Source organism: Bacillota bacterium (genome assembly GCA_023511455.1).
GTDB lineage: Bacteria > Armatimonadota > HRBIN16 > HRBIN16 > HRBIN16 > HRBIN16.
In genome coordinates, this window is record JAIMBJ010000013.1 from 1 (window position 1) to 57,671 (window position 57,671).

Consider the following 57,671-nt stretch of genomic DNA (forward strand, 5'->3'; position numbering starts at 1 on the left):
TACGGCGGGGGCAACGTGCAGCTGGCGTATGAGTATGGCTACGGATTTGACGGCGGTCGTCGCTGGCGGAAGGACTACCTGAACGGGGTATGGACGCGGTATCCGTGCGGGGTGGCGTGCGGTGCCGGCGAGTTGGTGGAGCAGCAGAAGCCGCTGGAGGGTGGCAGCTGGACGGTGAGTGCGCTGTATCTGCAGGGCATCTCGCTGGTGCGCAGAAACAACGAATGGCACCACTTTGACCCGTTGGGCACGGCAGGGGTGATTACGAACGGAAGCGCACAGGTGGTCAGCAACAACCTGTATGACCTGTTCGGGGTGTTGCGCTACCAGCAGGGCAGTGCGCAGACGTCGCTACCTCCCCGCAAGCAGGGAGGAGTTCACGGCTCGGCGCGAGCCTCGCCCTCCACAAACGCTGTTGCCTTGCATCCTGTCTTTACGCTACAATAGGGTGAGTGTCTGCAAACACCCGGGAGGTTGCGCTCATGAAGCGTCTTTTGCTGCTACTCGCCCTGTGGACGGCGATTACGTCGTTGGGCGTCGCACAGGAGATCGACCCGTGGGGTATGCCCAAACCCTGGAAGCGACTGGAGTGGTTCTACAGCCGACGTGCCTTCCCGTACAACGATGTGCCAGCAGGGGCATGGCTCAGGGCATACGAACAGGCGCAACAGCTGCCTGTGTATCAGGGTGAGGGGTTACAGGGGCAAGCGCTCACGTGGGAGTTCTTCGGACCGGACAGCACCAACCAGAACTGGCTTGCCCGCGTGAACGCCATCGCCATCCATCCCACCGACCCCAACACCATCTACATCGGCGTCTCCAAAGGGGGCGTCTGGAAAAGCACTAACCGCGGCTCCACCTGGACCAACCTGACAGACTTCCTCACGGCGCAGTATGTAGGTTGCCTGACGATAGACCCGCACGACCCCAACACCATCTATCTGGGTACGGGAGAAGAGTACTACGCAGCCTACGCGTTAGGCGGCGTGGGCATCTACAGGTCAACGGACGGAGGTAACTCGTGGACGCTCATTGGCAACAACGTCTTCTCGGGTCAGCGTATTAACGAGATTGTTATAGACCCAAACAACCGCAATAAATGGATAATCAGCACCGATGCTGGCATCTATATCACGACCAACGGCGGCAGCACATTCACCCGCACGCTGAGCGGGGTAGCCTCCGCCCTGCGCGTGCATCCCGCCAATCCGAACATCCTCTGGGCAGCATTGGGAAACATCTGGGGCAGTTCCACCAACGGCGTGTATGTCTCCACCAACGGCGGCAGCACATGGACGCGCTACAGTGCCTTGCCTCTGGGAACCAGCGTGGGGCGCATTGAGCTGGACGTGTGCCGCAGTAACCCGAACGTCATCTACGTAGCCTTCGGGCAAACCATCTCAGCGGGCGCGCGCATCCACAGCGTCTGGAAAACCACCAACGGCGGTAGCAGCTGGACACAGCTGACCGGCGCACCCACCGGCAGCGGGCAGTCGTGGTACGATTTGGTCATGCGCGTGGACCCGAGTAATCCGAATATCGCCTACGTCGGAGAGGTGGACTTGTTCCGCACCACCGATGGAGGCAGCTCGTGGACCCGTATCAATCCACAGGCGACCGTCGGTCACGTGGACCAGCATGCCCTGGAGTTTGACCCCACTGATCCTGCCAAAATCTTCATCGGCAGCGACGGGGGATTGTTCTACTCTACCAATCGTGGGACGACGCTGACCCCCTTGAACAGCGGCCGTGGCACCATGGAGTTCTACGCTTTCGATGTACATCCCACGAACGCAAACCGACTGGTGGCAGGTTCTCAGGATAACGGCTCTCAGGTGCGTTCCACTTCCAACAACTATGCCATCACGCTGGGCGGGGATGGCTTCTGGGCGGCATACAAACGGAACGACCCTAACACCGTGTTGGGCGAAGTATATTATGCTGTGGTCTATCGCTCCACAAACGGCGGTAGCAGCTGGAGCTTCGTATTTAACGGCAGTGGCGACCCGCGTTCGCCATGGTCTGCTCCGCTGGTGAACGACCCCAACAACCCATCCACCTTCTACGTGGGCACGATTTATGTGTATCGCTCGACCAGCAACGGCGTTTCGGGCAGCTGGACGCGCATCAGCGGTGACCTGACGCGCGGTTCCGGCACGCTGTCCGTCATCGCCATCGCGCCGTCCAACTCGAACGTCATCTACACCGGCTCCGACGACGGCGCGGTGTACGTCAGCACCGACGGAGGCAATACCTGGAACGCACGTTACACCGGCCTGCCCACGCGGTCGGTGGGCGGAATCGCGGTGGATCCCAGCAATCCGGGCACGGTATACGTGGGGCTGCAAGGGTTTGGCAGCGGGCGCGTCTTCAAAAGCACCAACTATGGCGCATCATGGACGAATATCTCAGGCAACCTGCCCGATACGCCGGTGAACTTCCTGATCGTGAACCCCATTGCTCCGAACATGCTCATCGCGGCGACCGATACCGGCGTTTTCGTGACCACAGACGGCGGCGCGAACTGGGCAAAACTGGGGTTGGGACTGCCCAGCACCCCCTGCCTGCACCTGCGGGCAAACGCCACGACGGGCTACCTATATGTTGGCACCTACGGACGAGGTATCTGGCGGATGCCGCTGCCGACAGCTACCTTTGTTACCACGCGCGTGCTGGTGGATAACGTATCGGGCACGCTGGGTGGCACGGTGAACCTCACGGCGACCCTGCAACGCACCGATACATTGGCAGGCGTTTTGGGCAAGACCCTGCAGTTTGCGGTGGGCGGCGTTCCTGTGGGCAGCGCGGTAACGAACTCCAGCGGCATTGCCAGCCTTGCCTACACCGTTCCCGAATGGGCGGGCACGGGCAGCCGCACCGTTTCGGTAACATTTGAGGGCGACACCACTGCCAACCCCTCCAGTGGTTCCGGCACGCTGAGTATCAGCAAGGCGACTCCGGAGATTGTTCTGGATAACCTGACAGCACGACGCGGGCAGACCGTGAACCTGCAGGCAACGTTGCGCCGGCAGGACAATGGCGCACCCATCAGCGGCAAGACAATCACCTTCAAAGTGGCAGGTAGCACCGTTGGCACTGCCAGCACCGATGGTAGCGGCATAGCGACCCTGCCCTACACGGTGCCATTGAGTGCGTCTCTTGGAAGCAGGGTACTCCGCGCCGAGTTCGCAGGAGACACAGTCTACCTGAGCGCATTCCGAGAGGCTTCGCTCGATGTGCGCAAAGTGCTGATTCAGGGCACGGTGCGCCTCGGCGACTTCGCGGGCGACGTCAACGGTCTGCCGGTAGCCATCAGCGTCGCACAGGGCAGCAACTCGGAGAGCCTGTCGGCATCGCTGGATAACAGTGGCCGATTCTCGGTGGAAACCGCGCTGGCGGGCAGCGGCAGTGTGGCGGTGAAGGTGACGCACTGGCTGCGCCAGCGGGTGAGCGCAAATCTGTCCGGCGAGGCATCACTCTCGTGGAACCTCGTCAATGGAGACGTGGACGGTGATAACGAAGTGACGCTGCTGGATTTTGGCGCGCTGGTGGCGGCTTTTGGCTCCGCGCCGGGCGACACTCACTGGAACGCGAACGCAGACCTTGACGGGGATGAGGAAGTCACCCTGCTCGACTTCGGCATCCTGGTGAGGAACTTCGGCACGCTCGGCGATGATTAGCGGGTATAATAAAGCTAAACGAAGCCTCACAAGGAGTGTTGGATGATTGCAGAGCGCGTTCTCGGCAGCGAGTTGATGCCGATATATGAGAAGGTCATGGCAGGCGTTCGCCTCAGTGAATCGGACGGGCGCCTGCTTTACCAGACGTCCAATCTCACGGGTGTTGGTTACCTGGCGAACATCGTGCGCGAGCGGCTGCACGGCGATAAGGCGTACTACGTGCGGAATCAGCACATCAACTACACAAACATCTGTAATAAGCTGTGCCGCTTCTGTTCCTTCTACGCCAAGAAGGGCGGCCCCGCGCCATACACACTGACTCCTGAGCAGGTCAAACAGCGGCTCCGCCAGTACCTGCACGTGCCCATCACGGAGGTGCATATCGTGGGGGGCATCCACCCCAAACTGCCCTTCCAGTACTACTTAGACCTTCTACATGCGGTGAAGGAAGTGCGTCCGGAGGTGCATATCAAGGCTTTTACCGCAGTCGAGATTGTGCAGATTGCGCAGGTAGCGAGGATGAGCTATGAGGACACCCTGCGCACGCTGAAATCGGCGGGGCTGGACAGCCTGCCCGGAGGCGGTCTGGAGATATATTCCGAGCGCATCCACCAGGAGCTGTTCCCGCGCAAAATCGGTGGGGACGAGTGGAGCGAGGTCGCCCGCGCGGCGGCGCGGGTGGGTCTGAGCCAGTATGCCACCATGCTGTATGGGCACATCGAAACGATTGAGGAGCGCGTGGAGCATCTCATTCGCCTGCGCGAGCTGCAGGACGAAACAGGGCATTTTCTGGCGCTGACACCGCTCAGCTTCCACCCAGAGGGGACGGAGCTGGAGCATCTGCCTCATCCGTCTGGCTACGATGACCTGCGCAATATCGCGGTATCCCGCCTGATGCTGGACAACTTCCCGCACATCAAGTCGTTCTGGATTATGAACACGCCTGCGGTGACCCAGGTAGCGCTGTGGTACGGTGCGGACGACGTGGACGGCACGGTGCACGAGTATGAGATTGTGTATCAGGATGAAGCGCCGGGTGAACGCCAGCAATTGCTGACGCGCCGGCAACTGATAGAGATGATTCTGGAGGCAGGGCGTATCCCCATCGAGCGCGACAGCCACTACAACGAGGTGCCGCCGCGCCGTGAGGAGGAATTGTCGTTACCTGTGCTTACTTCCGCCGCTGGAGGTGTTTGGCAATGACATCGTCTCTCAGGAGAGCAGTTGCCGCACCTCCAAAGGCTCTATCTACGCTCCGGCGATATGCGCCAGACCGAGAACCAGAGCGACGACAACCCCCGCGCAGGCAAGCAGGAAGACGAGGCGGTTCGCCACCTGAGCGCTCATGATACCCTCCGTAGATGAGTAAGCACACACTCACGGCACGGCAAACCCGTGTCGGCATGAGCACCTGTTCGCTTTTGTCCGTCTTTTCCCTCTTCAGGGGGCAGCCGCTATTTCGGTTGCGCTTTGGGCGATGCCATCACCGAAGTCCGCTTTTCCAGTGTGAAGGGACCCGTATCCATCTCCGGTATCAGTTTCAGCGGGTATGCCGCTTTCTGAGGCACTCTCACCGAGAGTGCGCAGGTGAACCCTCAGCCATAGTGGAACTTTTCCACCTTGACTGTCTTGCCGTTTCGGTCGACGATGCGCAGGGTAGGGGGAGGCGGTAGCTCGCCGTTCATCTCCAGCGAGGTCACCCGGTGCAGCCAGTTTCCCGTGGACAGTGTCAGGGCGACCTCCAGAGTATCGCCCCGCCGCGTGCCAAAGCCGAGCGACGCCCTCAACTGCTTCGGCAAGGGGAACTTGTTCTCGCCGTCGGTCACTTTCACGGTAATGGGGTCCATCGGCGTTACTTCTACCCGCCACAGATTTCCCTTGCTATCGCGCGTGCCGACGCGGTAGGTCTGCACGGAGTATTCGTCGGCGGGCAGCTGCAGGCGTCCTTCGGTGGTGCTGGCTTCCCAGTAGCCGACCTGTTTGCCAATCGCTATCAGATGCACCTCGGGGTACTCGGTGACCAGCGTGCCGGTGCCGATTTCTGTCGGCTGAAACTCGCAGGCAGAGCCGTCGGACGCGAAAGTGAGTCTATAGGTGCGCCCAGCGAGCTGGTAAAAGCGCGGCACAGGTCGCTGTTGCCGGTCTGGCAGAAAGACGCACCGGTCGCCATCCCAGCGGGTCTTTGCCGGCGTGTCGAACGCCCCATCGGCATTGGCGTCCAGCAGGGCGATTTTGAGCGTGTTGCCGTTCACCTCCCCTTCAAACAGGCGGTAATCCTCGCTGCGCAGGTATGTCTGCCTCGATCCGACCTCGTCCATCACCAGGCTGAAGTAGCGCGACGTCAGCACGCCATTGAGGGACACGGTGAGACGGAACGGACCGTAGCAAACACCGAAGTACCATACCGGGTCGGGAGAGCCCCGCAGCAGCTCGTCGTCGGTCAGGTCATTGTTGCGGTTGACGTCCACCGCCAGACGATTGCTGTTCGGGTCCATGACCAGATGCCAGTGTTGCGGAGGCTTGCCCAGCTTCAGCACGCCATACCGGCATGAAGCCTTTGCCCAGTCGGGCAGTTTGACCTCCTTCGGTGGCTGGTTGCGCCATTGCACCGTATGAGTAGGCGTGATAAATCGAACCGCCTCCTCACCTGTTGACTGCAGGAAGCGTACCTGCCCCTGAGGGCGCACGGTCTCTTCCTGCGCCCACGTCACAGTAAGGGCGGTAGCACACGCCAGGGCGATGGCACAGAATGTGCGTCGCATCGCTAATGCACCTCCTTCCCATCTACTGCAGCATTCCGACTACTTTGGGCAACTCTTCCATCGAGATGCCCTGCCGCGCCGGCTGTCCGTCCGCACCGATGTGAACCACGTAGGGCATCGCAGGCAGGATGAGAGGCAGCGCAGGCGCAGCGGGTTGTTGCGGGCTGCGCTTCCAGAAGCCGACGGGAACATCCAGCTGTTCCCGGCTGCGGTACCGCTCTGCTTCCTGTCGGCTGGCGGTATCCAGCACAATCGCCACCTGCCATCCCTCCCGCATCTGGCTTCTCACCGTCTCCAACAGCCAGTGGTTCTGCGCGAGATAAGGCGCGGTGAAAACGAGCAAAGTGTTTTTGCCTTCCCACTGCACGGGTTGGAGCCACTCCACTCGCCTCAGCAGCTTCTCCACGTTCGGCTTGGGAGGTGCTTCGCCGCCGCGGTCCCATGGCAGCCGCCTGGCACCGAAGGTCAGCACGATGTCCGTCGATGGTTTCACGCGGATGGGTGTCAGCGGCAGGTTCTGCAGACGCGGTGTCAGCAGCAGCGAAGCGGGCATCCCTTTCAGCGAAAATCTTCCGCTGTCGTCGGTGGTTACACTACCGAGGGGGATAGCCCTTGACGGCACGCGGCGCTGCCGATAATTCTGCGCCGTACGGCTGTTCGGAAATTCGTATTGCAAAAGCAGATTTGCCTTCGCAATGGGCTCGCCATAATCGTCGACCAGTACGCCGGCATACTCCCCGTTTACCTTTTTCAGCCTTATCGTTGCGGTTTGACCTTTGCTCAGGATAGTTGCGGCTGGCTCGTAGCCCTTCGCAGTAACCACCGCCCAGCACCGGCTTTCCGGCACAATCGCGATTACGAAACCTCCTGCCCTGTCCGTGCTGCTGGATAGCGGCGTTGGGTATTCCATCCACACCCGCTGTGTGCTTCCGTCGGACAATTGGTACTGCGGCTCCTGTCCCACTATCAGGCTGACCTTTGCTCCGGCGACGGGCTTGCCCGCCTCGTCCCGGACACGTCCGCGCACTTTGGGTAAAGGCTGCAACCGAACCATTGCGGGCGGGTTCTTCACGCTGAAGTTGCGGAGGATGATACCCTCCTGCGTGCCGTAGTCCACGATCAGTAACTGCTCCATGCTCTCCCCGCCGACCTGTATGGTCAGCTTATCGCCCTCGACGCGGTAGGGACGCCAGCTGACCTCGACTTCTTCCTCGGGCACAGGGCTGAGGTTCATCCAGATGTTCTTGGGTACCTCGTTGCGCGATGTGCGCACCCGTAGTTGAACCTCTTGTGTGCGCTGCACCCGCGTGAGTGCCACTTGCAGCACCACCGGCTGCGGGGCGGTCATCTTACCCTGCTGTATAGTTACCTTCGGTAGGCTGCGTGGCATGTAGTAACCATCGCCCGAAGCAAAACCAGATGCTTGGAACTGGTATTCGCCATCGGGAAGCGCAATCGTCAAACTGCCTTTGCTGTCGGTGAAATAGGGAAATCGCACACCGACAGCGCGCCTCCCCTCGGGATTGATAGTTACTCCGCAGAAAGGCACGGGTTTATTCTTGTCGTCGCGCACCTCTATCGTTATCACCGGCTCTGTGTATACTTTGATCACGCCGAGGTCGGTGGTGGTGCCGGGCTTGAGGTTGGTTACCTCTACCGGCATAAAGAAACCGGGCGGAACCAGAGTGGGGGAAGACAGCGAGGCGCCGGGCATCAGTGCGAACGAGTCTGTGCCCACGTCCGCAGTGATGCGCCCGTCCTCGTCGGTCGTGACGTGTGTCCATGGCTCCACCAGCACCGGGTAATGTTTGCATGGTTCGCCGTTGTGGGCGTAAACCAGGCGGGCGGTTATTCGGGCACCCGGCTTGAGGGTAATCGCCAAACCTTCTTTGGTCAGCTTTTCCAAATTCGTGCTGCGGATATCCAGCGACGGGGCGTAACCCGAAGCAGAACACAGGATACCAACGCCGGACGTTTTCGGGTGCATCGGTAACTGGAAGCTGCCATCCGCGTTGATGGTGGCAACAAAGGGCGGCACAGGCGGCGGGAGCAGTACCTCGTTGTCACCTTGGAGCACTACGTAATTTAACCGCACCCGTGCTCCCTCGACAGGTCGACCTTCGGCGTTCACCACCTTGCCGTCGAACTGTTTGAGCGGTTGCAGGCGAAGGGTAAATGAAGGTCTCGACCCCATGCGGATGGTACTGCAACCCAACGTGGGGTGGAATGCCACCACTGCCGAGAGGGTAGAGGGCGGCACGACACCCACGAAGCGATAGCGTCCTCTTTCATCGGTAGTGGTGTGCGCAAAGCTTTGCTCTGGCAGACCCAACCATGCCACCACGATGTTCGGGTAATAGTATACCTGTGCGCCAGCGACCGGGTTGTTCTCGGCATCCACGACGCGCCCGCTGATGACTGTTGCGCTTTGCGCATGAGCCACACTCCACCAGCACCACAACGCCAGCGTCACGGCAAAGACCCTTTTCATGTTGCTACCTCCTTCCCCAAGAGGTGAGGACAGCGAGATGTTGCACTGCGTACTAATTCAATTCTACTTGTCGATGCATGTGTCCTGCTTACTTTTTCTATCGAGGTGGACACAAAACGGATGCCCGTGTTTCATGGCTGGGGTGCAACCAGGGTAATTTTCCAAAAAAGTTTGCAACTGCCCCGTGAAAATGCTTGACAAGACGAATTGAGGGGTGTATACTGGAAGCAAGGTGGGAGCACAGCTCGCACCAGCATGGTTGCTCAACCGTCCATGATGATGAAAGGAGGATGGAGTATGCACCGAATCGCAATCCGGTTGGGGCTTTTTGCTGTGTTGCTTGCGGCAATAGCCCTGCCCTCCAGCGCCACGGTGTGGGTGTTGACAGCGAACCTCACGGGTAGCCAGGTGGTTCCGCCCACCAGTAGCACCGCCTTCGGGCAGGCTATCATGAGCTACGATGATGTGTCGAAGCTGTTCAGCCTGGCGGTCTATGAGGTCGGACTCACCCAGAGCGAGATTCTCTCTGCAAAGATTTACGTGGGCGCGCCGGGCACGAACGGCCCCGCCATCTATGACCTCGATGGCGGTGCGTCATGGTCTGGAAGCGGTATTGTTTACTCGCGCTTTATTGTAGGCGGGCTATTCCCAGCCGCGAATGAGACTGACCTTCTAGCGGGTAATACCTACATCCAGATCACCACGCCAGGCGGAGTCAAGGACATTCGGGGTCAGTTGATACCGGTGCCTGAACCTGTGACGCTGGTTGGTCTGTCCACAGGTCTGGGACTGCTATTGCTGCGACGGAAAAGAGCATAGGCAAACAACGCGAGAATAGCCTGGGCGTTCGCTTAGGCTAATTTGTTCTCGCGCAAGCAAGACACCAGTGAACAAGGTAAAACGGAGGACATGGCGCAAGCACCTACGACGAAAGGAGGGATAGCTTTTTGAAAGGACTGACAGCACGTTTGGCTTTGCTGGTAGCGCTGGTGGTGGCGGTAGCGCTGCCTTCACACGCGGGACTTTGGTACCTGCAAGCGACCCTGAGCGGCTCGCAGGAAGTGCCACCGGTGTCGACGAACGCCAGTGGGGTGCTTTTTGGCAGCTACGATGACGTTGCCAAAACCATCAGCCTGGCGATAACGGTGAGCGGCATCGCGCAAAGCGACCTGACCGCATCGCACATTCACCGCGCTCCTGCGGGAAGCAACGGCCCCGTTATCTTCAGCATCGGCGGCGGGAGCAGCTATGCCGTGTTGGGGGGACAGCTCATCACGGTGATTAACAACGCGCCGTTCCCCGCGGCAGAAGAGGCGAACTTACTGAGTGGCAACACCTACGTCAACATCCACACCACTTCTTTCCCCGCGGGCGAGATCCGCGGACAGATTACCGCCTTGCCGGTGGTGCCAGAGCCTGCGACGATTGCCGGGTTGGGCATCGGCGTGGGACTGCTGGCGCTTCGACGGCGAAAAAAGTAGGGTTCTGTAACCAGGTGGGCTGAGGGTTCCCTCAGCCCACTTTTTTGACCCCACCCGGTGTCGTCGCTGGTACGGATACTATCCCTCTATGGTTATCTCGCGTCCCTTGGTCAGGACAACCGAGGTGACAAAGCGCAGCTGAATACCCGGTCCATTCGGCAGCACCTCCGCGCTCAACGGCTGCTTATCCATCGTGAGCGAGACACTGCTGGACCCCTGCCAGCGCGGGAGCTTCAGGCTGCACAACCGCATTTCGCCGTCCACCAGGGTGATACTGACTCGTGGGCCTGCCGCGCCTGTGTTCTCGGAGTAGATGCCCCAGCCTACTGGTGTGAAGAAGGGATAGCGGCTCTCCAACAGGCGAATGGGCGGGGATAAGGTCAGCTCGCCTCGCGGGGCATCCCATGCGAAGCCCGTCAGTGCGTTCAGCAGCGTCCATGCAGACATCGCGCGGTAATAGTGGTTGCCGCATTCCACATGGTTCCAGAAACGCCCCGCTCGCAGATGGCGGTCGTGAATGTCGCGCACAATTGCCATGCCTTCCGCGACCCTTCCGCGAGCAAGCAGCAGGGCGGCTACCGTGTACTCGATGCCCGTCCACAGCGCATCTGCCTGCAGGTTACCCGATGCCGCGAGGCGGTGCGGTTGACCGGGCGGGTAAGAGGCGTTGCGTAAGCCTTCGCCCGGGCGGAAATTGTAACGCATCACGGCATTCAGCGCACGCTCGATGAACTCGTCGGGGATGACGGGCTCCCAACCGCTTACAGCGAAGAACCAGTCTGCACTAATCTGGTCGCTCATGCAACATCCGTCGACGAGGTCGCCATCGCGCCACAGCACGAAGTATTCACCGTTCCACAGCTTCTGGATGAAGCTCCTGACACCTTTCTCGTAGAGCTCCTGCCATTTTGCGGCACGCTGCGGGTCGCTCATCTCCTGCGCCAGCCTCGCGGCTATCTTGAGCGCGCCCAGCCACAGGCTGCAGATGTAGGAAGGACTGCCCTGAAAGTCCCAAACGTCGTAGGTGTTGCGACGGGTGTCGGTATCGGGCAGGGCGTCTCCGTCCGTGTCCAGCAGCAGTGTGTTGTCCATGGCGCGCACGATGTGCGGGTACAGCCGCTCGAGGTAGCCTCCATCGCCCGTCCACAGGTAGTCTCGTGCCGCAAGCATCACGAACTGAGGGTTCATATCCACGCGGTCGAAGCCGTTGTCCACTGCACTGAAGTCGGGGGTGAAGAAATGGTGTACGCGCCCGTCCTCGCGCTGGAACTTCGCGCCGTGCTCCATTTGCATCTTTTGCAGGTCGGGGAAGAGGGCGATAATGGGGAAAGAGCCCTGATAGGTGATGTCCGTCGTATGGAAGCCGCAGCATCCGAGTCCTTCCCACACGCCGAAGTGCCCTTCGTATGTCCACCAGGTGCATTTGGTCAGGGTGGACAGATGCCCGCTGATCGCGTCGGCGGCTTCGGGAGGCAGGCTGGAGTCGTAAATCGCATCTACGAAATCCAGCGTGCGTTCTCGCAGGTTAGTGGCGTTGTCCAGCAGATACCGTGCGACGTCGAGCGAGTTGGTGAACCAGCGGGCATACTGGTGACCGATGTTCGCACCGGTGGGACTGATGTGGTTCGGGAAGAACCAGCTCACGGTGAAAAGTGCCTCCCCTTCGCTCTCTGGCTCGATTTGCTGGCTGGAGCAAAGCGCAGCGTAGCCCCATTCTATTTGTCGTTCGCGCAGCTCGTTCAGGTTAAGCGCGATTTCCTCCAGAAACTCCGGCGATTGCACGAGTGTTGCGTCTACGACGTTCAGGCGATGGTATTTGTCGTATACCAACGGATGCCGGAGCAGCTGCTGGAGCAGCCGTTCGCGCTCCTCCTGCGATAGTCGAGAAGCGTTGAACCCCTCAGGCAGGGCGGGAGCGGATTCGGGTGACAGGTTCGGCAGCTTGCCCTCCTCGCGGAAACGACGTAACACGGAGACGGGCTTCAGCCCAAAGCGGTTTCGCCAGAACATCAGCGAGCGGTACTCGTCGCGATACCCACCGGTGATGTAGCTGACCTCTCCCCCTCGCAGTGCGAAGGTCATATTGCCGGTGGATGGGTGTTCGGGCTGCAAGGCGTCTGCCGTGAACTGAACAGCGACCCCTTGCACCATCTCATGAAGCAGGTTGCGCGGCTGTCTTTGCGTTTGTCCGATGCCTGCCATGTTGCGCAACACGCCTGCGATGGCGACCTGTACCGGTTCTGACGAGATGTTTTGCACCAGGAAACGCACGTAGAAACCGGGCGTTCCCGATGCACGGCTGTCCAGAGGGATGAACGGTGAGAAAACCTCCGCGGCGACCTGCACGGGCAGGGAAGCGTCCAGATACTGCAAGCGTGCCGCCGGAAAGGAACCATCAAACTGGATGGACTGTACCGCGCGTGCCCAGCCGGCGGAATAGAGGTCGTGCAGGCTCTCGCGCAGGGCGAGGTAGCGTAACTGTACATCCCCGTCTGAAGCGGCGATGCGCAGCACGAAAACCAAATCCTCTGGCTGCACGATGTCTTCGGTACGGAACCCGCCCGGAGTCTGGGGAGACCACCCTCCCATGTTGAATATCTGCCACTCGTGGAACAGGCCATCCGGACGTATCTCCACCGATCCTGTACCAATCCCACCGAGCGGAATACCAGAAGTGTGCTGTATCGCGCTGTGAATCAATGGCATGGATAGCGTCCTCCTTTTACTCTGTCCGAGCCGATAAACCTGCTGTAGAATACGTGTACCAACGGACAGTCTCCTGTTACAGCCGTGCGCACTGCGACTGTTTTGGTACGGGGGCAGGATATGACGGGGCATTGTCTGGAATTATGTTTTGCTTGGATGACCGATGTGCCCCAAGGTATAATGGTATTGAGAATCATTCTTATAAGGGTTACGGGCATGATAGAAAGCGCAGTAGTGGTTGTGCTGTTGGTGTTGTTGATGGTGCTGTTTGCACCGCAGAGGGGTGTGGTCACGCGATGGAGGCAGCAGCGCTGGCTGCGTTCTCGTGAGGCGATAGAGGATGCCCTGCTGCATCTGCATCAGCGCGAGCATGAAGGACGCCTGGCGTCGGTAGAGTCGCTGGCAGGGGCACTGGGAGTATCCACGCGCCTTGCGCTCATTCTTGCGCAACGCATGGAAGAGCAGGGTTTGTTGCAGGTGGGTGCAGGAGGGTTGAGCCTCACCCCGGAAGGGCATCGTCTGGCGATTCAGGTGGTACGGGCGCACCGTCTGTTTGAACGTTATCTCGCTTATGAAACCTCTGTGCCCGCGCATGAGATACACGAACTGGCACACCGTTTGGAACACACCTTAACCCCCCAGCAGCTGGAGCAGCTGGATGCTTACATGGGGCATCCTGTCGTCGACCCGCACGGAGACCCCATTCCCTCTCCGAGCGGCGAGATGCCGGCATTAGAAGGGCAGTCAGTGGTGGAGTTCCCGCTGGGAAAACCTGCGCAGATTGTACACGTCGAGGACGAACCTCCATATGTTTACGCTCAGATTGTGGCGGAGGGGTTGCGCCCCGGCATGACGGTTACGGTTATCGAGCGGTCACCGACGCGCGTGGTTCTGGAAAGCGATAGCGACGAACACGTGCTCGCGCCCGTGGTGGCAGCAAACATCACCGTGCGCGAGGTATCTCCCGAGATGCTTGCTCCAAAAGGGGAGCGGTTGGGGGAGCTGGAGCCCGGTGAAAGAGCGACGGTGCTGCGCATCGATGAGGCCTGTCAGGGGTTGACGCGCCGTCGCTTCCTCGACCTCGGCATCACGCCGGGCGCGGAGATCGAGGTGGTCATGCGTTCGGCGTTCGGCGACCCTGTGGCGTATCGTGTGCGCGATAGCCTGATTGCCCTGCGACGTGAACAGGCAGACTGGATTTGGGTACAGCGGAACGGCGGCACAGACCGTAAGGAGGGGGCGGCATAAGGCAGATGCGAAGAGTGACAGACGCTCAGGGTTGTGAGTCGTGTGCTTTGCGCGAGCATCTGGTGCGCATGGGGGTGCGCGTGGATTCCTTTGACTACGTGCTCGCGCTGATGGGCAACCCCAACACGGGAAAGAGCACCGTCTTCAACGCGCTCACCGGTTTGCGCCAGCATACGGGCAACTGGACGGGCAAGACGGTGACGCGCATGGAGGGCGCGTTTGAGTTCAACGGCAAGAGGTATAAAATCGTAGACCTGCCGGGTACCTACTCTCTGCTGTCTGCCTCGGTGGACGAAGAGGTTGCCCGTGACTTCGTGCTGTTCGCCAGGCCCGATGCGGTGATTGTGGTGGTGGACGCCACCATTCTGGAGCGCAACCTGAACCTTGTGCTGCAGGTGCTGGAGATTACCGACCGCGTGGTGGTATGCCTGAACCTGATGGACGAAGCGGAGCGCAAAGGTATCGAGGTAGACCATCGTGCCCTGTCGCGGGAACTGGGAGTGCCCGTCGTACCTACCGCTGCGAGGCAGGGCGTTGGTCTGGGGCTATTGATGCAGACGGTAGCGGAACTGGTGACGGGCAGGATAACCACCTCCCCACGGCGTGTGAAGACGGACGAGGCGGTAGAACGCGCCCTCGAAGAGCTGATACCGGTTATCCGTGAAGCCTATCACGGCTTGCCGAACGTGCGATGGATAGCCATGCGTCTGCTGGACGGCGACTACAACGTGCGTCAGTCTCTGGAAAGCGGCGAACTGCTCCGCCTTGCTCATCCCCAGGCAAGCGACGCGGAGATCGAACGCTCACGCCAGTATGCGCAACCCATCCTCACCCTTGTGGAGGTGTTACAGCGACGGCTGGAGGGTTCCTTCCGTGACAGGGTCGTGGAAGCTCTGTATGCGGAGGCGGAATCCATCGCCCGAAAGGTGGTGCGCCGAAAGGGCGAACGAAGATGGGATTGGGACCACAAGCTCGACAGGGTTCTCACCTCGCGGATATGGGGATTGCCACTCATGGGTTTGCTTTTGATGGGGGTGTTCTGGGTAACCATTCAGGGCGCCAATGTTATCTCGGAGTTGATAGCGAGCGGGTTGTTCTGGGTGGAGTCAAAAGGTAGTGCGCTGTTCAATGCACTGGGCGCGCCGTGGTGGCTCACCGGTTTCCTGTGGCATGGCGTGTATCGCGGGCTGGCGTGGGTGGTTTCGGTGATGCTGCCGCCGATGGCGATATTCTTCCCCATCTTTACCATTCTCGAGGACATGGGCTATCTGCCGCGTGTGGCGTTCAACATGGACAGGTTCTTCAAGAAGGCGGGGGCACACGGGAAGCAGGCGTTAACGATGGCGATGGGGCTGGGGTGTAACGCTGCGGGGGTGGTTGCCACGCGCATCATTAACTCTCCTCGTGAGCGGCTTATCGCCATCCTGACGAATAACTTCATGCCCTGCAACGGGCGGTGGCCGCTGCTTATTACGATGAGCTCGCTCTTTGTGGCGGCGGCGTTCCCACCTGTCTTCGCCGCGGCAGTGGCAGCAGGCGCACTGGTGGCAGTAGTCCTCGTGGGGGTGTTAATGACGTTCGTTGTCTCTGCGGTGCTGTCGCGCACCATCTTGAAGGGCGAAGCCAGTAGTTTCACACTGGAGCTTCCGCCGTATCGCAAACCCAACGTGCTGGCGGTGCTGTATACCTCCTTGATTGACCGCACGTTGCTCGTGTTGTGGCGGGCTGTGGTCATGGCTGCGCCCGCCGGTGGGGTCATCTGGCTGCTGGGCAATATCCACGCCCACGGACGCAGCCTTTCCCAGTGGATAGCGAGCTGGCTGGACCCTGTGGGGCGAGCCATCGGGCTGGACGGCGTGGTGTTGCTGGCGTACATTATCGCCATCCCCGCCAACGAGATTGTGGTGCCAACCATTATCATGACCTACCTGGGCGCGGGCATGATGACCGACCTGGAAAACCTCAACGATTTGCGACACTTGCTCGTCGACCAGCACGGCTGGACCACTTGGACGGCGATTTGCCTCATGCTCTTTTCCCTGCTGCACAATCCCTGTTCCACTACTATCCTGACAATCTGGCGTGAGACAAAAAGTGCGAAATGGGCGTGGATAGGTGCTCTGTTGCCCCTAAGCATAGCCTTTGCCTTGCTGTTGTTGTTGAACGGCATCGTGCACTGGCTTGATTGAACGTTGTGACATAAATCACGGCATGGTGTGGACAGCGGCAATTAGAATAATATGCGGTGGGGTTCATACCCAACTTTCCGATGGAGGTTCAGCGAAAGCAAATGGCATACGTGATTGTGGATACCTGCACGAAAGACGGTGCGTGCATTGCCGTGTGTCCGGTGGATTGCATCCATGAGGGGCAGTTCACCGATGCCGATGGCACCACCTACGACATGATGTTCATCAACCCTGACGAGTGCATCGACTGCGGAGTGTGCGAGCCGGAGTGTCCGGTGACAGCCATCTATCCGGAGACGGACATTCCCGAGCAGTACAAGCATTTCATCCGCATCAACCGCGAGGCGTATACGAGCGGACAGGTCGGCGCATAGCATCAAACAGCGTGTCACAGGATGCCGTTCGCTCTGTTGTGACTTCAGTCACGGCATCCTGTGTTTCTTTTTGATAAGCTACATACAGTGTGGAAATCACACCTTGCGTTGAGGAGGAGGTAAGACCATTGGCATACGTCATTGCGGAACCCTGCATCGGCGTTAAGGACAAGTCCTGCGTGCAGGTCTGCCCTGTCGACTGCATCAAGGAGGGTGTCTTCACCGACAGCGACGGCACCGTCTACGACATGCTGTTCATCAATCCGGATGAGTGCATCGATTGCGGGCTGTGTGAACCGGAGTGCCCGGTAAACGCCATTTTTGCGGAAACGGATGTACCCGACCAGTGGAAGCACTTTGTCCGCATCAACCGTGAGGCGTTCGAAAGCGGGCAGGTCTCTTAGTCCTGCACGCGGGCGAGCGCCTGCAGGGCGTCGCGGTCCAGCACGGTGATTTTCCCGTCCTGCATGGATATCCATCCCGCTTTGCGGAAACGGTTGAGAGTGCGCGTGACCACCTCGCGGACAGTTCCCAGCTGTGCTGCCAGCTCGGCATGAGTATAGTCCAGGGTGAAGCACGCGCCTCGTTCTTTTGCCTGCGCCAGCAGGTAGCGAGCCACGCGCTCGGGTACCTCGTGGAGGGAGAGCTCTTCCACCAGATGCAAGAGCCTCCGTATCCGAATAGCCAGCGCACGCAGAGCAGCTTGCATCAGCTCGGGATGAGCGTGTATCACCGTCAGAAAATGTTCGCGGGGGATAAACAGCAGACGACTGGGCGACATGGCTTCCGCCGAACAGGGTTGGTTACCTCCGTCAAACAGCGGTAGCTCTCCGATGACCGAGCCACTGCGTTCTACCCCGATGACCTGTTCCCTACCGCTGGAGCTGCTGTTATACAGTCGAATCGCGCCGTCCAGCACCACATGCAGCCCATGACAGGGTTCACCTCGCAGGAACAGGACTTCCCCCCGTTGCACCTTCACGATGCGGGCGCGGGCGAGCAGAGTTCGCAATACCTCTTCGTTCGCGTCGCGCAGAAAAAGGACGCGGCGCAGGGCTTCCCGTGCTTCCATACAATCCCCTTGCGTTCAACGTCTCGGTGATTATTGTACCACTGTCTGGCGTCCAATTGGGGTTGCTGGTGACTCAAGTCACCGATGGCAGAAGTACTTTCTCATCCTCCAGACGAATAATGAAACACAGTGGAGGCATGCACAAATGCAAGGGTGGTGGAGTGCGCTTCGTCTGGAGGAGCGTTTACAGCACAGCGTTGACGCCGGCGCGCAGCTGTTAAAGATTGTCCTGTTGTATCTGCTGGTGCGTTTTCTCATCGCGCGGATGGGGCGTGCGGTGGTAAACCGTCTGGAAGGCATGGAACGCATCGCCGCGCACAAGCCACGCATCCGCACGCTGGGCAACCTGGTGCGCAGTATCGTGGAATACACGGTGCTGATTGTTGCCATCCTCATGGCCTTGCGCGCGATCGGAATGGACATCACTCCCCTGCTGGCAACGGCGGGTGTGGCAGGATTGGCCATCGGTTTCGGCGCGCAGCGGCTGGTGCGCGATATGATTTCAGGCTTTTTCCTGCTGGCGGAGAACCAGTTTACGGTGGGTGAGGTGGTAACCATCGGCGCGATTACGGGTGTAGTGGAAGAGGTGGGGATGCGTACCACCCACCTGCGCGACGAGCAGGGGCGCATGGTGGTCATTGCGAATGGAGATGTCAACCTGGTCATTAACCATTCACGAAAGGGTGGCGTGAGGTTCAATGTGGACGTGCGAGTAGCAGCCAACGCCGACCTTCAGGCAGCAAAGCACATCTTGCTGGCAGTGGCAGACGAGGTGGGAATCGCGCAAACGCTGGTGGGGGTGAGTGCGTTTGACGCGGCTTCGGTAACCCTGCGGTTGACTGGTGAGGTAGTGGCATCGGAGCGTGAAGCGCGGGAGCTACACCTGAAGGAGCGTCTGCTGGAACGATTCCATGAGGAGGGGATTACGCTGGTGTAAGGAGGTTCAGGATGGCACTGCTCAGTGAGGAACAGGTCCATGAGATGTTACAGAAAGCACCGCAGTGGACGCGGACAGGCAAGGAAATCACGAGGAGCTTTCAGTTCAAAAACTTCCGTGAGGCGCTGGCGTTTGTCGTGCATGTCGGTCTGCTAGCGGAGCGACTGAATCACCACCCCCATATTGCCATCGACTACAAAAAGGTAGTTTTGACGTTGACCACGCACTCGGAAGGCGGTCTAACCGAAAAGGATTTTGAAATGGCGCGACAGATAGACGCCATCGCCTGACTGTTTTCGCAACAAGAAGTTCGCATACAGGAGGAGAAAATGCAGCGCGAGTTTTATCTCGACCTGGCGCGACGAGGATTACGCGTGCCCATTGGTACCGACCTGGTGCTGCACGAAAAAGACGATGTAGACGGCATCCTGGTGGACGGGTACCGGCTGGGGCAGGTCGTGGAGGAGGCGGCGCGACGTTACCGCACGCCGCTGGCGGTCCCCCACATGGACCTGATGATCGAGAAAACGGCGATACTGGAGCTGCTGGAGGTGCCCGCCCCACAAATACCCACCTACCACTTCTCCGCCCCGCCTTCTGCCGAGATGGTGGAGACAGTGCGTCGCCGACTGTATGAGGCACCGCTGAACAGGCGGATACAGGCACAGGCGGGTTCGGTGGCGTACATCGCCCAATATACCGACCTCCTGCCGATAGGCATGACCATTGGTCCCTTCTCCCTGATGACCAAGCTCATCGCTGACCCCATCGCGCCCATCTATCTGGCTGGCATGGGCATTACCGCGGAGGAGGAACCCGAAGTGCGGATGGTGGAGGTCACCTTAGACCTTTCGACAATGGTCATCCTGCGCTCGATGGAGGCGCAAATCGCAGCAGGGGCACGAGCCATCTTCATCGCCGAACCCGCAGCAAATAAGGTATACATCTCACCCAAGCAGATAGAGCAGGGTTCGGACATCTTTGACCGCATGGTCATGCGCTATCTGCGGCGCATCAAGGCGTTTCTGGACGAGCGCGGGGTAGACCTCATCTTTCACTGCTGTGGCGAGCTGACGGATGAGATGGTGCAGGCGTATGCGTCATTGGAGCCGGTGATTCTCAGCCTTGGCAGCTCGCGGGTGCTATGGGAGGACGCACGGCTGGTTCCCAAACACGTGGTGCTGTACGGTAACCTGCCGTCAAAGCGGTTCTACTCCGACGAACTCGTCACGCGGGAGCAGGTGGTGCAGCTGGCGTGTGAGTTGCTACAGCGAATGCGCGAGGTGGGACATCCGTTCATCCTGGGCAGCGAGTGCGACGTGCTGAGCGTGCAGGGCTGCGAGCAGACCATCAAGGAGAAGGTTCAGGCGTTCGTCACGTGTGATTGCGGGCAGCACGGGTAGCTGCTGACGTTTTGCCGCTTTGCGACCAGTAAGGGTATAGCGGGGGGCACGACAGAGGGTAGACCTCTGTCGTACCCGTGACTTTTAGGCGACCTGTCGCTTTCGCCGCTTCAGGTCAAATCGGTCGAGGTTCATGACCTTATTCCACGCCGCCACGAAGTCGTGCACGAACTTCTCCGCGCCGTCTGCGCTGGCGTACACCTCCGCGATTGCCCGCAGCTCCGCGTGGTGCCCGAATATCAGGTCGACGCGCGTGGCGGTCCAGCGCACTTCGCCTGTCTTACGGTCGCGCCCTTCGAACAGGTTGCGCTCCTTCTCCACGGGAACCCACTCGATGCTCATGTCCAGCAGGTTCACGAAGAAGTCGTTGGTGAGCGTCTCGGGGCGGTGGGTGAACACGCCGTGCGGCGAGTGGTTATAGTTGGCGTTGAGAACCCTCATGCCGCCTATCAGCACGGTCATCTCGGGTGCGGTCAGCGTCAGCAGTTGTGCCTTGTCAATCAGCAGCACCTCGGCGGGCACGCTGTAGTCCGCCTTGAGGTAGTTGCGGAATCCGTCGTAAATCGGCTCGAGCACGGCGAAGGATTCCACATCGGTCTGCTCCTGCAAGGCGTCCATTCGTCCGGGCGCGAAGGGAACCGTGACCTCATATCCTGCCCTTCTCGCCGCTTCCTCAACCGCTGCACAACCGCCCAGCACGATCAGGTCAGCCATCGAGACCTTCTTGCCATCGGTGTGGGCGTGAGCCTCGTTGAACTCGCGCTGAATGCCTTCCAGCACGCCCAGCACCTTCTGCAGCTGCTCCGGCATGTTCACCTCCCAGTCTTTCTGGGGAGCAAGGCGGATGCGCGCGCCGTTCGCGCCGCCGCGCTTGTCGGAACCGCGGAAGGTGGCGGCAGAAGACCACGCGGTATACACCAGCTCGGAGACGGAGAGGCCAGACGCAAGGATTTTCGCCTTCAGCTCGGCAATCTCTTGCTCCTCAATGAGCGGGTGGTCTACTGCCGGGATGGGGTCCTGCCAGATGAACTCCTCCTTCGGCACGTCTGGTCCCAGATAGCGGGAGCGGGGACCCATGTCGCGGTGGGTGAGTTTGAACCACGCGCGCGCGAAGGCATCCGCGAACTCATCGGGATGCTCCAGGAACCGACGCGCAATCTTCTCGTAGACCGGGTCGTAGCGCAGCGACAGGTCTGTGGTCAGCATGGTGGGGCGATGCTTCTTGTTGGGGTCGTAGGCATCGGGGATAATCGCCGGTGCATCTTTCGCAACCCATTGCCACGCGCCTGCCGGGCTCTTGGTCAGCTCCCATTCATACTTGAACAGGTTCTCAAGGTAATTGATGCTCCACTGGGTGGGGGTGGTCGTCCAGGTAACCTCCAGCCCGCTGGTAATGGTGTCGGGCCCTTTGCCGGTTCCGAAGCTGCTCTTCCAGCCGAGCCCCTGCTGTTCGATGGGAGCGGCTTCGGGTTCGGGACCTACGTGGGTGGCTGGCCCGGCACCGTGCGTTTTGCCGAAGGAATGCCCGCCCGCGATGAGTGCGACCGTCTCTTCATCGTTCATGCCCATTCGGCTGAAGGTCACGCGGATGTCCTTGGCAGCGGCGACGGGGTCAGGTTTTCCTCCGGGTCCCTCAGGGTTGACGTAGATGAGCCCCATCTGCACCGCGGCGAATGGGTTCTCCAGCTCGCCGTCTGGCGAGTGTCGCTTGTCGTCCAACCATTCGCTTTCGGGACCCCAGAAGACGCTCTCATCTGGCTCCCACCAGTCCTCGCGACCGCCCGCGAACCCGATGGTCTTGAACCCCATCGACTCCAGGGCTACGTTGCCGGCGAGGATCATGAGGTCTGCCCACGAGATTTTGCGTCCGTATTTCTGCTTGATGGGCCATAGCAGTCGTCGCGCCTTGTCGAGGTTGGCGTTGTCGGGCCAGCTGTTCAGCGGCGCGAAGCGTTGTTGCCCACTCCCTGCACCGCCGCGGCCGTCGGCAATGCGATACGTGCCCGCGCTGTGCCATGCCATGCGGATGAACAGTCCACCGTAGTGCCCGAAGTCCGCCGGCCACCAGTCCTGCGATTGAGTCATCAGCTCACGAAGGTCTTTTTTCACTGCCTCCAGGTCGAGGCTTTCGAACTCCGCGGCGTAGTCGAAGTCCTCTCCGTATGGATTAGCCTGGGGCGAGTTCTGGTGGAGAATCTTCAGGTTCAGCCGCCGTGTCCACCAGTTGGGGTTTGCCGGACCCGGCTTGCTCTCCGCTTCCGCGATGCCGGAAGGGTGCATGGTTTTCTCGTGCTCGCTCATGGTGTCCTCCTCTCCCTACCAGAATTGTACCAATAATGATACTCATTCTTAATTGGTTTGTCAAGGGTATTAGGGGAGCGGTAAGTCCATCAGACGCCTCATGGAGGGCGAGACCCCCGCCGAGCCGTGCAATGCCTTCATGCTCATGGCAGGCCTGCTGTGGGGCGTTTCGCCCAAAGGTTCTGGCTCTACATCAGCGCACTTTGCACCTGAAGGCGTGCTGGGAGGTGTCTTGCAGGGATTCAGAACGTGGCGTCACGCAATTGGGTGCGGGGGAGGGATTTGAACCCTCGACCTCCGGGTTATGAGCCCGGCGAGCTGACCGCTGCTCCACCCCGCGATGCCGTTCATAATTATATCATAAAATCGGCAACAGTGCAAACCGTTCTCAGCGGAAGCGCCACAGCAGGTTTGCCCCTTTCTCCTGTGCCAGGATAGAAGCGGCAGAGAACGTTTTGGCGTGGCCGTCGGCGAGGATAAGGGTGGCCCGTCCGCGATTGTCTCCCGTGGCAAAGTGGCGTGCGAACAGCGGTTTCAGCTGTGCGGGTGGCAGGTGATTGAGTTCCAGCACCAGGTCGCGGTCTGCCACCAGCGGCGTGCCGAGGCGAGGGTCTACAGGGTTGGGTTTGCCAACGTAAGGGTCAAAGACATAGCCCCGGTATTTTTGAGCCGTTGGGCCGCTGGGGGTATCGCCGAACAGCGGCGTGCGGGCGGGTTCCTCCATCTGCGGGAGAAGGGCGGGAGTGGTGAAGCCTTCACGCTCCTGCGGGTCGTAGGCGGTCGCCGCAGTATAACCGATGGAACCGATGCCCCGCTGCGACCAGTCGGCAGGGAAGCCGCTGCCGCTTGCGCTGGGGCACGTGAAGATGCCTGTGTCGCGCACGTAGGGTTGTATCAGCCGTGTCCAGATGCGCTCCGGCACGCTAATGGGCACGGCGTAATTGGTGGAAGGTGGCAGGGCTTCGTCGAAATCCTGAGTATAGCTCTGGACCGCCATCGCCAGCTGGCGCGCATTGGACAGGCAACCGACCATCCGCGCCCGCTCCCGTGCCTGTGCGAACACCGGAAAGAGAATAGACGCCAGGGCAGCGACAATCGCAATCACCACCAGCAACTCGATGAGCGTAAAACCTGCTCTCATGACCCCATTATACCATCTGAAACGGTACCTGAACGCGCTTCCGCCCCGCATTTTTAACATGTTCATAACACCCGCTTAATCTCTGCTAAATCCTTTTAGGACATACTGTCTCTGCAAAAACGTTTTGGGAGGATAAGGGTATGCGCAAGCACGGTTTCACGCTGATTGAACTGCTCGTCGTCATCGCGATTATCGCGATACTGGCGGCGATCCTGTTCCCCGTTTTCTCGCAGGCGCGGCTGTCGGCGCGCAACACGCAGGATCTGTCCAACATCAAGCAGCTGGGGCTTGCCGCGGCGATGTACGCCCAGGATTACGACGAGACCTGGGTGCCGACCGGTTCCGAGTGGCGCCCGGAGTGTACGCCGCAGATTTCCCCGCTGCGCTGCGACGGCACGCCGCACCGGGGCTGGGGACTGCTGTTGATGCCATACGTCAAAAACGCCGAGATGTTCCGCTCCCCCATGCTGGAGCGCGTGGGTAACTTCACGGGCGAGTGCGCGCCTGCCAACGGTACGCAGATGACGAACACCTATTCCATGAACTATCTACTCTCCCGCGATGGAACCTACCCATTTGGCGATTATGCGCGGACACCATCGGGGTTCGAGTTGGTGACCCCCGCTCGCCTGTCCGAGATTTCGCAACCAGCGAACACGGTAGCCATCTTGCTATCGAACAGTGTTCCGCCTCGTGGGGCAACATGGGGTTGTAACTACGTCACCCTCGAGGGTTCCGACTTTATCAACAAGATTCGCTACCGCGCGCTGTACAAGGACGGCAGCAACATCGCCTTTGCCGACGGGCACGCCAAGTTCTTCGTATCGAAGGAGCTGGACTCGGCGGGCAAGGGCTATCCACGCTGCAACAACGGTCCGAGCCACACCTGCTACATCTGGCCAGAGCGCAACATCTGGATGGTGCCCAACTACCCGGAGAGCACTCTGGGCTATCCGGTGGGGCTGATTCCAAATTCGTGCGCCCGGTAATGGTGGTATACTGAAAGGGCAGGGGGGTCTTCCCCCTGCCCATCTCATGATGAGGTCTTGCGACATGACCGTTATTCAGCGGCTGTTGATGGTGCTGGTGGGACTATTCGTTTGGTTTTCCTCATCTGTCCCGCAGCAAGTCGGTCCCCGCCCGGAGGGTTCCCACTTCGTGGCGACCGGTCAGCTCCTTCGACCAGCAGGAGAGAGCCTGCAGTTCGGGGGCAGACCGGTGGACATGGCTTTGTCCCCCGACAAACGCACACTCTACGTGAAAGATAATCGCGGCATCGTTGTGGTGGACGTGGAGACGTGGAAAATGAGGCAGGAGCTGCTGGTGGGGCGTGGAGGTAGTTCCATGCACGGCATCGCGGTGTCTCCCGATGGCTCGCGGGTGTATTTCAGCGACGCCGGTAGCCTGTTGCGCGAAGTCGTGGTACAACCCGACGGCTCCCTGCAATGGGGCAAAAGCATTGAGATGCCCAGGCCCGACATCGGCGGAGAGAGCTATCCCTGCGGCATTGCACTGAGCACCGACGGCAACACGGCGTATGTGCTTCTGTCGCGCAGCAACAGTCTGGCGGTGGTTGACCTGCGTGAGGGCAAGGTTGTCGCACAGATTCCGGTGGGGGTCGCGCCGTTCGCGGTGCAGGTGTCAGCGGACGGACGTCGCGCCTACGTGTCCAACTGGGGCGGAAGGCATCCGAGGTCGGGCGAGAAGACCGCCACCACTTCGGGCACGCCAGCAGTGGTAGACGCGCGTGGGGTGGCGGCAAGCGGAACCGTGTCAGTGATAGACCTGCAGGCAAAAACGGTGATTGCCGAGATAGAAGTCGGATTGCAATCGAGCGGGATAGCTCTGGATGAGGCGCACAGCAGGCTGTACGTGGCTAATGCCAATTCGGATACAGTGGGCGTGATAGATACCAGCACGTTGCGGGTGGTGGAGACTATCTCTGTGCGACCGGATGCCTCGCTGCCCTTTGGCAGTATGCCCAACGCGCTGGCCTTAACTCCCGATGGAAACACGTTGTTCGTGGCTAACGGAGGCAACAACGCCGTCGCGGTCGTTCGCATCGATCGCCGTCGCAACCGCAGTCGGGTGGAAGGTTTTATTCCCGCGGGCTGGTATCCGGGCGCAGTGGTTACAGACGGTAAGAGGCTGTTCGTGGCAAATATCAAGGGTGTGGGCTCGCGTAATCCGCAGCCGGAGCAGAAGGGTTGGAACGTTTACCGCTTTCTGGGAACGGTTCAGCGCGTCGCCATGCCGAACCGTCAGCAGCTGGCTCAGTATTCGCGGCGGGTGAGGCAAGATGCGCGTGTGCTCCAGATCTTGCGCGCGTGGGAGCGTACGCAGTCCGGCAAAAAACCCGTGCCAGTGCCTGAGAAGGTAGGAGAGCCTTCGGTCTTTGAGCACGTCGTATACATCATCAAAGAGAACCGCACCTACGACCAGGTGTTCGGAGCCATTGGCAAAGGCGACAGTGAGCCGTCACTCTGCATCTTCGGGCGAGAGGTTACTCCTAACCACCACGCGCTGGCGGACCAGTTTGTGCTGCTGGACAACTACTACTGTAATGGCGTCAACTCGGCGGACGGACATGCATGGAGTACCGAGGGCAACGTGACCGCCTACATCGAGCGTTCCTTCGGCGGCTGGACGCGCAGCTATCCCTTTGGCGACGACCCTCTGGCTTATTCGTCCACTGGCTTCATCTGGGACCATGTGCTGGCGGCGGGGCTTTCCTTCCGCAACTACGGCGAGATGGACTACGCGGAGCCGATTCCGCCGGATGCCTCTTTCACCGATATCTATCAGGACTTTGTGAAGGGAACGCGGCGTATCCGCTTTACCCAGAACATCGGTATCGAGAACCTGCGCCGCTATAGCTGCCGCGAATACCCCGGCTGGAACATGCGCATTCCTGATGTGCTGCGAGCAGAGGTGTTCTTGAAAGAACTCAAAGAGTTTGAGCGCAAGGGGTATTTTCCGAACTTGGTCATCATCTACCTCCCACAGGATCACACCTCCGGCACGCAGCCCGGAATGCCAACCCCGCGCGCCCATGTGGCGGATAACGACCTGGCTTTGGGGCGCATTGTGGAAGGCATCAGTAAAAGCAAGTTCTGGGCGAAGACCTGCATCTTTGTCATTGAAGACGACCCGCAGGACGGGTTCGACCATGTGGATGGGCACCGTTCGCTGTGTCTGGTCATCAGTCCTTACACGAAGCGTGGTGCGGTCGTTAGCGAGTTCTATAACCAGAGCTCGGTGCTGCACACCATCTGCCGCATTCTGGGCGTTCCTCCGATGAACCAGATGGTAGCTCTCGCGCCAGTGATGAGCACTTGCTTTACCGAAAAGCCCGATTTCACCCCCTACACGGCTTTACCCAATCGGGTGCCTTTAGATGAACTGAACCCCCCGCTCAGTAGCCTGACCCCCCAACAGCGTCACTGGGCAGAAGCCAGCCTGCGTCTGCCACTGGAGAAGCCCGACCGTGCCGAGGAGGACCTGCTCAACCGGATTCTGTGGCACGCCGTGCGCGGTGTGGATGCGCCATACCCCTCGGAGTTTGCCGGCGCGCACGGGAAGGGGCTCGCCGCGAGAGGACTGGTGCTGACGCCGGAAGAAGAGGACGACTGAGGTGGTGTGCCGGATGTCTCCCCGCTGACCCGGAGCGGAGGAGACGAGACCTCCCTGACGTATAGACTCCCTCGGTCTGGCAAGTCGTGTGGCAGATTTTTCCTGAAAAATTCCAGAAAAACCATCTCAAACCGCTTGACAACCAGAGGCATTTTTGGTATATTTGGATGCAAGGAGCTGGGAGCATGAGCAGACGTGCAAGCCACAAACTGGTCTCGCCCTCCGTCGTGGTGATTGCCAACACGCTGCGCGAGCGCGTGCTGGCAGGCGAATACAGGGACAACGGCTGGCTCCCGACCGAGCGCGAGCTTTCGGAAGAGTTCGGTGTCAGCCGTACCATTGTCCGCCGCGCAATTGAGGAGCTGGAGCGCCAGGGGCTGGTGGTACGCTCTCCCCGGTGCCGCCCTGTCGTTCGGCGCAATTGTGTCGGCTCCACATCCACCGATTCACGACGGGTGACCTTCGGTCTCTGGTTGTGGCCCAGCGCCACGTTTCCCGGCGCATCTGCCATCCTGCGGGGAATCTACAAAACCCTCGATGCCAATCGCTACCGGCTCATCGTGGAAAGCCCGCTGGATACCGATTGGCGTGCAGTGGTGCATAGCGAGGCGCAGTTTCTGGAGCGCGTTACTCGCGACAGGGACGTGGCAGGCGTCATCCTCTGGTATCTTGGCGGCGAGGCGAACCTGCCAGCGCTGCAAAGTGTGCGGGCGGCAGGCATACCTCTGGTATTTTTGGACCGCCGTCCGCCGGAAGGGTTTCCTGCCGACTACGTGGGCGTGGACAACCGGCACGCTGCGATGCAGCTGGTACAGCACCTGATCAGCAAGGGACACCGTCACATTGCCCACATTACTAACGTGGATAACGCCTCCACGGTGTACGAGAGATTGCAGGGTTATCGGGATGCGCTTGTGGAAGCGGGTATTCCGTTCCGCCCGGAACTGGTGCTGACCGACACCGGCAAGTCAGAGGCAGGGTTTCAGGATGTGCATGAGGAACTGGCAGTCCGCTTGCTGGAACTACCCGGGCCGCCTACCGCCGTTTTCTGCGTGCACGACGTGCTGGCACTGCGCTTGATTGACGCACTCCGAGCAAAAGGAGTGCGCGTGCCAGAGGATATGGCTGTCGCCGGGTTTGACGGGCTGGAGCGATGGTTGCCCGGCTCACCGTTCCTCACTACGGCTAACCAGCCGTTTGAGCGCATCGGTGAGTGGGCAGCACAGCTCCTGCTGCAACGGGTGGAGCAGGGTGACCGGGGAGCGTACCAGCACGTTCTGCTTGAGGCTCTTGTCCACGTTCATGCCTCCACGCGCTACACGCGCCGTGAGGCAGAATCTCATCTTCATTCAAGGAGGGAAACACCATGAAACGACACGCTTTTACTCTGATCGAGCTGCTGGTGGTCATCGCGATTATCGCGATTCTGGCAGCCATCCTGTTCCCCGTCTTCGCTCAAGCACGGGAAAAGGCTCGTCAGGCAAGCTGCACCAGCAACCTGAAGCAGATTGGTCTCGCCATGCGCATGTACATGGACGACTATGACCAGACGGTCGTGCCGGGTTACCGTTACCTGGACGATGGGCTGACCCAGATCCTGTGGTACATCGACCTGCTTGACCCCTATGTGAAGAACGCAGGCATCTGGAAATGCCCCAGCCGGGTGAATTACACCGAGTGGAACCGTGCTCACCTGCCCCCGGGAGAGGGACCGAACCGCCAGAGACTGTACTGGTCATACTCCTTCAATAATACGTGGAACTGCTGTGGCATTCCGGGCGACCGTCCTGAGGCGCAGAACTTCACGGGCGACCCGCTGGGACGGTACATTCCCTATCCGCAGGAAGCCGCCTTTGCCGAGCCCGCTAAGCTGCTGACCATCATGGACGGCTGCACGATGCAGATATGGGCAGCGGCGTATCCCGCGCCGTTCCTCGGTGCGGATACCTGGCACGGCTTTGACTATCTCGCAGGTGGCGAGCGGCAGAGCTCGGCATGGGGCACCTGCAAGGCGTCGGTGCGCATCGCGCACAACGGCATGTTCAACGTGCTGTTCATGGACGGGCACGTGAAGTCGCTCAGGGAGACGACGTTTGACATGTGGAACGCTCGTCCGGGGAATACCTACACCTGGGTCATGCGTTAATCGAAACCGCACGCGGGTGCATCCGCGGATGCACCCGCACTCAACAGGAGGTAAACTGCTGTGAAAAAAGAGGTCGGATGGCCCGTAGTCATTGCGGTGGTGGTGATTGTGCTGGCAGTGGTGGCGTACTTCTATTACAGCAAGACCGCCACGCCACCGCCGACAGAAGCAAGCGTTTTTGGGGCAGACGCACCTGGTGGGGGCGCGGGTCCAGGTATGACACCCGACGTGATGCCGCAGGCGCCCCAACAAGCCCCGACGGCTCCCCGATAGACGGTTTTTTTCTCGGCTTCGCCATCAGGGTAAAGCCGCGGCAAGATCCCGGTGGACATCAGGCTCCTTTCCGCAAGTCCACCGGGCTTTTTACCAGCTGACTTAAAGAGTTCGCCTGAGTTTAAGTTATTGTTTCCAGTACCTCTTCTGTCTCTAATGGAGTCCAAGCGAAGATCGATGGGTAGCGCAGGAAGTCGCCCTTGTTAAAAGTGAGCAGGTGACGAATGCCAAGCAATTCCATCACTGCAACTAAGCGCGCATCCCAGACCTGCTTTCCACGCACCTGGTGACGATGGACAAGCGACAGCCACTGCTGCAAAATGCCCGGTGGTTCCTCTAAGAACTCGTGGATGTTCAGGAAGTGCTCGATGTCACCAATAGCTGTTTGAGGGGATAAACCCAGGCCGCCGCGCGCTTCGGCAGGGCGTGTTGCCACCGACCAGTATTCTATGAGTGATTGGGTCGTTATACACACACTACATTGCGACTGCCACAGCCGCCGGACGCAGGAAATCGTTAACGAATGATAGGGGTCACCGGTGTCGCGCTCGCGAACGAGGACACTGGTGTCCAAAAGGATGACTGGCATGGAAGTTAATCCTCATAAATGACTTCTCGCCGCAACTCTTCGTCGGTTAGCGAGCGGCGGGTGGGGTGTGCCCGGAAGTACTCGATCGCTGCTTCCAGCTGCCGTATCCTAGGTTCGGGGGGGATTTCAGTGATAATCAGGCGTACCTGCTGCCCCGCTCGTAGATTCAGCGGGTGGCGCGGTACCAGTACGCGACCGTCGTATTCTGCTTCGACCGAAATCACCGACATCAGAGATCACCCTCTCCATTATACCACGTTTCCTCGCGTCACCTTTTGTGTGGCACTGGAGGCAGCAGCTGCTTCAGTCGATAGATTTCGTCACGAATCTCTGCGGCACGCTCGAACTCCAGCGCCTTTGCTGCCGCCTTCATCTCTTTCTCCAGCTCAGCGATGACGGTGTGGATGTCCTCTGGCGTGGCGTTCTCGGGCAGGGAGGGGCGCACCGTATATTCGGCTCGCTTCTCCGCCACCTTTTCCGCCCGCACCACCTCCCGCACCGCTTTGACAATGGTCTGCGGGGTGATACCGTGCTTCTCGTTGTACTCCATCTGCACACGGCGGCGACGGTTGGTCTCATCAATCGCGCGTTGCATCGAGCGGGTGATGTTATCGGCATACAGGATGACCTGTCCGTTCACGTTGCGCGCCGCGCGCCCTATCGTCTGAATCAGTGAGGTTTCGGAGCGCAGGAAACCCTCCTTGTCCGCGTCCAGAATGGCTACCAGCGACACCTCTGGCAGGTCTAACCCCTCGCGCAGCAGGTTGATGCCGACCACCACGTCGAACACGCCCAGACGCAAATCGCGCAGAATCTCCGCCCGCTCGATGGTCTGCACGTCCGAGTGCAGGTACTGAACGCGGATACCCAGCTCCTCCAGATAGGCGGTGAGGTCTTCCGCCATCTTCTTGGTCAGCGTAGTCACCAGCGTGCGCTCGCCCCGCTCCACGCGCTGTCGAATCTGCTCGACCAGGTCGTCGATCTGCCCCTTAGTCGGCTTGACGATGACTTCCGGATCCACCAGACCCGTCGGGCGGATGAGCTGCTCTACAATCTGCTGGCTATGTTCGCGCTCGTAGGGACCCGGCGTGGCGGAGACGAAAATGACCTGCTTCCAGAGTTTCTCCAGCTCCTCGAACTTCAGAGGGCGGTTGTCCAGCGCGGAGGGCAAGCGGAAACCATACTCCACCAGCGTCTCCTTGCGCTGGCGGTCACCGTTGTACATGCCGTGCAACTGCGGGATGGTCTGGTGGGACTCGTCGATGAACACCAGATAGTCTTCCGGGAAGTAGTCCAGCAAGGTATGCGGTCGCTCGCGGGGTTGGCGTCCGTCGAAGTAGCGGGAGTAGTTCTCGATGCCCGAGCAGTAGCCCAGCTCGCGCATCATCTCGATGTCAAACTCGGTGCGCTGCCGCAGGCGTTGCGCTTCCAGCAATTTGCCTGCGGCTTCGAAGCGCGCGCACTGCTCTTCCATCTCCCGCCGTATCTGCTCGATGATACTCTCCAGTCGGTCCCATGGGGTGACGTAGTGCGTGGCGGGGAAGATGCTCACGCTGTTGCGCGATTGCAGCACCTCGCCCGTCAGCGGATCGACAAGGGTGATTTTCTCTACCTCATCCCCGAAGAACTCCACGCGGGTGAGGATATCTTCATCCGCAGGCAGGATTTCCAGCACATCGCCCCGCACGCGGAAGGAACCCCGCTCCGTGAGGAAATCGTTGAAGTTGAATTGCATCCTTACCAGCTGGCGACGAATCTCTTCCAAATCGTACGCCCTGCCCCGATGCAGCACCAGCACCTGTTGTTTATACTCTTCAGGGGAACCCAATCCGTAGATACACGACACACTGGCAACCACAATCACGTCGCGTCGTTCCAGCACCGCCTGCGTGGCGGCGTGGCGGAGACGGTCTATCTCGTCATTGATGGAGGCGTCCTTCTCGATATAGGTATCGGTTTGCGGAATGTATGCTTCGGGCTGATAGTAATCGTAGTAGGAAACAAAGTATTCCACCGCGTTTTCGGGAAAGAACTCGCGAAACTCCTGCGTCAGCTGGGCGGCGAGAGTCTTGTTATGCGCGATGACCAGCGTGGGGCGATTGAGGTGTGCGATGACCGATGCCATCGTGAAGGTCTTTCCGCTGCCCGTCACGCCCAGCAGGGTCTGGTAGCGGTAGCCCTTCAGCACGCCCTCCACCAGCTTCTCGATAGCCTGCGGCTGGTCGCCTTTGGGGGTGTAGTTCGGGTTTAGTTTGAAGGTATCCATGTGCCTCGCCTCCTCGATAGGCAGTATACCTGAGGGAGACAACAGGGGGCAAGGGAGGGGTGATGAATCTTCAACTCATAGAGGGCGAGTCCTCATGGAGACGTTAGATATGCGTCCGTAGAGGGGAGCAGGCAGAGACGGTTTTTTCTCAAAAAATGTAGTGCATATTCTTGCTTTTTTTTTCGACGTGGTAGAATATACATGAGTGGTAGATTATTGTGGGAGCATTCGCAATACCCTGAAGGAGACATGACATGCCTCCACAATCGTCATCCCAATCCATAAGGGGCAGCGCGACGAAGCCCCATCCCTGGCGACTGCACGCCCTCTTGATTATACTGCTTTGGCTGATTACGCTCTGGCTATGGCTCTTACCCAGAGACCCTGACACTATCCGCTTGGTGCGCAGGTACTACCAGCAACGTATTCGGCAGGAACGCGTGCACGCTTTGCGAGCACGGTTACCGCGTGATCCACCTCTGGGCAGCAAGATGGTGTCAGTTCCATTAAGCAACAGTACGGTTCTACTGATTATCACAAGTAAGCTGGATAAGTGTCAGCTAAACGCGCTGGATTCATGGCATGATTTTTCTAAAAGCACTGGCATACGTGTAGCACTGGTTTACATAGGGAGCAAGGCAGTGGTAGAACACTACGCTAAAGGGAACCCCTCGTTGCGAAGCCGTCTGTTGAGCGCGCAGGATGTAGGGGTTACCGGCAAATGGAACGTGGTGTTCACCCCTCGTGCATATCTCCTGCGTCGGGATGGTACGTTAGCGTGGTTACAAAAAGAGACAGGTGTATTATACCCGGCTCGCCTAGAGCGTATTCTGCAGGAAGGAGGTATCATCCATGAGACGTATGGCGTTCACTCTAATTGAGATCCTGGTGGTCATCGCCATTATTGTCGTGCTTGTAGGTATCATCTGGACGGCGATGGCACCCGCGCGTGAGCGAGCACGGCAAACCCGGTGCATGAGCAACCTGCATCAGATTGGGCGCGCCCTGCAGATGTACCGGCAGGACTGGGGCGGACAGGAAGCACAGGAAGGGGAGCGGATACCATACTGGAAGTTAGGCTTGCCTCCGACGCCAATCCCTGTTGACTCTTCTGGGCCGAGATACCTGTTGGGCACGCGGGATATCTGGTGGTGTCCGAACGCTCCAGCCATGCGAGCGACAACCGATTACTCGCACATGCATTTTGTTGCGCCAGAGGATTCCGTAGATTTCTATACAGCCTTGCTTCATCGCGGCGAGGAAGCAGTGTATGTAATGTGCGAACGACATTCACCTTCGCGACAATACGCCAGCAGTTTAACTCGATTGCTGGTCTTACGCTTGAACGGACAGGTACAATTACTGAAGATGACCACGAGGGAGTGGCTAGATAGCGGGTGGAACTTGTAAGCACTGAGAGAGGGGAGGTTTTCGCCATGAGACCACGCCAAATCATGTTGGCGATTGCGTACGCTCTAAGCGTCATACCACTCTTGGCGGTTGGCGGGAGCGTAGCTTCCAACCTTCGCCCAACGGGCATATGCAGCGATACTTTCGAGGAAAATTGCACCTGCGGATTGCTCCAATGGTGCTGCAACCCGGGGAGTTGGCGTGACTGCTGCGGGCAAATTGTAGACAACGGACCCTGTTGTCAATGCCGATGCCGCACGTGGCAATGCTGCCCCTCTGGCGGCAGTGACCGAGAGGTAACTGCGTGTTCGGAAGACTCTGCAACATGTGAGCCTCGTCTCGGGCGCTGTAAGTAGAACACAAGCTAACAGGCGGTGTCGTGGTGACGAATCGGTCACGTAGTAAAGCCAAACGCTGGCGCCTCTTCTCGTACGCTGCTGTTGCTATCGCGCTGGCAACAATGGGGTGGTGGTTCATCGTGCGGCTGCGCACTGGCGAAGCTCATCAGGTTGCTCATACCTTCTTGAACGCCATTCGCCAGGAAGACGCCGCCGCTATGCTGCAGATATGCCACCCAGAGGAAGTGGAAGCGCTTTCTCTTCGTAGAGAGGAGATATTGCCGACACTGCACACTCTCCGACTATGGTTCTTCGGAAATAGCACTCGCACTTCCATCGCCAGAGTCTCTAAGGGCAAGCGCGATTGGCTGGTGGTGCTGGTGCGCGAAGAGGTGAACGGCAAACGAACGCATTACGATTTCATCATCTATAACACCCCATCTGGCTACAAAGTTCGGTGGACAAATACCGTGCTGGGATTTGCCGTTAGGGCAGTCAGAGAGGAACTGCGCCCTAAGTATCCAGCGCTTGCCTCTGCCCCCCTTACTCGGGGCACTCTATTGCGTCAGATGGTGGAAGAAAGAGCCATACAGTGGGGTATTCGTCGGGTGTGGAAACTAACCGGTGAGATTGATACTCTCCCTTCGCCTCCTTATTAAAAGAGCTTATCTGGTTTAGTCACTCTCTTGCAAGTAGTTTTCTACCAGAGGACGAAGAGCCTCCAGAAACCGCTCGGCTTGTTGGGTCGCTTCTTCGGCGTCCTCACTGCTGAGGAAACTGATGTCCGAGTAGTCTGCACTCATGCGGTCGTCCAGCCTGCGAGTAAACAATTTGCCCATCTCTTGTGGAAGTCGCCCTGTTCGGATGAAGTATAGCCCCAGCATGGTACGCACACCTTCATGGGTTCGGGGTTCTGATCCCTCGGTGAGCAGCAGGGCGCGAGCCGCCCAGAGAGTAGCGTCATACGCCACCGACACGGCTTCCTCGTAGAATCCCTGCTGGTGCAGCAAGCGTGCTGCTTCTAGTCGCTCTTCTCCTTTGTCCCAGAAAGTTCGAACGCGCTGCCGTAAGATTGGCTCCACAAGAGATAACCCTCCTGCTCTGCATCCCGCAACACCCGCTCACCGCGACTGCGAGCCACTTCGTACTGCTCTCGGGTGCGTATTAGCAACGAGATGGCGCGGATGGTCTCCAGCTCCACCTCCTGCACCGCTCGGTACAGCTCGTCTATGGTCTGCCCATCCTTTTCTGTCAACACCACTAGCAGGTCGTAGTCCGAGTCAGGTCGGTGGTCTCCACGCGCCCGCGAGCCGTAGAGCACGATCATTTCCGGCGGGCGGGGCAATCGTCGCACCTTCTCGATAAACAACCTCAGGGCGCGGTCTCGTTGCAATCCGGGCGGAAGTGAGCGGGTGTTCATGATTCCATTGTACCACGCGTCTGCTTTGTATGCTATCCGCGGTCCCGCAGGATTCGATAGCGACGACAGGTAATTTGATGATGGAGAAGTGCAATCCTCTAGACGCGAGACAACGTGTGGCAGGAGCAGCAGCGTGAAATCCATCGAGGGAACCTTTTTGCAGTTTCAGGTTGGGATGCGTGAGGTAAGCCCGGCGCAGTGGGCGCGGGAGCTGGACGCCATGCGCGCCGCGAAGATGCATACGATTATCCTGCAGTGGACGCAGGCAGACAGCAAAAACCTGTTCGAACCGCCCGACCCATTCCCAACGCTGATGGACCTTGCCCATCAGCGTGGCATGAAGGTTATTTTCGGCTTGAGGCATGATAACCGCTGGTGGCGTGAATGGGGCAATGCTGAGTACCTGCGCGAAGAGGCGAAAGAGAGCGTTACGCTGGCGCGGGAAGTGCACCGTCGCTACGGCAAACATTCTGCGTTTGCAGGCTTTTACATTCCCTACGAGCTGTGGGACGGCTCGTTTACGGAGGCGCAGGTGGAGAATTTGCGCGAATTACTCCGCCGTATCGGCAGTGCATGTCGGCAGATTGCGCCGGGCAAGCCGGTGCTTCTTGCGCCCTTCTTTGCAGGGTTGCTCTCGCCAGAGCGATTCGAGCAGATGTGGCTGAAGTTGTTAGAGGGCAGACCGGTAGACGTAATTGCTCTGCAGGACGGTGTGGGAGCGCGCGGCTGGGATGACCAGATGGAGGAGCGCGTCACACCGTACTTCGCAGCGATGCAGAGAGCGTGTCGTCAGCGGGGCGTGAAACTGTGGTGTGACCTCGAATGCTTTCGTCTGACAAATGCGAACCCCTCTCGCCCCCAATTTGCTCCCGCCTCGGCAGAGCGTGTGATACGGCAGCTCCGGGTGGTTTCTCCTTACGTGGAGCGGGTGGTCATCTTTGATTTCTACCATTATATGAGCCCCTACCGCGGCGAGGCACACAAGGCGCTGTATGAAGGGTATCTGGAGGCGATGGGCAAGGGGTAGCCTGCGTTTCCATGTGCGCCTGGAGGGCGAGCCTCCTGGTTATCGAAAAACCTTGCAAACGGCTCAGCGAGAGCCTCGCCCTCCAAGCGGTTACCTCACTTTCACCATCTGTTCCGTCTGCTGAACGAGCGGCAGGAGTTTGGCGTCGATATCCGACTCGTCCGTTCCCACATCCGCTTTAAAGAGGAACCAGTGTTCCACATGCTCAACGGAGCCTCCAGCGGGTATCTTGCCCAGAGGTCCCAGCGTCTCCATCTCCAGCATATCTGCGTTGGTAAAGGTCTCTGTATTGCAGCCATAGTCAGGATAAGTGGCGCTAGGGTCATAGCCATAGCGTTTCAGAAACACTTCGCCGTTCAGCACGTAAGCCGCCCAGCCCTGCTTGTTGAGCATTCCCACTTTCTGTTTGCCTTTATCGTCTTTGGGAACGGTTGGGTCCTGCTTGAGCTGGATGTAGCGGGTGCCCCATATCCAGCGCGGGTCACGCATGTCCGTGTAGTGCCACAATACCAGCGCGCGGGCGGGCAGTAGATACTCTGAGTGGGGGATGTACGGCTCCTGAGGAAAGATGGCTCGTCCGCCCGGAGCCATTACGGTCAGGCACCAGGGGGCAGCTTCGATATCCCACAGGTTCTTGTTGATGAGTCGGTGTACCAATTTCAGGTGGTTGCTGTCTGGCGACAGGGTAATCTCCATCTGCTTCTGGATGCCTGTCGAGGGTTCGACCGGTTGAGTCAGAGTCAGGGTTTTGCCGTCCCAGGTATACTGCACCGGGTCGTTGTCCGGGGCGTAGGTCCGGGGCATCTGCTCGGGAGCGTGCCACAGCCTGTGTCCGCCGTACGGACGCCACTCGCTGCCGCCCGTTTTGCCGAGTTCTTCTTTCACTTCGTGGAACAGGTTCTGCCCACCGACGAAACCACACCGGATGACGCGAGGTCCCACATCGGTCGTGACGATAATTTCGATCTGTCCGTTGCTCAGGCGTATGCAGTTTTGCCAGCCTCCGTAGCGGACTTTCTCCTGAAATTGCAGTTGCCCTGCGGACGCTGCAGAGAGCAGAGCAGGGATAAACAGCCCCGCCGTTCGCCATGACATGGCGATGACACCTCCTTCTGTCCAGCTTTCTCTTCGCAGGCACATTCGCGTTGGGGAGAAGGGGTTCCTGCCCGGGAAGGGTCTGGTTCGGGTCTGCATGTGCATCACACCGGTTGCTTTGATCCTTTGCATCTGCTACAATAACACGGCTGCTACTTGTTGGCTGGAGGCTGGTCATGCGGCGGTATACCGGTTGGGTCGTGGGAATATGTCTGGTGCTGGCAGTGGGACGGGCGTATGCAGCGCCGGAGCTGCGTGCTTTCTGGGTGGATACCTGGCACGCGGCACTGCGCACGCCAGCGGAGGCCGACGCCCTGATACAGGCAGCGCGCACTGCGAAGGCAAACGCCCTGTTTGTGGAGGTGCGTAAACGCGGGGATGCTTACTACCTCTCGCACTACGAGCCTACCGCCAGCGATGTGTCGGGCGGTTTTGACCCTCTGGCGTATTTGATACAGCGGGCACACCACGAGACGCCGCGCCTTGAGGTGCACGCCTGGCTCGTGATGCTGCCGGTGTGGAACTCCACAACGCCTCCATCCAATCCGACTCACCCTTATAACCGTTTCCCGCAGTGGCTCACGCTGAATGATAGCGGCGCAAGCTATGACGGCAGTAACTACAGCTTGGACCCCGGCAATCCGGAAGCGGCAGACTTCCTGTACCGCGTCGCGCTGGACGTGTTGAGGCACTACGACGTGGACGGTATTCACTTCGACTATATCCGCTTCGCGGGCAACCGCTGGGGATACAACCCGGTGAGCGTCAGCCGATTCAACGCTGTTTACGGACGCACAGGGCAACCTGCATACAACGACAGTAACTGGTCGCAGTGGAGACGGGACCAGGTCACACAGCTGGTGCGCCGAATCTACGCCTCGGCGGTCGCCATCAAGCCCTGGTGTAAGGTGACCGCTGCAACGATTACGTGGGGCAACGGTCCCACCAGCGAATCAGCGTGGTTCTCTACCTCGGCATACAGTTCGGTGTTTCAAGACTGGCGGGCGTGGACGGAAGAGGGTATTCTGGACATCGCTATTCCCATGTGCTATTACAACCACTCCAACTCCACCTACCGCACCTACTTCAATAACTGGATCACGTGGGCGAGGAATCACCGTTATAACCGCTCGGTGGCGATTGGGCTGGGGGCATACCTCAATACTCTCTCGAACACCCTCACTCAGATCAATCTGGTGCGCACGCCCACAACGCAGGGGGGATATTCGGATGGAATTGTCTTCTACTCGTACGCAGCGCCAAACGTGGACAGCTCCGGTAACATCCAGTGGTATAACCCGGCTGCCTATACCACCTTTGGCAACTACTTCGGGCAGTGGGAGCCCGTTCCCGACCTGCCGTGGAAGACCAATCCGACAACGGGTATCGTCATGGGGGTTGCTCTGAGGGGTTCGAACCTGCAGCCTCTGGACCGCGCCACGGTGACCCTTTTCCGCAGCGGCTTCTCGCGCTCGCTATTCACCGATGGCAACGGTGCATTTGCTTTTGTGGATGTGCCTCCGGGCACCTACACGCTGCGCGTCAGTGCATCGGGTTTGACGCCTGTCAACAGGACGGTCACCGTGTCCGCAGGCAGCGTATGGCGCGAGACGGTGCTGGCGGGCAGTTCAGGGGGTAATGTGTGGCCCATGGCTGACCTGCTTCGGCAGAGCGATGGGCAGATGGTGCTATTACAGGATGTGCGTGTCGCCGCTGGCAACGACAGGCTGGGGGGAGCAATCTATGTGGAAGACGGTCAGTCGCCTGTCGCCATTCGAGTGAATACGAACCCGGCAGTGCCGTGGATCGAGGGTGACCGTCTGGTGATTCTGGGCACGCTGTCCACGCAGGGCAGCGAGCGCGTGATTGTACCCTCAGTGATACGGCTGGTGGGGGTAGAACTGCCCTCACAGCGTTCGCTACAACTGCAGGTGGACTGGCAGCAATGGCTGGGTAACAGCGTGCCGATACAGATAGACGTGTTACGTGCTAACGGTACACTGGTCAGGCAATATACTCTCACACCCGACGGCTCAGGTGTTGTGACTTTGCCCAGAGATAGCGCAATCGCACCGGGGTGGTATGATGTGCGTGTGAAAAGCTCGCACTGGTTGTCCAGAAGGCTCAGAGGCGTTTTTCTCCCCTCCACGGGAAGCGCGGAAGTTTCGCTCATCAACGGCGACGTGGACGGCGATAACGAGATAACCCTGCATGACTTTGGGCGGATAGTGCAGGCTTTTGGTACGGTTCGGGGCGACGCCCTGTGGAACGCCGACGCCGATCTGGACGGCGATGGCGAGGTGACCCTTTTCGACTTCGGTATTCTGGTGAGCAATTTCGGCTTGAGCGGGGAGTGAAATGCGCCAGAGGCTGTATCTGTGGCTGCGCAAGGCGTGGGCGGTCTTCAGCATCTATTTTCAGGACTCGCTGGCATATCGCGCGCAGGCGGTGATCTGGATCCTCACCGATGTCGTGCCTGCGATGGTGATGCCGCTGGTTTGGCTGTCCGCGTATGGAGGGCGGTCACACATCGGCGGGTACGCTCCGGGCGAGATGGTGCTGTATTACCTCTGCATGGTCACGTTTACCAACTTCGTGGTCACGCACCAGATGTGGGATGTGGCGACGGAGATTAAGGAGGGACAGTTCTCGGTTTACCTGGTACGCCCCTTCAGCTACTTCCAGACCAACCTTATCCGCAATCTGGCGTGGCGGGTGTTCCGCCTCGTGGTGTTTGTGCCAATGCTTGCACTGGCTGTCTGGATTTACGCCCCGCACCTCACGCAGGCGCGGTTTGAATGGGGCCCGACCTTCTGGCTATCGCTGGTGATGGGGCATCTGGTATCGTTCATGCTGGCATACGCCCTGGGGTTGCTGGCGCTGTTCTTTCAGGAAGTGTTCAGCGTGTACAACGTCTACTATATCCCGATGCTGTTCCTGTCGGGACAGTTAGTGCCTATCGGGGTCTTTCCGGAATGGTTGCAGGCTTTGAGCCGTTATTTGCCCTTCCAGTACACCGTTGCCCTGCCCACGGAGGTCTTCATGGGAAGGGTGCCGGAGTCTATAGCGTGGCAGGCGATTGGGATACAGGTGGCATGGACGGTGTCGCTGTATCTGCTGGCGAAGGTGTTCTGGCGGAAGGGTCTGCTATACTATACAGGGGTGGGGATGTGAGGTGCGTCGCTACTGGCGGCTGTACAAAGTGTTCTGGCGCAACGGCTTCCGGCGCGAGCTGGAGTTCCGGGCGAACTTCTGGGCGAAGGTCATCACCAACTTTGCATGGTTGTTCTTCTTCATCGCGCTGGTGGAGGTTATCTACGCGCGCACCGATGCCGTTGCCGGCTGGAACCGCAACGACGCCTTCCTGCTGGTAGCGACCTGTTACTGGATGAGCTCCATCGCCAGCATCACCTTCTTCCGCAACCTGTGGATGCTGCCCAGCCTGATACGACTGGGCACGTTTGACTTCGTGCTCGTGAAGCCCGTTTCCAGCCTGTTCTGGACATCCTTTCGCTTCGTGAACATGGATGAGATAGGCACCCTCATCGGTTCCTTCGCCATGCTGGGTTACGCGGTATCACGGATGCGTCCGCTGCCCGACCTGACACAGGTAGTGGAGTATTTTGTGCTCTGTTTCAGCGGGTTAACCATGTACTACTCGTTCTACCTGCTGGCGATGACGCTCTCCTTCTGGCTCGTGCGGGTGGACAACCTCTCCGCGCTGGTGGACACCATCCTGTATATGGCGCGTTTCCCAACGGACATCTTTCGTGGTGTGTTGCAACGCATATTGACCTTCATCATCCCGCTGGCGTTCATCGCTACAATACCCTCCAAAGCGATGCTGGGCAGGATGGAGTGGTGGTTATTGCCGGTGGGAGTAGGGCTGGCGATGTTTTTCCTCGCCTGCGCGATAGCTTTCTGGCGATTTGCCACGCGGCACTACACCAGCGCGAGCAGCTGAGGGAATCCCATGCGTGCCTCACAGTTACCATTTGCCACTCTACGGGAAGTGCCTGCAGATGCCAGCAGTGTGCATGAGCGATTGTTGCGTCGGGCGGGGTTTGTGCGCAAGGCGGAAGCGGGAGTATATGTTTTCCTGCCACTGGGGGCTTATGTGCTTCGTCGCGCTGTCACGCTTTTGGAAGAGCAGTGCGCAGCCGCAGGGTTCCATCCGGTGATAACGCCCCTTACGGAGGCAGTGCAGGCAGTGCTCGAATCTGCCCGCCCTCAGGTCCGTTCGTGGCGCTCTCTGCCGCTGCAATGGTATACGATGAATCAGGTGCGCCTCGAGGATGTGGAACCGCGCGGCGGCTTGCTGGAGGCTCGGGAGAGACTACTTTTCAGGATGTGGCGTTTCGACGCGGATGCGTCGTCAACAACGTACACTCTGAGACGGATAACACACACTCTGGCATGGTCTTGCAGACAGATGGGAGCGGAAGTGCTTGCGGGCGAGAGCGATGGATGGTGCTTGCTGGTTGTGGCAGAGGGCGGCGAAGATGCGCTTCTACAGTGTTCCTCGTGCAAAGCCGCTGGTGTCCCAGACTGTTTCCCTTTGTCTCCTTTGGGAGAGAAACCACCGCCATACGATGCTGTGCCCCCTGCTGAAATCGTCCGCACGCCCGGCTTGCGTACGGTGGAGGAGGTTGCCCGGTTCCTCCAAGTGCCACCATCCAAACTGGTAAAGACATTGCTACTGGACGTGGATGGAAAGGCGGTAGCCGCGCTGGTGCGGGGTGACCACGAACTGAGCCTGCGTAAGGTGCAAAGGGCGTTGGGTGCGAAAGAGGTGCAGATGATGTCGCCGGAGCGGGTGGAGGAGGTGAGCCATGCTCCTGTCGGCTTCGCGGGACCGGTTGGGCTCGAGAGGGTAAGACTGATCGCCGACCACGCGGTGCGCCAGATGCAGGATTTTGTGGTGGGAGCGAATCTGGCGGACGCGCATCGCATCCACATCTGCTGGGGGCGCGACTTCGCAACGCCATCGTGGCTGGACCTGCGAACCGCTTCCGCTGGCGACCAGTGCGCCCACTGTGGTGGCGAGCTGGTTCTGAGGCGGGGTATTTTTGTAGGGGAGGTACGTTTGTGGCGCGATGAGCATGGGCTGGTGTATGATGATGCTCAGGGGGTGCAGCAACCGGTGCAGGTCATCCTGGGCGAACTGAACCTCACGCGCCTGATAGCGGCTCTGGTGGAGGCAAACCACGATAGCGATGGCATGGTGTGGCATCCGCGCATCGCGCCTTTGGACGCCATCATCCTGCTGTTGAATCCTTCCGAAGAGTCGCATCGCGAGTTAGCGGAGAGGATATCGCTGTCTCTTGAGGAACGCGGCATCGATGTCCTGCTGGATGACCGCGATGAACGCGCCGGAGTGAAGTTCAAAGACGCCGACCTGGTCGGCATACCCCTTCAGGTGGTGGTGGGGCGTTCGGCGTCGGAGGGGTTGGTGGAGGTGCGCCTGCGCCGCGATAGACAGCCCCATCAGGTCGCCGTAGAGGATGTAGCCATTGTGGTGGAAGAGCTGCTGTACCGCGAGATGGAGGTGGCATGAGCAGACAGCCTGCAGTATTGACGGTCACTCTCAACGCAGCGGTAGACAAGACTTATCGCGTCGAGGGTTTTTGTCTGGACCGGGTGTTCCGCGTCGAGTCGGGCAGAGTGGTCGCCGGTGGGAAGGGCATCAACGTGGCGCGGGTGTTGCACACGCTGGGCGTGCCGGTCATGGCGACTGGCTTCCTCGGCGGACACAACGGCGCGTTCATTCTGGACAGCCTGAAGCAGGAGGGCATCCCTGGCGACTTCGTGTGGACGCAAGGGGAGAGCCGCGTGTGTTTGGCAGTCATTGACCCTATCCACGGAACGCAGACCGAGCTGAACGAGATTGGACCCGAAATCCATCCCGAGGAGGTCACGGCACTGGAAGAAAAGCTGAGGCAGCTGTTGCGCCAGTTCGACTACGTCACCCTGTCTGGCAGCGCACCTCCTGGAGTGCCCGACGACTTTCACGCACGGGTCATCCGCATGGGACGCGGAGCGGGGGTCAGAGTGGTGCTGGACAGCAGCGGCTCGTTGCTCCGACACGGAGTGGAAGCTATCCCGTGGATGGTGAAGCCCAATCGCGCGGAACTCGCTGCTGTGTTCGGGTCTGAGCCGACAGGGTGGGATGATGCGCTGGAGATGGCTCGTCGGCTCCGCCAGAAAGGCATTGAGATTGTGGTGGTAACTCTGGGCAAGCAAGGGGCAATCTGGGTCAGCCCACAGGGAGAGTGGTTCGCGCAACCGCCCGAGGTAGAGTTCGTGAGCGCGGTCGGCTCTGGTGACTCGATGCTCGGGGCGATGTTGTATGCGGTCATTCAGGGCATGTCGGCTCCCGATGTGCTTCGCTGGGGGGTGGCGGCCGGCGCGGCTAACGCCGCCGTATTCGGAGCGGGTTTCTGTACGCGGGAGCAGATTGAGGCGTTAGTGCCCAAAGTGCGGTGTGAACGCCCCTCCGGCAGGCTTTCCGCTTAACGATGGCGAAACAGCCACCGGATATGAGCAAGGAAATGACCACAACCCTCCCCAAGTGGCAGTTGCAGGTGGTGCAGGTCGGGCAATCGATTGCTACCACCATGATCCTGTACGGTCAACCCTTCTACGCCCGGCGAGCGCTGGAATGGAGCCCTGCTACCATCGCTATGGCGCAGATCGGGATCGGTCTTCTCACGGCAATCGGGTCGGTGCTGGGGGGCAGGCTCATCGAACGGCGCGGCTGTCGCACCTCGATGAATCTGGGGCTGGTCGGACTGATTGCTGGTTCTCTGGCAGGCTGTGTCCTCCCGGAGGGCTGGAACATGGTAACAGCGATCGTGCTGGTCGCGGCATTTCAGGGGTTTGTCTGGCCTGCCATTGAAGCTGCCATCACACGCGGCGAGCCACAACACCGTGTTCAGCACCTGGTCGGAATGTATAACCTCGGTTGGTCGGGAGGGAGCGGCTTTGCGTTCTTCATCACCACCCCGCTCATGAGCGCCTTCGGGTTGCGGGCGATGTTTGCTCTGCCGCTCATGCTCTACCTGTTTAATCTCTTCCTGTTATGGAAAGTGCTGCCCGATTACGACAGCGTGCCCGACGAACACCATACCGTCGTAGACTCCGAAGGCGTGGAGCTGACGCCGCAGCAACGCCATGCCTTCCGCCTGCTGGGCTGGCTGGCGAACCCCATGGCATACGTCGCCATCAACGTCATCGTCACCTACAATCCGATGGTGGCACAGCGTATCGGTGTCAGTTTCGCCACCGCCAGCAGCTGGTTCAGCCTGTGGTTCTATGTGCGCATGTTTGCCTTCGAGCTGCTGCGTCGCTGGAGCGGCTGGCACTATCGCCCCAACCTGCTGTTTGCGGCGTTCGGCATGGCGATGCTGGGCTTTGCGGGCATGATGTTTGCCCCTTCGCTGGCGGTGCATCTGCTGTCGCAAATCGTCTTCGGGCTGAGCATCGGGTTGCTATACCAGTCTTCGCTGTTCTACTCGATGGCGGGCAGCGAGGAGAAAGGCACGCACGGCGGTTTCCATGAATCGTTCATCGGGCTGGGACTGGCGACAGGGGCGAGTTTAGCGTTTGTTGGCGACCGTATCGCGCCGCAGCATCCTGCGCTGTCGGTGTTGCTGGTGTGGGGGCTGATGGGGGTGTGTCTTGCGGTGATGTGGCGTATCGCGCGTGGGATGTCTTCTTCAAAGCCTTCTTGAGCTAGTTGCCGCGCAAGCAGGAATCTTGTGCATCACCGCGAATCCCTCAACATCCATCGAACACCCGAAGGGAGGCTAGAATCATGGCGTTCAAGTATGACCTGGCACGCTTCATCCCGTTTCGCGATGTGGAGGTGTGTGCCCGTGTGCGCGCTATCCCGCGTGAACGAATCACTGAACACCCGAATCCCGACTTCAAGATTCGCGTCATCGACGACCACGCCGAGTTTTACGCGGCGTTCGCCACCGACATCGTGACCCGCATCAAGCAGGCGCTGGACGAGGGCAGGCAGTTTGTGGGCATCTTTCCCGTGGGACCCATGCCGCAGTACCCCATCGCTGCCGAGATGATTAACCGCCTGCGCATCCCGATGCACCACGTGCATACTTTCAACATGGACGAGTACGCCGACCAGGACGGCAACACCGCCCCGCGCGATTGGGGAGGTTCCTTCCAGCGGGCGATGTGGGAGAGCTTCTTCCTGCGCATCGATCCCGAGCTGCGCCCACCGGAGAAACAAATCCATTTCCCCACCACCGACGTCATCAAGGACTACAGCAAGATGATTGCCGACATGGGTGGGGCGGACGTGTGCTACGGCGGCATCGGCTGGTGCGGACATATCGCCTTCTGGGAGGCGCATCTCGGCGATGAGTTCGGCGATGACCTGGAGGCGTATAAACAGGCGGGCGCGCGGCTGGTGGAACTGCACCCGATGACCATCATGCAGAACGCCCTGCACTCCTTTGGCGGTGACTGGTCGTGGGTACCGCCCAAAGCCAACACTATCGGTCCGGCAGATATTCTGGGCGCGAAGCACCGCAGCTTCTGGCTGGACGGCGACCTGGGCGGAGGGGTCTCGTGGCAGAGGTTTATCGCGCGGCTGGTGGCGCATGGTCCCGTGAACACGTACGTACCCGGCAGCATCCTGCAGACCGCCCGCACCGACTACACCCTGCTGGGGGGCGTGGCGGACAACGTGGAAATCCACATGAGCTGAAGGAGGCAACCGATGGCGGAATACGGTGTGCTGGTTCACGGCGCAGGGTGGGTCTCCACCGAACACGTGCGCGCCTATCAACGCAATCCCTACACGGAGGTTGTCGCTATCTGCAGCCGCACCCGCGAGAGCGCGGAAAGGTTGAAAGAGACTACCGGCGCGGTCAACGCAAAGATTTACACTGACTACGAGCAGGCGCTGGCAGACGCGAACGTGCATCTGGTCTCCATCTGCACCCCGCCAAACCTTCACCCGCGCGAGACCATTCTGGCGGCGCAGGCAGGAAAGCATATCCTGATAGAAAAAGCGGTCGCCAACAGCCGCGAGGAGCTGATCGAGATGGTCAAAGCAGTGCGGCAGGCGGGTGTGAAGACAGTGGTGAGCTTCGTGTTGCACTGGAACCCGCAGTTCATGACCATCAAGCGGCTGCTGGAGCAAAACGCCATCGGACGCATCTTCTACGCGGAGGTGGACTACTGGCATCACATTGGCCCGCACTACCGCCAGTACGAGTGGAACGTCAAGAAGAGCGTGGCACGCAGTTCCTTCCTGAGCGCGGGTTGCCACGCGGTGGACGCCATCCGCTACTTCGTGCAGGATGAGATCGACGAGGTGATGGCGTACTCCAACAACACCGACCCTAACTACGAGTACGATACGAACGTGGTGGCGGCGGTGCGGTTCCGCGGCGGCGCGATTGGCAAACTGTCGTCCATTCTGGATTGCCGGTGCCCGTATGCGTTCAACATCGACCTGCTGGGCGAGCGGGGAACCCTGCGCGACAACCGCATCTGGGCGAAGGACCTGTTCCCCGGACAGACGGACTGGATTACGGTTCCCACCATCCGTCCCGACAGCGGCGATGTGACGCACCACCCCTTCCACGGCGAGATCGACCACTTCGTGGACTGCGTGCGCAACAACGTGGAGAGCCACGTCAGCCTGTTTGACGCCGCGAAGACGCATGAGGTCATCTACGCCATCGACGAATCGGCGGCGACGGGTAAGCCGGTGAAGGTGCGTTACGAGGCGTCGGCGGTGTGATGCGGCATAAGGGGTAAAGATGCATCGGTTCTGGGTTTTCTGCTACAAGGGAGGATGGTTTAGATGCGCGTTTTAGCGGTGGGCGCACATCCCGACGATATCGAAATCCTGTGCGCGGGCACCCTCCTGCGCTATCGGCAGCAGGGGCAAGAGGTGGTCATCTGCGTCGCCACCAACGGCGAGCAGGGGCACTTCGTGCTGAAGCCCGACGAACTGCGCCAAATCCGTCATCAGGAGGCAAAGGCTTCCGCCGACCTGTGCGGGGCGGAGCTTATCTGGATGGACATCCCTGATGAGTTCATCTACCACGACCACGCTACACGCATGGCGTTCATCGAGATGGTGCGCAAGGCAAGACCCGATGTGGTCATCACCCACAACCCGACGGACTATCACATGGACCATCGCGTGGTGTCGGAGTTGGTGTTCGTCAGCACCTTCATCGCCACGCTGCCGCATGTGGAGACCGAAAGCCCGCCCACGCCGCGCCTGCCAGTCATCTACTACATGGACAGCCTGGCGGGGGCGGAGTTTATCCCCACCGAATACGTGGACATCACGCCCGTCATCGAGCAGAAGATACAGATGATGGAGTGCCACCAGAGCCAGGTGAAGTGGCTGCGGGAGCATGACAACATCGACATCACCGATTTCATCCGCGTGATGGGACGGTTTCGCGGGCTGAGCGCAGGCGTGATGTATGCCGAGGGCTTCCGTCGGCTCGAGGCGTGGGGGCGGGGTACCGTCACGCGCCTGTTGCCGTGAGCCGGGGGGGCGATGATAAAGCGATTTGCGAAGGTCCTCGCCGAGATAGCGATTGTGCTGGCGGCTGGGGGGATGATGCTGGCTATGGGGCAGGAGCTGCTTGCCAAACGCCACGTGGGCGGCGCGGTTATCTCCTTGGCAGACGGGCACGTGAGATGGATACGACTGCCGGAAGAGGAGCGGTGGGAAGTGGCGAACGAGCGCAAATAGACGGCGCGGCGGCTATCTCTCTTCCCAGACCACCTTCCCCGTGCGGAGCACTTCTGAAAGGAAGTCCGCAGGTTCCACCTGCTGCAGGTCTTCGGGAGAGGCGGCGATGGCTTCTATCGGTTCCCAAACGCGGGCGGCGGCAATCCCTAATGTCTCCAAACGGGCGCGAAGCCCCATCCCCTTGAAGTCGGAGGAGACCACCAGCAGGTCGATGTCACTGTAGTTGTCACCCTCCCCCCGAGCACGGGAGCCGAAAAGGATGACCTTCTGCGGATGCACGCCCAGTATCCTCAACTGCTCGCAGTAGCGCTGCACAATGGATTCTATGGAAGCTGCTCTTTGATCCATCGTAGAACCTCCTTGCTGTGCTGCAGGTACAGGCGAGCTATCGGCTCCGTGTATTCAGTGAGTGCCTGGGACAAATCCTGCGGGTATCTCGTGACAATGCTGGCGTCGCCTATCTTGCCGATAAACTCTGTGTGTTCCTGAGGTACCGGCAGCTGGGCAAGCTGAGCCAGAAGAATAAGATTATGCGTACGAGGTGGGGGTTGCGCAGTGCGCTCGGTAACAGCCGCCTTCAGCATCTTCTCAATGGCGAGGTGACAGAAAAATACGACGTACAAATACCTGCCCGCGACCAACATCTGCTCAGCAGTGTCTATATCATACTCTGCTTGTTTTACCCATTCCTGAGTCGCTTTGAACATTATGCTCACCACGCTAATCATATCAAAGGGGGCAAGGAAGCGCAAGATACTGCCCCAGTTCAGCCAGCGTCGGCAGCCGGAGGCTCTGGTCTGTGTTTCAAGGAAGCCACCTGCAAGAGTACATCTATATTGTGTGAAAGAGACGCGCGCGCAACCCACTACGTCGATGGTGGGAGCATTGTTTCTTCAAAACCCTTGCGCATCCCTGCAGGAAACCGGTGACTCTTTGCCTAAACACACCTTTAAGGAAGAGGTACCCCTCTTCACAGGCACGCGTGGTTATGTTATCATAAGGTAAAGCCAAACGCCGAAGAAGGTGGTAAACATGAAGGTGCGTTTCCTGTGGGCATGTTTCGCCCTGATCTGGCTGGAGGTTTTCGGGACGGCGGCGTGGAGCCAGCCGAAGGTGGATCCGGAGGTTGCGGAAGCGTACAAACGACTGGCTGGAGCCGTGTCCTCACAGCGCATCCGCCAGACGGTATATCAGCTCTCCTCGTATCCATCCCGTGTGGCAGGATACCCGGGCTCGGAAGCGGCGGCGAATTGGATTGAGGAGCAGTTCCGCCAGATTGGACTGCAGCGGGTGACCACGGAGGAGTTCGCAGTTACCGTTCCCGTAGACAAGGGCGCGAAACTGCGCGTGGGCAACCGTGAGTTTCCGCTGTACGCAATGTGGCCCAATTTGGTGCGAACCTCGCAGCTGCCACCAGAAGGCATCACGGGTCCCGTCATCTACGCGCGCGACGGCAAACTGCCCAACTTCAGCGGAAAGAACGTGGAAGGCAGCATCGTGCTGGTCGACTTCAACTGCGGTACCGACTGGCTGAACGCGCCGCGCCTTGGAGCGAAGGCAGTCATCTTCATCGAACCGAACGCCACCATGCGCGGCGAGGCGGAGTCCAAGTTCATCGGCATTCCGGTCACCGTGCCGCGCTTTTACATCCGCAAGAGCGACGCCGCGCCTCTGCTTGCGCTCACTGCCGAGCAGCGCGAGGTGAAAGGCACGCTCTTCTGCAACATGCCCTGGGAGCGACGCACCACCCGCAACATCATCGGCTGGATAGAGGGCTCCGACCCGAAGTTTAAGAACCAGATTATCGTCATCTCCGCCTACTATGATGCGATGTCCGCCGTGCCCGCACTCGCTCCGGGTGCGGAGAGCGCGTGTGGACTTGCCGGACTGCTGGAGGTCGCGCGCGCCTACAAAGCCAATCCGCCCAAGCGCACCATCATGTTCCTCGCCACCAGCGCGCACTTCCTCTCCCTGCAGGGCGTGCGGGAGTGGATGGACCGGCACATGTTCGAGCTGGAACGCCCCAACGTCGGGCAGCGGCTGGTCAACTCGCTCATCAGCACCATCGGTATCAAGCCAAAGCAGAAGAAGCTGCTGGACATCTACCTGTTCCTGTCGCTGGACCTCTCCAGCAAGTCGCGGCAGGTGGGTCTGTTCTATAAAGGCTACTTCTACGATATGCGCGAGGACGTGCAGAACCGCTTTTCGGATACCGCGCGCATCTGCCGCGAAAACGCCGAGAAGGTGGGCTACGTGCTGGGCTTCGACCATAGAAAGGCGTTTGCCGACGGGGTCAACCCGGTGGAGGGCAAGAACTGGCGCAACTACCTGCCCGGCAAGTTCGCCTTCGACGCGGAGGTGGTGACGCTATCCGGCGCGAACGGCATGACCTTCTGTACTACCGACGACTCGCGCGCGCTGGTGGATACACCGTTTGATACGCCGGAAAAGGTCAACATAGCTAACGTCACTCGCCAGACGAAGCTGATTGCCTGTCTGCTGTATCATATCCTGAACGACACCAACGCGCCCGGCGAGCTGAACGTGCCGCGCTTCCCCATCTCCGAACCCGGCAACTTCCAGACGATGGGTTTGCAGGGTGGATTCGGCACGCTGGACGGACAGGTGGTGCTGTTTGACCCGCGCAAGAGCTTCATCCCCAACCAGCCAGTGCCTGGGTCGCTGGCGGTAGTGCGTCATGCCACCAAGACCTTCATGGGCGTGCGCGGCAACATGATCCAGAAGGTGGGCGACGATGCTTACTTCCGCTTCCCCGGCATCCCGCCCATCACTGCCTATGGCTGGAACCGGATGACCAGCATCGCCGCCTACCGCCTGAACGAGCAAACCGGCGAGATTGAGTTCGCGCCGGACCTGGGCGTTACGGGTGCCTCGGAGTATGCCATAGATTTCACCATGTCCACCGGGCGCAAGACCACCCGCATCGTCGTCTTCCGCTGTGTGCCGACGTCTATCTATGACCTGGTAGACCAGCAGGCACTGCGTGCGCTGACCACGATGGAGGTGCTGGACGGCGAGACGAACGGACAGCCGCGCATGTACGGCTACACACTGGCGACCGTGCAGGACTACTCGTTGACCTCCTATGTGGAGGATGTGGCAGTGGTGTTCGCACAGCCCGGTTCGCGCATCAAGATTATGATGGGCGTGGGCCCTGGAGCCACGCGCTTCCTGCTGATTAACTCCACGCCTCAGAAGCCGGAGGGTGAGGGGTATCTGGTGGCAGGCAGCGCAGAGGAGGCGCAGGGATTTGTGGTGCGCACCTTCTCGGAGCGGGAGCTGACCGAACGCGACCTGATTGCGCGCGGCGGCACCATCGCCAACACCGCCCTGCGGGTGGCGGAAGACATGTGGAACCTGGATGAGTGGCGGATGAGCCGCCTGCGCCAGTTCCGCATCATTAACGAAGGACTGGAGCAGCTGCACGGGCTGGCGAAAGAGCATCTGGACAAAGCCCGCGCCGCGCTGGAGCGCAGAGATTACGCCACCTTCGACTCTTACGCCCGTGCGGCATGGGGCTACGAAGCGCGTGCCTATCCCGACGTGCAGGCAACCGCCAACGACGTGGTGCGCGGTGTCATCTTCTATATGTTCCTGCTGATGCCCTTCGCCTACTTTATGGAGCGGTTGCTGTTCGGCTTCAGCGACCTGAAACGCCAGCTGTTGGCTGCATTCATCATCTTCCTGCTGGTGTTCTTCGCTTTCAGCCAGATACACCCGGCGTTCCAGCTGGTGAGCAACCTGTTTGTGGTGCTGCTGGCGTTCATCATGCTGGCGCTGTCGCTGCTGGTTACCTTCATGGTCGCGGGCAAGTTCGAGGAGCAGCTCAAGCAGCTCAACCGGCAGATTAGCGGCATCCACCGTGCGGACATCGGACGGGTGAGTGTGGCCTTTGCCGCGTTCAATCTGGGTGTGTCCAACATGCGCCGGCGCAAGGCGCGCACCCTGCTCACCAGCATCACACTGGTTTTGCTCACGTTCATTGTGCTGTCGTTCACCTCTATCGTGAACGTGTTGCGCTTCAACAAGGTTCCTGCACCAGGCACGCCCCTGTATAACGGTATCATGATTCGCACCGCGCTGTGGGAGCCTCTGCAGGAGCCTGCGTACCGACTGCTGCAGGATGAGTTCCGTGACAGGGCGGTGGCTCCCCGCTCGTGGTTCTTTGGCGCGGCGTTCGGCGAACAGTCGTTCCTTACCCTGCGACGAGGCGACCGCCAGTACGACGCCAAGGCGGCGGTGGGTTTATCGCCTGCCGAGGCAGAGGTCACGCAACCTCAGAAAGCCCTGGTGGCGGGACGCTGGTTCCGGGAGGGCGACCGCTACGTGGCTATCGTGCCCACGGCGATTGCCCAGCAACTGCGCATCGAGCCGGCGGACGTGGGTAAAGCGAAGGTCAACTTCAGCGGCGTGGACTATACGGTCATTGGCATTCTGGATAGCCAGAAGTTCAAGCAGATTACCGACCTCGACCGCGAGCCGCTGACACCGGTAGACTTCATCCTGATGCAGAAGATGCAGCGACAGGGAGCGGGCGCAGGCGAGGCAGGATTCCGCGAGTACGTCCACCTCGAACCCGACGCCTGTTTCTACATCCCGTACAAGACGCTGATGAACATCGGTGGCGAAATCCGCAGCATCGCTATCTCCTTCGCAACGCCTGACGAGGTGCGAGTGGTTCTGGATAAGCTGATGCCGCGCCTGGGCTTGAATATCTACGCGGGTCAGGGCGACAGGACGTGGCGATACTCCACGCTCGCGGCGACGTCAGGACGGGGTATCGAGTTCGTCGTTATCCCGGTACTGATTGCTGCGCTTATCGTGTTGCAGACCATGCTGAGCAGCGTATACGAGCGCGTGAAGGAGATACATATTTTCTCATCGCTGGGGTTATCGCCCACGCACATCGGTTTGCTGTTCCTTGCGGAGGCGATGGTGTACGCCATCCTCGGCTCGGTGACGGGTTACTTCCTGGGTCAGCTCAGCGCGAAGATTATCGTATGGCTGAACGTGCCGGGGCTGTACCTGAACTTCTCGTCGATGGCGGCGGTGGTCTCCACGCTGATTGTGGTGGCAACGGTACTGGGGTCTACCATCTACCCCGCCCGCAAAGCGTCGGAGGTGGCGACGCCTGCCCTGGAGCGCACCTGGCGCGTGCCCGAGCCGGAAGGCGACGTGTGGCGCATCCCGATGCCCTTCTCGGTGACTCGCGTGCAGGCGGCTGGCTTGAACTCGTTCCTGAGCGAGTGGCTGCAGGCTTATGAGGAGTACTCCATCGGCGACTTCGTGACGCAGGGCGTGAAAGCGGAAGAGTACGAGTACGACGGCGGCACCGCCTATCGCATCACCTGTACGGCATGGGTCGCGCCCTTTGACCTCGGTGTGAGTCAGAACGTGGAGATCGAAGCCACCCCCACCGACATGCCCGATGTGTACGACCTGCACCTGACGCTGACACGCCTGAGCGGCGACATCGCCAACTGGAAGCGCGTGAACCGTCGCTTCCTGAACACCCTGCGCAAACAGTTCCTCATCTGGCGGACGCTGCGCCAGGAGGAGCGCGAACGCTACCTGCAGAAGACCGATGGGCGACAGGCGGCGGGCGTGCCCAGCACACAACCGGCAACAGGTGCTTAGGCTGTAAGGAGGACATGCGCTCGCGGAGGGAACCGAGTTGGGATACTACGTGATTGCACAGGACGGCAATCGCTACGGTCCGGCGGACATACCCACCCTGCAGCAGTGGGTGAGGGAGGGGCGTATCGCGCCCAATACCACGCTGGAAGACGAATTCACGGGCACGCAAATACGGGCGAGCCTGCTACCGGAGCTGAGCCATCTGTTCCCGAGCCAGACCGTCCCACCCGGCGATAGTTACCGGCAACCTCCACCAATGGCCGGCGGGGGACCGAGCAGCAGGGCGACGACCGCGCTGGTGCTGGGGATACTCGGCTTGCTGTGCTGTGGGTTGCTGGGTATCCCGGCGATGATTATCGGCAAGCAGGAGATGAACAGCATCGATCAGGGGTTGGCTCCTGTGGAAGGGCGCGGTTTAGCACAGGCAGGATATATCCTGGGCATTGTATCGCTGGCGATTTGGGTGTTGGGCATGCTGGCATGGCTGGCAGCTTTCAGTTCGATGACGGCACTGCGGTGACTGTTGAAGGATTTAAAGATGCGGCAAGCGTGGCTCCTGGCGACGGTGCTGGGGATCATCTGGACGGCGGCTTATTTTCTGAAGCCGTATGTGGAGCACACGCCCGTGCTGTGTACCTTTCGGATGGTGACGGGTAAGCCCTGTCCGACCTGCGGAATGACGCGCGCTACCTGTGCGCTCGCACACGGGGAATGGGCAAAAGCGATGGCGTATCACCCGCTGGTGATACCTTTCTGGCTAACGCTGGTGACGTTGTTGTGGACGCATCTGGTGATGCCGTTAGCCCTGCAGACGCAGCGGTGGCGTATGGTGAGTGCGTGGGCGTTTATCGGCGTGGTCGGAGTGGGATTCATGTTGCGGATAGTGGAGTGGATCTCGGGATGAGTCCTTGAGGTTGCCCTCACCCCCAGCTCCTCTCCCGTAGCTTCGCGAGAGGGGAAAGGGCAGTCTTTGGGATGGGCATTGTTTGAAAAACATGAGGCTGTGCTGTAACGAGTGGATGTCGTTCAAAATCGGTCGAAGGAGGGTTCAAACCGTTGGCAATTCGGGATGAAATCGCCTTAGCGCGTGAAACGGCGGAGACACAATCTGTAGAGGCGGGGCAACGTTTCGAAGAGGGGTTTACTGTCCGCACGGCGATTGGTACCCTGTTTATCGCCTTCATCATGTTGCCCGGCGCGTTGTATCTTGGGCTGGTTGCCGGGCAGGGGCTGGGTCCCGCGGCGCAATGGGTGACCATCGTGTTATTCGCTGAGGTGGCTCGCCGTTCGTTCGCGCCACTGAAGAAGCAGGAGATTTACATCCTGTTTTACGTGGCATCTTCACTGACAGTGTTGATGTCCGGTGGTATTGGCCTCTCCGGCGGACCGTTTGGCTGGCTGATATGGAACCAGTATTTCATCCAGTCGCCTCCCGCGACGCCGATAGCCGACCAGATTCCCACATGGGCGGTGCCTCGTCCGGATAGTCTGGCGATTTTGCACCGTAGCTTCTTCCACCGCGACTGGCTCATTCCGATTGTGCTGCTGATTACCAACGAAATCTTCGGGCGCATGATGTGGATGGGACTGGGTTACGCCTTGTTCCGCATCACCAACGACGTGGAGCGCTTGCCCTTCCCAATGGCGCCGGTCGCTGCCTCGGGTGCAACCGCTCTGGCGGAAGCAGGGCGCAAAGAGGAGTCATGGCGATGGCGCGTGTTCTCCACCGGCGCGGTCATCGGGCTGGTGTACGGCTTCTTCTATCTGGCGATACCCATCTTCACCAGCGTGCTATTCGGTAGAGCCTTCATGCTCATCCCGATACCCTTCTTTGACCTGGTGCCCAACACCGAGCATATCCTGCCCGCGGCTTTGACCGGTTTGTCTGGCGACCTGGGTCTGGTGCTGGTCGGTTTCGTCATCCCAGCCCCCATCGTTATCGGCAGCGCGACCGCCAGCATCTTGTGTCAGATTTTCGCCAACCCCATCCTGCAGCGGATGGGACTGTTGCCGGACTGGTACCCGGGCATGAGTACCATCCAGACCTCGCTCACGGTGAACATGAACTTCTGGCTCAGCGTGGGCATCGGCGTGCAGCTAGCGGTGGCGTTCATCGGTATTGTCGCCGTGGTGCGCGTGCTGATTTTGCGCAAGCAGTTAATTGCCAATCGGGGCAGTTTCTCACAGATACCCGCTGGGCGCGGCGACAAAGCCAACACAGTGTACCTCGCCATCGGAGCGTGGCTGCTCGCCACGATTGGCGTGATTGTCATCGCCCACCAGCTGGTGCCGGGCTTCCCGCTGTGGATATTCATCTTCTTCGGGCTGGTGTGGACGCCAATTAACTCCTACATCTCGGCGCGAATGATCGCGTTGACGGGGCAGGGCGTAAGCTTCCCCTACCTGCGCGAAGCTACCATCCTGAAGACCGGGTACGACAGGGTGGACATCTGGTATGCACCGATGCCGCTGGCAGACCATGGCTGGGCGGCGCAGCGGTTCCGCGAGGTGGAACTGACAGGAACGCGCTTCACCAGCATCCTGTATGCGGAGGCGTTCATGCTGCCGGTGGTGCTTCTGGCAAGCTTCCTGTTCTGGGCGTTCTTCTGGCATACCAGCCAGATACCCTCCGCGCAGTATCCGTATGCGCAGAAGTTCTGGCCGCTCCATGCGCAGATGAACGCACTCTGGCAGCAGATTAACCTGAAGGGAAGCGATACAGGACAGTGGCTGCTGCGAGCGTTGCGCACAGACTACATTGTCGGCGGTTTCGCGGGTGGTCTCGCGCTGTTCGGTCTGTTTTCGGCGCTCAAGCTACCGTTACTGTTCTACTACGGCTTTGTCGGTGGCATTGGTGCGCTGCCGCACAACACTATACCCATGCTGTTAGGCACGATTTTAGGGCATCGCTATTTCGCCCGCCGCTTCGGCAAGGATCAGTGGCGCATGTGGGCGCCGGTACTGCTGGCGGGTTTCTCGTGCGGCATGGGGCTTATCGGTATGGCAGCGATCGCGCTGGCTATCATCGGAAGGTCGGTATCGTATTTGCCCTACTGATTATGATAGAATAAAGGTAGGGCACAGAAGTGCTGTGGAGGAGTTTCGATGCGTGAGGTAATTCAGATGTATTTCGGCTGGCAGGAAGCGTTACCGATTATCGTCATCATCGTCGTGCTGTTCGGAGCGCGCCGACTGCCGGAGCTGGCACGCTCGGTAGGCGAGAGCCTGCGCGAGTTCAAGAAAGCCACCTCCGAAGTGCTGGACGACGAACCGGCGCA

49 protein-coding genes and 1 tRNA gene (1 of these 50 running past the window's edge) are annotated in these 57,671 nt (G+C 59.6%); 35 read left to right on the forward strand and 15 right to left on the reverse strand.

The window, feature by feature from the left end; translation table 11 throughout:
- The 3 genes from K6U75_08860 to mqnE form a co-directional block, all read left to right on the forward strand.
- Nucleotides 1-447 (forward strand): hypothetical protein (locus K6U75_08860; protein ID MCL6475146.1); only part of this gene is annotated, 447 nt, incomplete at its 5' end.
- A gap of 35 nt (nucleotides 448-482) precedes the next feature.
- On the forward strand, nucleotides 483-3,680 hold the full coding sequence (locus tag K6U75_08865; GenBank protein ID MCL6475147.1) for an Ig-like domain repeat protein: 3,198 nt from the start codon (nucleotides 483-485) through the stop codon (nucleotides 3,678-3,680).
- A 42-nt stretch (nucleotides 3,681-3,722) separates the two neighbouring features.
- The gene (mqnE, locus tag K6U75_08870; protein ID MCL6475148.1) at nucleotides 3,723-4,883 is read left to right on the forward strand and encodes an aminofutalosine synthase MqnE; all 1,161 of its coding nucleotides are present in this window, start codon (nucleotides 3,723-3,725) and stop codon (nucleotides 4,881-4,883) included.
- A 392-nt stretch (nucleotides 4,884-5,275) separates the two neighbouring features.
- Here mqnE and K6U75_08875 read toward each other — a convergent pair whose 3' ends face one another.
- Nucleotides 5,276-6,442, reverse strand: a complete 1,167-nt coding sequence (locus K6U75_08875) for a hypothetical protein (GenBank protein ID MCL6475149.1) — start codon at nucleotides 6,440-6,442, stop codon at nucleotides 5,276-5,278.
- Nucleotides 6,443-6,464: 22 nt separating this feature from the next.
- Nucleotides 6,465-8,933, reverse strand: a complete 2,469-nt coding sequence (locus K6U75_08880) for a carboxypeptidase-like regulatory domain-containing protein (GenBank protein MCL6475150.1) — start codon at nucleotides 8,931-8,933, stop codon at nucleotides 6,465-6,467.
- Between the two features lie 297 nt (nucleotides 8,934-9,230).
- On the opposite strand from K6U75_08880, the gene K6U75_08885 reads away from it, so the two are divergent.
- Together K6U75_08885 and K6U75_08890 are read left to right on the forward strand one after the other, a co-directional pair.
- Nucleotides 9,231-9,752, forward strand: a complete 522-nt coding sequence (locus K6U75_08885) for a CHRD domain-containing protein (protein ID MCL6475151.1) — start codon at nucleotides 9,231-9,233, stop codon at nucleotides 9,750-9,752.
- A gap of 128 nt (nucleotides 9,753-9,880) precedes the next feature.
- A complete protein-coding gene (locus K6U75_08890; protein MCL6475152.1) occupies nucleotides 9,881-10,414 on the forward strand; it encodes a CHRD domain-containing protein in 534 nt (177 codons plus the stop codon).
- Between the two features lie 78 nt (nucleotides 10,415-10,492).
- Here K6U75_08890 and K6U75_08895 read toward each other — a convergent pair whose 3' ends face one another.
- On the reverse strand, nucleotides 10,493-13,120 hold the full coding sequence (locus K6U75_08895) for a hypothetical protein (GenBank protein ID MCL6475153.1): 2,628 nt from the start codon (nucleotides 13,118-13,120) through the stop codon (nucleotides 10,493-10,495).
- A 216-nt stretch (nucleotides 13,121-13,336) separates the two neighbouring features.
- On the opposite strand from K6U75_08895, the gene K6U75_08900 reads away from it, so the two are divergent.
- From K6U75_08900 to K6U75_08915, 4 genes are all read left to right on the forward strand, one after another.
- Complete coding sequence (locus K6U75_08900) at nucleotides 13,337-14,368, forward strand: FeoA domain-containing protein (protein ID MCL6475154.1); 1,032 nt, start codon at nucleotides 13,337-13,339, stop codon at nucleotides 14,366-14,368.
- Nucleotides 14,369-14,373: 5 nt separating this feature from the next.
- Nucleotides 14,374-16,557 carry a ferrous iron transport protein B gene (gene feoB, locus K6U75_08905; GenBank protein ID MCL6475155.1) on the forward strand — a complete coding sequence of 728 codons (2,184 nt, stop codon included), beginning with the start codon at nucleotides 14,374-14,376 and terminating at the stop codon, nucleotides 16,555-16,557.
- 101 nt (nucleotides 16,558-16,658) lie between these two features.
- A complete protein-coding gene (locus tag K6U75_08910) occupies nucleotides 16,659-16,931 on the forward strand; it encodes a ferredoxin family protein (protein ID MCL6475156.1) in 273 nt (90 codons plus the stop codon).
- 128 nt (nucleotides 16,932-17,059) lie between these two features.
- Nucleotides 17,060-17,335: a ferredoxin family protein gene (locus tag K6U75_08915; protein MCL6475157.1), complete on the forward strand. Its 276-nt coding sequence runs from the start codon at nucleotides 17,060-17,062 to the stop codon at nucleotides 17,333-17,335.
- Here the strand turns inward: K6U75_08915 and K6U75_08920 are convergent.
- On the reverse strand, nucleotides 17,332-18,003 hold the full coding sequence (locus K6U75_08920) for a Crp/Fnr family transcriptional regulator (GenBank protein ID MCL6475158.1): 672 nt from the start codon (nucleotides 18,001-18,003) through the stop codon (nucleotides 17,332-17,334). The two genes, K6U75_08915 and K6U75_08920, sit on opposite strands and share 4 nt — an antisense overlap.
- Nucleotides 18,004-18,148: 145 nt before the next feature.
- On the opposite strand from K6U75_08920, the gene K6U75_08925 reads away from it, so the two are divergent.
- Genes K6U75_08925 through K6U75_08935 form a run of 3 tightly spaced genes read left to right on the forward strand, consistent with a single transcriptional unit; the run spans nucleotide 18,149 to nucleotide 20,343 of the window.
- Nucleotides 18,149-18,940, forward strand: coding sequence for a mechanosensitive ion channel family protein (locus K6U75_08925; GenBank protein ID MCL6475159.1), 792 nt, complete (start codon nucleotides 18,149-18,151; stop codon nucleotides 18,938-18,940).
- 11 nt (nucleotides 18,941-18,951) lie between these two features.
- Nucleotides 18,952-19,230, forward strand: a complete 279-nt coding sequence (locus K6U75_08930; protein MCL6475160.1) for a 4a-hydroxytetrahydrobiopterin dehydratase — start codon at nucleotides 18,952-18,954, stop codon at nucleotides 19,228-19,230.
- 39 nt (nucleotides 19,231-19,269) lie between these two features.
- Nucleotides 19,270-20,343: a hypothetical protein gene (locus tag K6U75_08935; GenBank protein ID MCL6475161.1), complete on the forward strand. Its 1,074-nt coding sequence runs from the start codon at nucleotides 19,270-19,272 to the stop codon at nucleotides 20,341-20,343.
- Between the two features lie 84 nt (nucleotides 20,344-20,427).
- On the opposite strand, the gene katG is transcribed toward K6U75_08935, so the two are convergent.
- The 3 genes from katG to K6U75_08950 form a co-directional block, all read right to left on the reverse strand.
- Complete coding sequence (katG, locus tag K6U75_08940; GenBank protein MCL6475162.1) at nucleotides 20,428-22,644, reverse strand: catalase/peroxidase HPI; 2,217 nt, start codon at nucleotides 22,642-22,644, stop codon at nucleotides 20,428-20,430.
- A 264-nt stretch (nucleotides 22,645-22,908) separates the two neighbouring features.
- Nucleotides 22,909-22,984 (reverse strand) — tRNA-Met (locus K6U75_08945).
- A gap of 48 nt (nucleotides 22,985-23,032) precedes the next feature.
- Entirely contained in the window at nucleotides 23,033-23,785 is a 753-nt protein-coding gene (locus K6U75_08950) for a type II secretion system GspH family protein (protein ID MCL6475163.1), read from the reverse strand.
- A 140-nt stretch (nucleotides 23,786-23,925) separates the two neighbouring features.
- Here K6U75_08950 and K6U75_08955 point away from each other — a divergent pair, with 140 nt between their 5' ends.
- The 5 genes from K6U75_08955 (at nucleotide 23,926) to K6U75_08975 (ending at nucleotide 29,837) form a co-directional block, all read left to right on the forward strand.
- A complete protein-coding gene (locus K6U75_08955) occupies nucleotides 23,926-24,774 on the forward strand; it encodes a prepilin-type N-terminal cleavage/methylation domain-containing protein (GenBank protein MCL6475164.1) in 849 nt (282 codons plus the stop codon).
- 49 nt (nucleotides 24,775-24,823) lie between these two features.
- Nucleotides 24,824-27,418 (forward strand): beta-propeller fold lactonase family protein, encoded by a 2,595-nt coding sequence (locus tag K6U75_08960; GenBank protein MCL6475165.1) that lies wholly within the window; start codon nucleotides 24,824-24,826, stop codon nucleotides 27,416-27,418.
- Nucleotides 27,419-27,603: 185 nt separating this feature from the next.
- Entirely contained in the window at nucleotides 27,604-28,788 is a 1,185-nt protein-coding gene (locus tag K6U75_08965) for a GntR family transcriptional regulator (protein MCL6475166.1), read from the forward strand.
- A complete protein-coding gene (locus K6U75_08970; GenBank protein MCL6475167.1) occupies nucleotides 28,785-29,564 on the forward strand; it encodes a DUF1559 domain-containing protein in 780 nt (259 codons plus the stop codon). Before K6U75_08965 ends, K6U75_08970 begins: the two co-directional genes overlap by 4 nt.
- 60 nt (nucleotides 29,565-29,624) lie before the next feature.
- Entirely contained in the window at nucleotides 29,625-29,837 is a 213-nt protein-coding gene (locus tag K6U75_08975) for a hypothetical protein (protein ID MCL6475168.1), read from the forward strand.
- A 121-nt stretch (nucleotides 29,838-29,958) separates the two neighbouring features.
- Here K6U75_08975 and K6U75_08980 read toward each other — a convergent pair whose 3' ends face one another.
- From K6U75_08980 to uvrB, 3 genes are read right to left on the reverse strand one after another with little or no spacing between them, the layout of a single operon-like run.
- Complete coding sequence (locus tag K6U75_08980; protein ID MCL6475169.1) at nucleotides 29,959-30,426, reverse strand: type II toxin-antitoxin system VapC family toxin; 468 nt, start codon at nucleotides 30,424-30,426, stop codon at nucleotides 29,959-29,961.
- A 5-nt stretch (nucleotides 30,427-30,431) separates the two neighbouring features.
- On the reverse strand, nucleotides 30,432-30,656 hold the full coding sequence (locus K6U75_08985) for a hypothetical protein (GenBank protein MCL6475170.1): 225 nt from the start codon (nucleotides 30,654-30,656) through the stop codon (nucleotides 30,432-30,434).
- Between the two features lie 38 nt (nucleotides 30,657-30,694).
- Nucleotides 30,695-32,692 (reverse strand): excinuclease ABC subunit UvrB, encoded by a 1,998-nt coding sequence (gene uvrB / locus K6U75_08990; GenBank protein ID MCL6475171.1) that lies wholly within the window; start codon nucleotides 32,690-32,692, stop codon nucleotides 30,695-30,697.
- A gap of 852 nt (nucleotides 32,693-33,544) precedes the next feature.
- On the opposite strand from uvrB, the gene K6U75_08995 reads away from it, so the two are divergent.
- Together K6U75_08995 and K6U75_09000 are read left to right on the forward strand one after the other, a co-directional pair.
- Nucleotides 33,545-34,102: a DUF1559 domain-containing protein gene (locus K6U75_08995; protein ID MCL6475172.1), complete on the forward strand. Its 558-nt coding sequence runs from the start codon at nucleotides 33,545-33,547 to the stop codon at nucleotides 34,100-34,102.
- Between the two features lie 382 nt (nucleotides 34,103-34,484).
- Nucleotides 34,485-35,099, forward strand: coding sequence for a hypothetical protein (locus K6U75_09000; GenBank protein MCL6475173.1), 615 nt, complete (start codon nucleotides 34,485-34,487; stop codon nucleotides 35,097-35,099).
- Between the two features lie 15 nt (nucleotides 35,100-35,114).
- On the opposite strand, the gene K6U75_09005 is transcribed toward K6U75_09000, so the two are convergent.
- Entirely contained in the window at nucleotides 35,115-35,522 is a 408-nt protein-coding gene (locus tag K6U75_09005; GenBank protein ID MCL6475174.1) for a HEPN domain-containing protein, read from the reverse strand.
- On the reverse strand, nucleotides 35,462-35,860 hold the full coding sequence (locus K6U75_09010; protein MCL6475175.1) for a nucleotidyltransferase domain-containing protein: 399 nt from the start codon (nucleotides 35,858-35,860) through the stop codon (nucleotides 35,462-35,464). The genes K6U75_09005 and K6U75_09010 overlap by 61 nt, the downstream gene beginning before the upstream one ends.
- A 133-nt stretch (nucleotides 35,861-35,993) precedes the next feature.
- On the opposite strand from K6U75_09010, the gene K6U75_09015 reads away from it, so the two are divergent.
- Nucleotides 35,994-36,887: a DUF4434 domain-containing protein gene (locus tag K6U75_09015; protein MCL6475176.1), complete on the forward strand. Its 894-nt coding sequence runs from the start codon at nucleotides 35,994-35,996 to the stop codon at nucleotides 36,885-36,887.
- A 90-nt stretch (nucleotides 36,888-36,977) separates the two neighbouring features.
- On the opposite strand, the gene K6U75_09020 is transcribed toward K6U75_09015, so the two are convergent.
- Nucleotides 36,978-37,919 carry a DUF4380 domain-containing protein gene (locus K6U75_09020; GenBank protein MCL6475177.1) on the reverse strand — a complete coding sequence of 314 codons (942 nt, stop codon included), beginning with the start codon at nucleotides 37,917-37,919 and terminating at the stop codon, nucleotides 36,978-36,980.
- Nucleotides 37,920-38,158: 239 nt separating this feature from the next.
- Here K6U75_09020 and K6U75_09025 point away from each other — a divergent pair, with 239 nt between their 5' ends.
- The 10 genes from K6U75_09025 (at nucleotide 38,159) to K6U75_09070 (ending at nucleotide 48,735) form a co-directional block, all read left to right on the forward strand.
- Nucleotides 38,159-40,339: a family 10 glycosylhydrolase gene (locus K6U75_09025; protein ID MCL6475178.1), complete on the forward strand. Its 2,181-nt coding sequence runs from the start codon at nucleotides 38,159-38,161 to the stop codon at nucleotides 40,337-40,339.
- Nucleotide 40,340: 1 nt separating this feature from the next.
- On the forward strand, nucleotides 40,341-41,156 hold the full coding sequence (locus K6U75_09030) for an ABC-2 family transporter protein (GenBank protein MCL6475179.1): 816 nt from the start codon (nucleotides 40,341-40,343) through the stop codon (nucleotides 41,154-41,156).
- Nucleotide 41,157: 1 nt separating this feature from the next.
- The gene (locus K6U75_09035; GenBank protein ID MCL6475180.1) at nucleotides 41,158-41,946 is read left to right on the forward strand and encodes an ABC-2 family transporter protein; all 789 of its coding nucleotides are present in this window, start codon (nucleotides 41,158-41,160) and stop codon (nucleotides 41,944-41,946) included.
- Between the two features lie 9 nt (nucleotides 41,947-41,955).
- Nucleotides 41,956-43,539 carry a hypothetical protein gene (locus K6U75_09040; GenBank protein MCL6475181.1) on the forward strand — a complete coding sequence of 528 codons (1,584 nt, stop codon included), beginning with the start codon at nucleotides 41,956-41,958 and terminating at the stop codon, nucleotides 43,537-43,539.
- Nucleotides 43,536-44,498 (forward strand): 1-phosphofructokinase, encoded by a 963-nt coding sequence (pfkB, locus tag K6U75_09045; GenBank protein ID MCL6475182.1) that lies wholly within the window; start codon nucleotides 43,536-43,538, stop codon nucleotides 44,496-44,498. Before K6U75_09040 ends, pfkB begins: the two co-directional genes overlap by 4 nt.
- Before the next feature lie 2 nt (nucleotides 44,499-44,500).
- Nucleotides 44,501-45,715, forward strand: a complete 1,215-nt coding sequence (locus K6U75_09050; protein ID MCL6475183.1) for an MFS transporter — start codon at nucleotides 44,501-44,503, stop codon at nucleotides 45,713-45,715.
- An 83-nt stretch (nucleotides 45,716-45,798) separates the two neighbouring features.
- Nucleotides 45,799-46,716, forward strand: a complete 918-nt coding sequence (locus tag K6U75_09055; protein ID MCL6475184.1) for a hypothetical protein — start codon at nucleotides 45,799-45,801, stop codon at nucleotides 46,714-46,716.
- Nucleotides 46,717-46,728: 12 nt separating this feature from the next.
- Entirely contained in the window at nucleotides 46,729-47,760 is a 1,032-nt protein-coding gene (locus tag K6U75_09060; GenBank protein ID MCL6475185.1) for a Gfo/Idh/MocA family oxidoreductase, read from the forward strand.
- A gap of 63 nt (nucleotides 47,761-47,823) precedes the next feature.
- A complete protein-coding gene (locus K6U75_09065) occupies nucleotides 47,824-48,525 on the forward strand; it encodes a PIG-L family deacetylase (protein ID MCL6475186.1) in 702 nt (233 codons plus the stop codon).
- A gap of 12 nt (nucleotides 48,526-48,537) precedes the next feature.
- Nucleotides 48,538-48,735 (forward strand): hypothetical protein, encoded by a 198-nt coding sequence (locus K6U75_09070; GenBank protein ID MCL6475187.1) that lies wholly within the window; start codon nucleotides 48,538-48,540, stop codon nucleotides 48,733-48,735.
- 12 nt (nucleotides 48,736-48,747) lie between these two features.
- Here K6U75_09070 and K6U75_09075 read toward each other — a convergent pair whose 3' ends face one another.
- Together K6U75_09075 and K6U75_09080 are read right to left on the reverse strand one after the other, a co-directional pair.
- Entirely contained in the window at nucleotides 48,748-49,083 is a 336-nt protein-coding gene (locus K6U75_09075; protein ID MCL6475188.1) for a nucleotidyltransferase domain-containing protein, read from the reverse strand.
- Entirely contained in the window at nucleotides 49,059-49,442 is a 384-nt protein-coding gene (locus K6U75_09080; protein MCL6475189.1) for a HEPN domain-containing protein, read from the reverse strand. The genes K6U75_09075 and K6U75_09080 overlap by 25 nt, the downstream gene beginning before the upstream one ends.
- 325 nt (nucleotides 49,443-49,767) lie before the next feature.
- On the opposite strand from K6U75_09080, the gene K6U75_09085 reads away from it, so the two are divergent.
- From K6U75_09085 to K6U75_09105, 5 genes are all read left to right on the forward strand, one after another.
- Complete coding sequence (locus tag K6U75_09085) at nucleotides 49,768-54,393, forward strand: M28 family peptidase (protein ID MCL6475190.1); 4,626 nt, start codon at nucleotides 49,768-49,770, stop codon at nucleotides 54,391-54,393.
- A 37-nt stretch (nucleotides 54,394-54,430) separates the two neighbouring features.
- Nucleotides 54,431-54,913 carry a DUF4190 domain-containing protein gene (locus K6U75_09090; GenBank protein ID MCL6475191.1) on the forward strand — a complete coding sequence of 161 codons (483 nt, stop codon included), beginning with the start codon at nucleotides 54,431-54,433 and terminating at the stop codon, nucleotides 54,911-54,913.
- Nucleotides 54,914-54,931: 18 nt separating this feature from the next.
- Nucleotides 54,932-55,297: a DUF2752 domain-containing protein gene (locus K6U75_09095; GenBank protein ID MCL6475192.1), complete on the forward strand. Its 366-nt coding sequence runs from the start codon at nucleotides 54,932-54,934 to the stop codon at nucleotides 55,295-55,297.
- A gap of 152 nt (nucleotides 55,298-55,449) precedes the next feature.
- On the forward strand, nucleotides 55,450-57,450 hold the full coding sequence (locus K6U75_09100; protein MCL6475193.1) for a peptide transporter: 2,001 nt from the start codon (nucleotides 55,450-55,452) through the stop codon (nucleotides 57,448-57,450).
- Nucleotides 57,451-57,516: 66 nt separating this feature from the next.
- Nucleotides 57,517-57,671: the 5' portion of a twin-arginine translocase TatA/TatE family subunit gene (locus tag K6U75_09105; protein ID MCL6475194.1), read on the forward strand. 46 nt of this gene lie beyond the right edge of the window; the window shows 155 of its 201 coding nt (coding positions 1-155); it begins with the start codon at nucleotides 57,517-57,519; the stop codon falls past the right edge of the window.

Bases quoted from the DNA above. Each gene is read 5' to 3' on its own strand.
- K6U75_08865 (MCL6475147.1), top strand. From the start codon at position 483: ATGAAGCGTCTTTTGCTGCTACTCGCCCTGTGGACGGCGATTACGTCG.
- mqnE (MCL6475148.1), top strand. From the start codon at position 3,723: ATGATTGCAGAGCGCGTTCTCGGCAGCGAGTTGATGCCGATATATGAG.
- K6U75_08875 (MCL6475149.1), bottom strand. From the start codon at position 6,442: ATGCGACGCACATTCTGTGCCATCGCCCTGGCGTGTGCTACCGCCCTT.
- K6U75_08880 (MCL6475150.1), bottom strand. From the start codon at position 8,933: ATGAAAAGGGTCTTTGCCGTGACGCTGGCGTTGTGGTGCTGGTGGAGT.
- K6U75_08885 (MCL6475151.1), top strand. From the start codon at position 9,231: ATGCACCGAATCGCAATCCGGTTGGGGCTTTTTGCTGTGTTGCTTGCG.
- K6U75_08895 (MCL6475153.1), bottom strand. From the start codon at position 13,120: ATGCCATTGATTCACAGCGCGATACAGCACACTTCTGGTATTCCGCTC.
- K6U75_08900 (MCL6475154.1), top strand. From the start codon at position 13,337: ATGATAGAAAGCGCAGTAGTGGTTGTGCTGTTGGTGTTGTTGATGGTG.
- feoB (MCL6475155.1), top strand. From the start codon at position 14,374: ATGCGAAGAGTGACAGACGCTCAGGGTTGTGAGTCGTGTGCTTTGCGC.
- K6U75_08910 (MCL6475156.1), top strand. From the start codon at position 16,659: ATGGCATACGTGATTGTGGATACCTGCACGAAAGACGGTGCGTGCATT.
- K6U75_08920 (MCL6475158.1), bottom strand. From the start codon at position 18,003: ATGGAAGCACGGGAAGCCCTGCGCCGCGTCCTTTTTCTGCGCGACGCG.
- K6U75_08925 (MCL6475159.1), top strand. From the start codon at position 18,149: ATGCAAGGGTGGTGGAGTGCGCTTCGTCTGGAGGAGCGTTTACAGCAC.
- K6U75_08930 (MCL6475160.1), top strand. From the start codon at position 18,952: ATGGCACTGCTCAGTGAGGAACAGGTCCATGAGATGTTACAGAAAGCA.
- K6U75_08935 (MCL6475161.1), top strand. From the start codon at position 19,270: ATGCAGCGCGAGTTTTATCTCGACCTGGCGCGACGAGGATTACGCGTG.
- katG (MCL6475162.1), bottom strand. From the start codon at position 22,644: ATGAGCGAGCACGAGAAAACCATGCACCCTTCCGGCATCGCGGAAGCG.
- K6U75_08950 (MCL6475163.1), bottom strand. From the start codon at position 23,785: ATGAGAGCAGGTTTTACGCTCATCGAGTTGCTGGTGGTGATTGCGATT.
- K6U75_08955 (MCL6475164.1), top strand. From the start codon at position 23,926: ATGCGCAAGCACGGTTTCACGCTGATTGAACTGCTCGTCGTCATCGCG.
- K6U75_08960 (MCL6475165.1), top strand. From the start codon at position 24,824: ATGAGGTCTTGCGACATGACCGTTATTCAGCGGCTGTTGATGGTGCTG.
- K6U75_08965 (MCL6475166.1), top strand. From the start codon at position 27,604: ATGAGCAGACGTGCAAGCCACAAACTGGTCTCGCCCTCCGTCGTGGTG.
- K6U75_08970 (MCL6475167.1), top strand. From the start codon at position 28,785: ATGAAACGACACGCTTTTACTCTGATCGAGCTGCTGGTGGTCATCGCG.
- K6U75_08980 (MCL6475169.1), bottom strand. From the start codon at position 30,426: ATGCCAGTCATCCTTTTGGACACCAGTGTCCTCGTTCGCGAGCGCGAC.
- K6U75_08985 (MCL6475170.1), bottom strand. From the start codon at position 30,656: ATGTCGGTGATTTCGGTCGAAGCAGAATACGACGGTCGCGTACTGGTA.
- uvrB (MCL6475171.1), bottom strand. From the start codon at position 32,692: ATGGATACCTTCAAACTAAACCCGAACTACACCCCCAAAGGCGACCAG.
- K6U75_08995 (MCL6475172.1), top strand. From the start codon at position 33,545: ATGAGACGTATGGCGTTCACTCTAATTGAGATCCTGGTGGTCATCGCC.
- K6U75_09010 (MCL6475175.1), bottom strand. From the start codon at position 35,860: ATGAACACCCGCTCACTTCCGCCCGGATTGCAACGAGACCGCGCCCTG.
- K6U75_09025 (MCL6475178.1), top strand. From the start codon at position 38,159: ATGCGGCGGTATACCGGTTGGGTCGTGGGAATATGTCTGGTGCTGGCA.
- K6U75_09030 (MCL6475179.1), top strand. From the start codon at position 40,341: ATGCGCCAGAGGCTGTATCTGTGGCTGCGCAAGGCGTGGGCGGTCTTC.
- K6U75_09040 (MCL6475181.1), top strand. From the start codon at position 41,956: ATGCGTGCCTCACAGTTACCATTTGCCACTCTACGGGAAGTGCCTGCA.
- pfkB (MCL6475182.1), top strand. From the start codon at position 43,536: ATGAGCAGACAGCCTGCAGTATTGACGGTCACTCTCAACGCAGCGGTA.
- K6U75_09050 (MCL6475183.1), top strand. From the start codon at position 44,501: ATGGCGAAACAGCCACCGGATATGAGCAAGGAAATGACCACAACCCTC.
- K6U75_09055 (MCL6475184.1), top strand. From the start codon at position 45,799: ATGGCGTTCAAGTATGACCTGGCACGCTTCATCCCGTTTCGCGATGTG.
- K6U75_09060 (MCL6475185.1), top strand. From the start codon at position 46,729: ATGGCGGAATACGGTGTGCTGGTTCACGGCGCAGGGTGGGTCTCCACC.
- K6U75_09065 (MCL6475186.1), top strand. From the start codon at position 47,824: ATGCGCGTTTTAGCGGTGGGCGCACATCCCGACGATATCGAAATCCTG.
- K6U75_09070 (MCL6475187.1), top strand. From the start codon at position 48,538: ATGATAAAGCGATTTGCGAAGGTCCTCGCCGAGATAGCGATTGTGCTG.
- K6U75_09075 (MCL6475188.1), bottom strand. From the start codon at position 49,083: ATGGATCAAAGAGCAGCTTCCATAGAATCCATTGTGCAGCGCTACTGC.
- K6U75_09080 (MCL6475189.1), bottom strand. From the start codon at position 49,442: ATGTTCAAAGCGACTCAGGAATGGGTAAAACAAGCAGAGTATGATATA.
- K6U75_09085 (MCL6475190.1), top strand. From the start codon at position 49,768: ATGAAGGTGCGTTTCCTGTGGGCATGTTTCGCCCTGATCTGGCTGGAG.
- K6U75_09095 (MCL6475192.1), top strand. From the start codon at position 54,932: ATGCGGCAAGCGTGGCTCCTGGCGACGGTGCTGGGGATCATCTGGACG.